We start from the raw sequence: 46,565 nt of genomic DNA on the forward strand, positions 1-46,565 counted from the left end.
AACTAAATATATCTGCTGTTCAGTTTTCAAAGTTCATTTAAAACTTTCATTTTGTTTTTTATTTTCTTGCCCTCTCTCAAGGACAAGTATTATATTATCATCTTTAGCATTTTACGTCAACACTTTTTTTAATTTTTTTCTATTTTTTATTTTAATTTTATAGAATGCTATTCTAAACAACAACTAAACAACATAAAAATGCTAGTATTTTCAACGCTATCAAATAAAAAATATAATTATTATTTTTAAGCACTCATTACTTTAATTTTTTATTTTTCTAGAAAAGTTTCTCATACGCTACTCTTTCTGCTCCATCTTCAAGAAGAATTATCCCACAATACTCAAAGCCATTTTTTTCTAATAATCCTCTCATCACAAAATTCTCCTTATGAGTATCTATTTTTATACTACTATATCCTAATTCTTTACATTTATCCTCAGAAAATTTCATTATTTTATGAGAAAGTCCCTGTCCTTTAAATTCATTGCTAACAGCAACTCTATGTACAACACCATATTTTCTATCGCTTAACCATTCTCCTTCATAAATTTTATCATATGTACTTTCTCCTCTAAAAGAAATTGCTGCTGTACCAACTATCTCAGCATCTATTAGCATAACATAACTCTCATCAGCAGAAATATCTCCTTTTAAATTATCTTCATTAGGATAACCATCCTGCCACTGATCTATACCCTTACTTTTAAAATACTCCTGCGCTTCTTTTATAATTCTCATTATTTCTGGTATATCTTCAACTTTAGATTTTCTAAATTCCATAATCCTCTTTAATCTCCCCTCAAAAAATAACTTTTTTTCTAAATAAATATAAATAAAATTAGCCTTCACTATCCAAAATAATATTAAAATAAATTATATCAAAATTTATCTATAAATTGCATTTAATTTTTCTAAAATAAATAAAAATATTATACAGTAAACTTCTATACTCACCCATAATTATAAATTTATTTTATAATCTAATTTAATGCTTTTATTATTTCATAAATTTTTCTTATCTTATAATCTCAGATACATTGCAATTCCAACAGTATAGATTATACTATACGGGGGTATAGTTATTATCTATAAAATTATTTTATCTACATATGTTAAAATATTTTCGTAATAAAGTGATAGAAAAGGTGAGAACTAATGAAAATAGAAAAATTATATTATTTTGAAAGCGCTGCTAGACAAAAAAGTTTTACAAAAGCTGCAAGTGAATGCCTTGTAGCTCAACCTGCTATAAGTCATAGTATAAAAAGCTTAGAATCCGAACTTGGATTTGACGTATTTGTAAGAGATAAAAAAAACGTCTCTTTAACACCTCAAGGGGAAGTCTTTTACAACGATGTTGTTAAAATACTAGATAAGTACGATAAAGCTGTAGAAAAAGCGAGGGATTTTTCTAACTACATCAACAAAAAAATTATAATTGGTCTATATGGATTTAGTGCGGCAATCCCTATGGTGCCTATACTAAAAGGATTCAAACAAAACTTTCCAGAAATAGAACTAACATTTAAAAGATGTCATAACACTAGTTGTTTTGAATCTATTTATGCTGGAGAGTGCGACCTAATAATATCTTACTGTTGCCCTGACGAATTTGCATATGATGACATATTATTTAAGGCGCTATCAGAAGATAAGCTAGTCTTGGCAGTACCCCCAGAATCAAATTTAGCTGACAAAGAAAGTATATCTGCTAGGGACCTTGCAAATGCGGATAGGAACATACATGTACTAGACACATACGAAAACTATATAAAAAACTTTGTAACTATCCCTTACGAAAAACTAAAAACAGAAACCGACATAGAATTACTTCACTTCTCAGGTTTTCTAAATAGAGATATAATATTTACAACTCAATCAGAAATGGACTTTTTCCACAAATCTGATTATATAATAAAAGAATTTAAAAACATTGATTCAAAAGCAATTCATGGAGTTTTTTATAAGAAAAACAACTTAAACCCATTAGTTCATGAGTTTATAAATCTCTTATAAAAAATATACTTTTACATGCATTCCCATAATCCTATATTTTATAATAAAAATTTTTCATAAAAAAAGCCACGATTAAAAATCGAGGCTTTTTTACTATTTCTAAATACTAAGCGTTTTTACCACAGCATTTTTTGTATTTTTTACCACTTCCACATGGACATGGATCATTTCTTCCAACTTTATGTTCTTTAACTATAGTTTTGCTTTTTTTGTATTTTTTGTGTAATTCTTTTCTTGTTTCAGCAGAAAGTATACCTTCCCATTCAGGTAAAGTGTATAGCCATTCAGCTTCAACAGCACACATATTGTAGAATAATTTTTCCCAGTCTATTTTTATAGATACTTCTCCATCAGCTTCTATAGCATCTAGGTCTAAATCTTCTTTTAAACTTTCGCTTATTCCATCTATGAATCCCATGAAGTATTCTGGAGATGTTTCGTATTTAGCTGCTAAATCAGCAACTTTTCCTTCTACAGTTTCAGTTTTTTCTTCTAATATTTTTCTGTATATGTCTCTCTCAACGTTTAAATAATCTTTCCAGAATTCTATTTCAGCTTCCTGGTTTTCGTGAGTTTCACTAAGGTTTTTCCATGCATCATATAAACTCATTGTAATTTCCTCCTAAAATAATCTCGTCTTATAAAAGACTTTCATTCAAATCTACTATATTATATCATAATTGAACAGTTCTTTTAATACTTTTATAGCTTTATCTTGTTCAATAAAGTACGGACTAGTAGCTATTGTAATTACATTAGCCCCTTTAATAAGCTCCTGTATCCTATCAAACCTATCAGAAAAAGGTATATAATCCATATCCCTTGAGAATATATCTAAATCTATATCTAACACATACTCTCCTCTTACCTCTTCCTTCAAACTATAAGAACTGTCCATTATTATAAGCTCTGAAAAAATTTCATGCTCCATTGCAGGCTTAATAAAGCTTCCCACATTAAGCACTTCATTTGTATATCTAAATACATCGTCTAAATCGTCTACATCTACATCATAATTAGGCGGAACTCTAGTATCCTTGTGCTGATCCACATGTACTAAAGTACACCCTCTATTAAAAATACCTTCTTTAAGGCACTTCATCCAGAAGTAGAACGAATGGTTATGATTATCAAAAATATACACTCTCTTTCCATCTTTAGTGTCCATTCTAACCATATTTTCTATACCATAAGCCTTAAACTCTGTATCCTCATCTATCTCATTAAAAACAATCTCTGCACCTTCCCTTACATCATCCAAATCTCCTTTTATAAGCTTTGGTACAAAAATCTTCTTATTCTCCCTCTCTTCAAAGGAGAATATATTATTTCCAACTGGTTTTTCTATAAAAAATCCATTATATCTTTCCATACTATCCAATCATCCTTTCGAACTACTTATCAAAAACATTCCATGGATATTCTTTTGGTGGCTCACAGACAAACTCCATCTTCTCTTTAGTAACAGGATGAACTATCTCAATCTTATAAGACCAAAGCGCTATCTGCTGACCTACCTTGCTATTTTTACCATATCTCTGATCACCAACAAGAGGATTGTTTCTTGAAGCAAACTGAACTCTAATCTGATGTGGTCTACCAGTCTTTAAATCTATCTGAACTAAACTCATCTTATCCTTAAATGCTAGAGTTTCGTAGCTAAGCTCAGCGTACTTAGAATCCTTATGGCTTTCAGAAACCACACTGACCATATTAGTTTTCTTATTCTTATAAAGATAATCCTTTAAAGTATCACTCTGTTTTCTCATCTTTCCATTTATAACCGCTCTATAAGTCTTTTTAAACGTCTTATTTCTAACCTGCTCAGAAAGTCTAGATGCCGCTTTAGAAGTCTTGGCAAATACCATCGCACCTCCAACAGGTCTATCAAGTCTATGAACTAGCCCTAAATAAACATTTCCCGGCTTATTATACTTCTCTTTAAGATATGCCTTTAATAAATTAACCATATCCTTATCATTTGTATTATCGCCCTGAGAAAGAATATTTACGGGCTTTTCAACTACTAAAAGATGATTATCTTCATAAAGTACATTTATATTTACACTAGACAAAGACTATCTCTCCCATCTACCAAATATACCACAAGGAAGTATTTTACCATCTCTAGATGCTGGTATTCCAACTTCTCCACCGTATATCTGTCCACCTTTTACTTTCTTTCCTATAGTAGTAGAAAGTACGTTTTCAAGTACTATTGGAGAAAATCCTGTCGTATAAGAGTTTATTAAGAAGAATAATGGATCATCAGATAATACACCCATACATAATTCAACGAAATCGTATAACTTATCTTCTATTTTCCATACTTCACCTTTTGGTCCTCTTCCGTATGAAGGTGGGTCCATTATTATAGCATCGTATTTTCTTCCTCTTCTTATTTCTCTTTCAACGAATTTAACAACATCATCTACTATAAATCTTACTGTCTGATTCTGAAGTCCAGATAATGCTATATTATCTTTTGCCCAGTTTACCATACCTTTTGCTGCATCAACGTGGCAAACTTCTGCCCCAGCTGAAGCACAAGCAACAGTTGCTCCACCAGTATATGCAAATAAATTTAAAACCTTTATAGGTCTTTTTGCTTTCTTTATTTTATCTATCATCCAATCCCAGTTTGCTGCCTGTTCTGGGAAAAGACCTGTGTGTTTAAATCCTGTAGGTCTTATATTGAACTTTAAATTCTTGTAGTTTATTGTCCAGCTTTCTGGATATTTTTTCTTCTGCTCCCAAGAACCTCCACCTCTATTACTTCTGTGGTAGTGTCCGTGTGGATTTTTCCATAATGACCATTCTTTTTCCATTGGCCAAACAACCTGTGGGTCTGGTCTTCTAAGGACGATATCTCCCCATCTCTCTAGCTTCTCTCCGTTACCCATGTCTATAAGCTCATAATCTTTCCAACTATCTGCTAAAATTAACATCTTTTCCTCCTTCTCTCTTATCTAATTAAATTTATATTTCTTAAAATATTTTCCATCTCATTTTTTAACCTAATTATTAATTATATCATACACATACAACCATTTGCACTACTTTATCCTACATCATAAATATAAAAATTTATAAAAAAGAGCTAACCAAAATGATTAGCTCTTTTTATCTCAATTATTAAAAATTATATTTCTGATATGTTGTAAACTTTTAGCGTATCTTTATCTATATGCTGTTTCTTAACATCTACCATTGCTTTTAATGTATCAAGAGAAGTCATAACTTCTGTAGAGAATTCTATAGCAGTTCTTCTTATCTTGAATCCATCTCTGTTAGAGTCGTTACCTTTTGTAGGAGTATTTATAACCATATCTACCTGTTTATTTCTTATAGCGTCAAGTATATTTGGTCTAGCTTCTTCTACTCTATTTACAGTTTCAACTTCTATTCCGTTTTCTCTTAATGCTTTAGCTGTTCCTTCTGTAGCCATGAAAGTATATCCAAGTTCTTTCATATCTTTAGCTATTTCTATGAACTCTTCTTTATCGTGGTTGTTTATTGTAGCAAGTACGCAACCTCTTTCATCAGCTATACCTTTACCAGCTGCAAGGAATCCTTTGTATAATGCTTCTTCTAAGTTAGCACCTACTCCAAGAACTTCCCCTGTTGATTTCATTTCAGGCCCTAGTGATACTTCAACCTGAGCAAGTTTTGCCATTGAGAATACTGGTACTTTAACAGATACTATATCTGGAGTTTTGTATACTCCTGTTCCGTATCCAAGGTCTTTTAATTTAGCACCTAACATACATTTAGTTGCAAGGTCTACTATTGGCACACCTGAAACTTTTGATATATATGGTACAGTTCTACTTGCTCTTGGGTTAACTTCTATTATGTATAATTCATTCTGGAATTCTATGAACTGGATGTTAACCATACCTATAACATTTAGGTCTAGAGCTATTTTTTTAGTGTAGTCTAATATTTTTTCTTTTATTTTGTCAGATATATTCTGGCTTGGGTACATTGTTATACTGTCTCCAGAGTGAACCCCTGCTCTTTCAAGGTGTTCCATTATACCAGGTATTAATATATCTTCTTTATCGCATATAGCGTCAACTTCTATTTCTCTACCAGTTAAGTATTTATCTATAAGAACTGGGTTTTTGCTATCTCTTTCGAATGCTGCTTCTAAGTACTGAACTAATCTAGCTTCATCGTAAGTTATTTCCATACCCTGTCCACCAAGTACGTATGATGGTCTAACAAGTACTGGGAATCCTAAGTTGTGAGCAACTTCAAGACCTTCTTCAACAGTCCATACACCTCTACCTTTTGGTCTATTTATGTCTAATCTTTCTAGTAATTCATCGAATTTTTCTCTATCTTCAGCTGCATCTATATCTTCGAAATCAGTACCTAATATTGGTATATTCTTTTCGTGAAGGAATTTAGCTAGTTTTATAGCAGTCTGTCCACCAAACTGAAGTATAACTCCGTCTGGATTTTCTTTTTCTATTATGTTAAGAACTTCTTCTTCTGTTAATGGTTCGAAGTATAATTTATCAGAAGTATCGAAGTCAGTTGATACTGTTTCAGGGTTGTTGTTTATTATTATTGTTTCTATTCCCTGTTTTCTTAATGATTTAACACAGTGAACTGAGCAGTAGTCGAATTCTATACCCTGTCCTATTCTTATTGGACCAGAACCAAGAACTATAACTTTTTTCTTATCGCTTACTGTAGCTTCATCATATTCTTCGTAAGTTGAGTAGTAGTATGGAGATAATGCATCTACTTCACCTGCACATGTATCAACCATTTTGTAAGCTGGTTTTATATTGTAAAGCATTCTTAATTCGTATAACTGTTCTGGGTTTATTTTCATTAAGTCAGATATACCTTTATCAGAGAATCCTTTTTTCTTTAATTCAAGAAGATATTCTTTAGTAAGGTCTTCTATTTTCATACCTTTTAATTTTTCTTCCTGTTCAACTATCCATTTGAATCTATCTAAGAACCATTTATCCATCTTAGTTATCTGTTCTATCATTTCAACTTTGTAGCCTCTTCTTATCATTTCAGCTATGTCGAATAATCTTTCATCATCTGGAACAACTACTCTAGCTTTTAATTCTTCTAGAGATCTCTGTTCTGATGGTGCATGAACTAATGAATATTTTCCTATTTCTAGAGATCTTATACCTTTAAGTATAGCTGCTTCAAAGTTGCTTCCTATACTCATTATTTCTCCAGTAGCCATCATCTTAGTTCCTAATCTCTTATCAGCTTTCTTAAATTTATCGAAAGGCCATTTTGGTATTTTAGCAACTACATAGTCTACACTTGGTTCGAAGCAAGCTTTAGTCTTTTTAGTTACTGCATTTTCTATTTCATCTAATGTATATCCAAGAGCTATCTTAGCAGAAACTTTTGCTATTGGATAACCAGTTGCTTTTGATGCTAGTGCTGATGATCTTGAAACTCTTGGGTTTATTTCTATAACAGCGTATTCGAAGCTATCTGGGTTAAGTGCGAACTGTACGTTACATCCACCCTGAACTTCTACTGCATTTAATATATCAAGAGATGCTTTTTTAAGCATTGCACATTCTTTAGCACTTAATGTCTGAGTTGGAGCAACAACTATACTGTCTCCTGTATGAACACCAACAGGGTCAACATTTTCCATGTTGCATATAACTATGCTGTTTCCTATGCTGTCTCTCATTACTTCGTATTCTATTTCTTTCCAACCTTTTATACTTTTTTCTAAAAGTACCTGACTAACTGGGCTTAGCTGTAAACCGTGAACTAATATTTCTTTTAATTCTTCTTCGTTTTCAGCTATACCACCACCAGTTCCTCCTAGTGTATAAGCTGGTCTAACTACTAATGGGTAACCTATTTTATTTGCATAAGCTAAACCATCTTCAAGAGTAGTTACTATATCACTTTCTATAACTGGCTGATTTATTTCTTTCATTACTTCTCTGAATATATCTCTATCTTCACCTTTTTTGATAGATTCAACAGAAGTACCTATTACTTTAACTCCGTACTTATCAAGTATTCCACTTTCGTATAATTCAACAGCTAAGTTAAGTCCTGTCTGTCCACCCATTCCTGCAAGTAAACTGTCTGGTCTTTCTTTTTCTATTATTTTTTCTATGAATTCTAAAGTAAGCGGTTCTATATATATTTTGTCTGCTATTTCTTTATCTGTCATTATTGTAGCTGGGTTAGAGTTTATTAATACAACTTCTATCCCTTCTTCTTTTAAAGCCTGACAAGCCTGAGTTCCAGAATAGTCGAACTCTGCAGCCTGTCCTATTATTATAGGTCCTGACCCAAGTACTAATGTTTTCTTTATACTGTCTATTTTAGGCATAACATTCTCTCCTTTAATCCGTTTTATTTTTCTTAATCTATATCGTTTCTATTATAATCGTCTATATTATAATGCAAGGAATTTACCGTATACGCATTCTTTGTCGTCTGTTGATGTGAATGCTGGTATAAACTGTACACTCATTATAGGAAGTTCTTTATGTTTTAAACCTTCTATAGATCCATCGTTAAGACTTGTATAAGTTACTTCTGTGTTTTCAGGCATTTCAGCTACATTGAATCCGTGATGCTGAGTAGTTATTAATACTCTACCTGTTTCCATATTTTTAACTGGAACACTTGCTCCTCTGTGTCCAAATGGTAATTTATCTATTTTTCCACCAAGAGCTAAAGCTATAACCTGATGTCCTAGACCTATACCTACAAGTGGTTTAACACCTGCTATTTTTTTAGCTGCTTCAACTGCAAAGTCAGCATCTTCTGGATTTCCAGGTCCATTTGATAATAATACAACGTCTGGATTTACGCTAAGTATTTTTTCAGCTGGAGTAGTAGCTGGGAATATTGTTATATCACATCCGTATGCTTTAAGCGCTTCTATAACACTGTTTTTAACACCTAAATCTAATATAGCTACTCTTCTTCCTGTTCCATCTATTTTTTTAACGTCTTTGCAAGTTACCTCTTTAACTGCATCTTTATTACAGTAAGAAGCGAATTTTTCTTTTAATTCTGTTTCGTCTTTATCTTCGTAAGCTATAACAGCTTTCATTGTTCCGTTAGTTGTTATCATTTTAGTAAGCGCTCTAGTATCTATACCTTCTATACCTACTATTTTATTCTGTTTCATATACATATCTAAGTCCATTTCACATCTGAAGTTGTTAGGACTATCGCATTTATTTCTAACTATAAGTGCTTTTGCATGCACTCCATTAGATTCTACATCCTCTAAGTTTATTCCATAGTTTCCTACTAGTGGATAAGTCATAACTATAAACTGTCCTCTGTATGTTGGGTCAGTAAGAAGTTCTTCATACCCTGCCATTGAAGTATTGAATACTACCTCTCCTACAGTTTCTTTTTCGTATCCAAAAGCCTTTCCTTCAAAACCTGTTCCGTTTTCTAATATTAATTTGCATTTCATATTGGATTTACCCCCTACGCATTTTCTATTTCTCTTACTATACTTTCAGCTGCTTCTTTAGGATTTTCAGCCTGTGTTATAGGTCTACCTACAACTATATATTTAGCTCCTCTTCTTATTGCATCTGAAGGAGTTACTACTCTTTTCTGATCCCCTATTTCTGCTGTTGCAGGTCTTATACCAGGGCAAACTGTGACAAAATCATCTCCACATATTTCAACTATCTTATCTACTTCTCTAGCTGAACAAACAACACCGTCTATTCCAGCCTTCTGAGCTAATTTTGCTCTCTTTATAACTAATTCTTCAGCAGTCATACTGCATCCGATATCCTGAAGGTCTTCGTTGCTTAATGAAGTAAGCACTGTTACACCTACTATTAGAGGTTTTTCTATATTTAATCTTTCAGCTTCTTCTTTAGCTATTTCAGCACACTGTCTCATTCCTTCCATATCAGAAACGTGTATTGTCATTAGCCAAACATTATCTCTAACTGCTGCTTTTACCGCACTTTTCATAGTATTTGGTATATCGTGGAATTTTAAATCTAGGAATACTTTTTTCCCTTTTTCTTTTAAATAATCAAGAGTTTTACCTCTTGTAGCAACGTACTGTTCTAGGCCAACTTTGAATATATCAACGCTATCTTCTAGTTTGTCTATCATTTCTTTTGCTTTTTCGAAATTGTCAGTGTCAATCGCCACTATCAGTTTTTCTTTCCCATTAACCATATCTATTATTCTCCTCTTCATTAGTTTTAACAAAGCCTCGTAATACACAAAAAATCCTTACACCACAAAAAGAGGCATAAGGATTTTATCTTTCCATAACAAAAAAACGCTATGAGATATCTTTCCCAGTCTCTCTGGACTAGCTTAAAAGACTTTATCATAAATATTTTTATTTCTTCTAATTTAATTATTTTAGTATTTATACCATTATAACCATTTAAGAGTTTATATGTCAATAACTTATTAATCCTCTTCTTCAATTAAGGTTTTTATTTTTTATGAAAAGTACATTACTCTTATATTATACATCGTTTTCCAATTAATTTGGATATTATTATGTTATTTATGGTAATTATTCCTATAAAAATTCTAATTTTACTCTTCATCATCTAAGTCATCAGCAACATAGTTTCTTGGTTCAGCTGATATAAAGTACTCTCTTCCACCAATTCTATTTCTTAAATTCATATCCTTGTAGACAACAGTCATCCCTCTTTCTCTACAAGCTAAATCAAAATGCTTTAGAGCAATTCCCATACTTATCTTACTCATATCTCTAAGAACTGCCTTTTTAGGAACTTTTTCAAAGAAATGAATTCCCTTTTTATCTCTTAGTACATACCAAGGCTGTGTATTTTTAACAGATGGTGCACGTCTTACAAGCTCCATAACATCTTCCCATTCGCCTTTCATACCTTTAGATATCTTAGAAATATCTTTTCTATCTGGTATCGCAAATCTTGTTCTAAATAAAGGTTCAGATTTTATAGGCATACCAAATGCAATTATTATACATGGATCTCCTATACTTTCATCTAATTCTGCATTTTTTATCATCTCAGCTACTTCAAAACCTTCATCTCTAACAAAATCTCTCTCGTCTTCTTCTGTCTTTAAGCAGTCTAAAATATCCGCTTTTGTAAGATGAGAATCAATCCAACAAGTAGCTATCCCAAGGCTAGTCATAAATAGTACTACCTCTTCCATAGCGTATCCAACATTCTGAAGATGATCCTTACCTCCATCAGATGTAACAACTATATAATGAGGTGCCTTTATCTTACATTCCTTTCCCATAAGGAAGTGAATAAGATGTCCTTTATCTATAACATGAGCTTGAATATTTAAATCTTCATCTATATATGTTATATTATCGCACGCTCTTTTAACATCTTCTATCAAATGATCTTTGAGTTTCTTATTTGAAAAGAACTCAGTTGTTTTTCTATAATAAATGGCTTCACATAATTCCATATTAAAAATTCCTCCTGAAAAAATCAAAAAAACTAATTATTCTATCATATACATTATAATTATTTTTCGTAATTTTGTATATAGCACAACTGAAGAATAACTCTTTTATATATCGCTTAAATTTTCAAAATGATATAATGAAAATATACAAAAATAAATTTGTTGGAGGTATAGAAAAATGAATTTTGAAAGAAATTTAGACAAATACGCTGAACTATCTATAAAAGTTGGAATGAATGTTCAGCCTGGAGAAACTCTTTTAGTTCGCTCACCTATAGATTGCGCTGATTTTGTAAGAAAAGCTGTCAAATATGCATATGAATGTGGTGCAAAACATGTATATGTAGAATGGAGCGACGACGAATGCTCTAAACTAACATATAATATGGCTCCTGACGAATCATTTAATGAATATCCTCAGTGGCAGGCAGATAAATATACTCAGATAGCAAAAGAAGGTGGCTCTTTCTTAACAGTAGTAGCTCAGGACCCAGACCTTCTTAAAGGGGTTGACCCTCAGAGAATAGCAAACTTCCAGAAAGCTTCTGGAAAAGCTCTTAAAGAATGGAGATCTTATACATTAACAGATAGATGTAAATGGAGTATAGTTGCTTGCCCTTCTGTAAACTGGGCTAAAAAAGTATATCCAAATTGCTCTGAAGAAGAAGCAGTAGAAAAACTATGGGAAGGAATCTTCCAGTGTACTAGAGCAAATTTAGAATTTCCTGTAGATGCTTGGAATGAACATATAGCAAACCTTAAAAAGAGAACTGACTTCTTAAACGAATCAGATTTCAAAACATTAAAATACTCATCAGCTAAAACAAATCTTTCAATAGATTTACCAGAGGGACACATTTGGTTAAGTGGAGATGCAAAAGATCCAAATGGCGTATCTTTCGTACCAAATATACCAACAGAAGAAATATACGGAATGCCTCATAAATTTGGCGTAAATGGTACTGTAGCTAGTACAAAACCATTAGTATTTGGCGGTAATGTAATAGATGATTTCACAATAACATTTGAAAACGGTAAAATAGTAGATTTTACAGCTGAAAAAGGATACGAAACTCTTAAAAACCTTATAGAAACTGATGAAGGTTCTCACTACATAGGTGAAGTCGCATTAGTTCCTTATAATTCACCAATATCAAACACAAATACTGTATTCTATACTACTCTATTTGATGAAAATGCATCTTGTCATTTAGCTATCGGTTCTGCTTACAGAAGCTGCATAGAAAATGGAAATGACTTAAAAGAAGAAGAATTAGATAAATTAGGAGTTAATGATAGTTTAACTCACGTAGATTTCATGGTAGGATCTGCAGACATGGACATAACAGGAATAACTAAAAATGGAGAAGAAGTTGCCATATTCAAAAAAGGAAACTGGGCATTTTAGTTAATCAAGGATTATAGCTTGTAAAATAATAAAGAGATAGGAGTAGTTGTTTCTGCTCCAGGCAATCAAGTTGCATTGTCGCTGGAAACAATCTCCTCCTATCTTTTTTACCAATTTTAAAACTATAACCGTTGATTATTCTAAAATATTTCTATTCTGTGGATATTTATCTATGTTAATTATGTGGATAAGTGGATAACTATCCCTGTAGTGTTTTGCAGTTTATCCACAAATAAGTGGAAGAATGTATTGTTTCCAGTGACAACCTACAGGCGCAATCTTCATTTTAAAATCTTTAGTTAAAAGATTGCGCCAAAGCCTGGAACGGAAACAATATTTCTTTCACTTTTCGAGTATAAGTTGAACGCTATTTAGCAATTTTCTGCTTAAATTAAGAGCATAAATAAAAAACACCGTATGGTTTCGCTAATCCCATACGGTGTTTTTTATTGTTGACGATAGATTGATAAAATATTTCCATCTAAATCACAAATATCCACTCGCTACTTTAGATAATTGAGACTTTTCTCTTGGTTATATTATATACAAAATATACATCTTAGTATACACTAAATCCGAAGATTTTTAAACAGTTTTTTTAATTTTATAATATAATTTTTGCTATTTCGACTGCAGACTTAGCATCTTTTGCATAAAAATCGGCTCCTATTTCAGATGCATAGTCCTCTGTAAGTACTGCACCACCGACAAAAATCTTAACATCAGGCATTTTTTCTTTCAGCGCTTTTATAGTTTCTTCCATACTTTTTACAGTTGTAGTCATAAGTGCACTAAGTCCTACAAGTTTTATATTTTCTTCAACAGCTTTTTCCACAACTTTATCCACAGGAACATCTCTTCCTAAGTCGATAATTTCGTATCCGTAGTTTTCAAGCATTATTTTTACAATATTTTTACCTATATCGTGGATATCCCCTTCAACTGTAGCTAGGATAATCTTTCCTTTTGATACATCTTCTTTTTTATCTCCATTCTTACTGATTAAGTTTTCTTTAATAACAGTAAGCGATGCCTTAACAGCTTCTGCAGATTGAATCATCTGTGGAAGGAATATTTCCCCTTTTTCAAATTTTTTCCCAACAACATCAAGTGCAGGAATTAATATCTCATCTAAAATATAATTCTCATCAGTATCATTTAACATCTCTATTGTTTTACTTTTAGCCTCATCTTTAATTCCTTTTTCAACAAGATCAAATAAAGACATCTCTGAAGAACTAGTAGATGATTTTACATCTTTTTTATTGTCTACATCGCTATATCTTTCAACAAATTTTGTACATCCCTTGTCTATATTTCTAATAACCTTGTATGAAGTTATAGCTTCCATCATTCTTTCATTATTAGGATTTATAATGGCTAAATCAAGACCAGCATCTAAAGCTAAAGTTAAAAATGCAGAGTTTACTGCCTGTCTATTTGGAAGTCCAAAAGAAATATTAGACACCCCAAGAGTTGTATGCACTCCTAGTTTTTTAACTTCTTTCATAGCTTTTAAAGTCTCATACGCTGCTTCTTGCTGAGCTGAAACTGTAAGAGATAGACAATCTATGTAAATATCCTCTCTTCTAATTCCAAATTCTTCAGCCCTTTTTATAATCTTCTTAGCAATCTCCACTCTTTCCTCAGATTTTTCAGGAATTCCTCTCTCATCAAGAGTAAGACCTACAACACAAGCTCCGTATTTTTTAACTAGGGGAAGAATAGTTTCTAATGACTCATCCTTTCCATTTACTGAGTTTACTATTGTTCTACCATTGCAATATCTAAGCCCAGCCTCTAGAGATTCAACAACTGATGAATCTATCTGAACTGGTGTATCTGTAACAGACTGCACCTCTTTTAAAATATCTACCATAGCTTTTCTTTCATCTATTCCAGGAAGTCCAGTATTTATCTCTAAAATATCTGCACCGCCATTTACCTGCTCTATAGCAAGTCTAACTGCATAATCAGTATTTCCTGATTTTAAAGCTTCTTTAAATGCTTTTCTCCCAGTTGGATTTATTCTCTCTCCAACAACTCTAGGCTCATCAATTCTCACAACCTTAGATGGAGAACAAACCGCACTTACATATTCATTGTTTTTATCTCCAATTTCTACATTAGATAGATTATCAGAAATCTTCTTTATATATGAAGGATCTGTACCACAACATCCACCTATTATACTAGCTCCTGCCTCGATAAATTTCTTAACACCTTCCCAATACTCATCAGGACCTATATCATAAGTAGCCTGTCCATCGTGCATTGAAGGAAGTCCAGCATTTGCCTGTACCATAACAGGAATTTGTGCAACACTGCAAATCTTCTCAACTATTGGTAATAGCTGCACAGGACCAAGTGAACAGTTTACACCTATTGCGTCTACTCCAAGTCCACCTATAGTATAGACCATACTTTCTGGAAGACATCCTGTAAAACTTCTTCCATCTTCATCAAATGTCATAGTTGCAAAAACTGGTAAATTAGAATTTTCCTTAGCTGCAAGGACAGCAGCTTTTATCTCAAGTAAATCCATCATAGTTTCAATTACTATAACATCTACTCCAGCTTTTACACCCCGTACAACCTCTCTTTTAAAAATCTCATATGCTCTATCAAAGCTCAAAGTCCCCATTGGCTCAAGCATCTCACCTATTGGACCAATATCTAATGCTACAAATTTTTCCTTAACTGAGCTAGACTCTTCTATTGCCTCTCTTGCTGTTTTAACAGCGTTATCTATTATCATCTCAACAGTATATCCTTCTGGAAGCTTTAACTCATTACATCCAAAAGTACAAGTAAGAACTGTGTTCGTCCCAGCATCTAAATACTGTCTATGTATATCTCTTAAAATATCTGGATTTTTATATGCAAAAATCTCAGGATTTTCTCCCATTTTTAGTCCATTTCTCTGAAGCATAGTTCCCATTGCTCCATCAAACATTAAAACTTTTCCTGTCTTTAAATAATCTCTAATTTCCATAGCAAGCTCCCCCGCTTTCCCTTCTGTATATACAGTTGTTATAGTTTGGGCACTCTAAACAACTTTTTTTACCTTTTTTAACTTTATTGTATTTATCAATATCATCATCTTTACTTGAATCATATATTCCAATAATTGCACTAACTGACTTTCTTGGAATCATAAGTCCGCTACTGCTTGTAGTAAGTCCTATTTTTTTCTGAGACTGCAGAATATTCAGAATTTCCTTTCCACACTCTAGTGGCAAATCTCCATATCCTGGACTATATCTCATAGTTATACATTTTCCATTTTCTTTAACTTCTTTTTCAATTATTTCCTGAACATAATCACAGGTCCGCTCTACAAATGTTGTAGCAGCAGAGTCCATTATTATACTTTTTGCAAGGTTTACATATTCAGCTTTTCTAGTTTCCATTTCTACCTTAGTTCCAATAGTGGCTGCAAAGAGAATACATTCATCGCAACCTCTAAGAAGTTTTGAAATATCTTTACTTTTTAAAACTAAATTTGTTCCCTCTACTTCAATTCTATCTTCAAAAAATTTAAGTGGATATCTTTCGTATACCGCTCTAGGAGTTATTATGGATCTAGTTTGCTCAATTGCTAAATCTATCTTCTCTGAAAAACTACTCTCTATCTCTTGGCCTTTATACCGGAGATACCTAAGAACTTCGGCTTTTTCAATAGGTATCTCCGTATTTTTTAAATTCTTTACAATGCTCAATAGCTTAATCCTATTCTCCGTATATATTTAAAGAGAATCCTTCATCTAAAGCTTTTTTAGCATATTCTTTTGCACCAAATAGAGATAAATCTCTGTAGTTTCCGCATTCTACTGCTGTTGCAGCTGGTATTTCATCTGTAGTTAATACCATTTCAAGAGCTTTTTCTAAACCTTCTTTAACGTATGCAGGTTCAACATCTCCCCACATTATTAGATAATAACCAGTTCTGCATCCCATTGGAGATAAGTCTATTATATCGTCCATAGTTTCTCTTAAATATGTAGCTAAAAGATGTTCTAATCCATGAAGTGCAGCTGTACCAAATGCTTCCACATTAGGCTGTAAAAATCTTAAGTCAAATTTTGTAACTTTGTCTCCGTTTTTACCGTCTAATACGCAACATTTTCTAACATAAGGTGCTTTAACTTTTGTGTGATCTAGTTTGAAGCTTTCTACTTTTTCCATTTCCTAATCCTCCTAAAAAATTTATCTTACAATTAAAAAGCTCTTCTTATCAAATCGACAAGAAGAGCAATCTTTTCATTCTATCTTATCGATGTCAGCAGGACCACCTTTAAATTTAGGTTGGTATCGGGATACGAGCTGACCCTCTGCCCCGATTCTTGATAAGTTTATTAAACTGATTTTTATTATATATTATATCCACTAAAATGTAAAGCAAGTTACATTTCTATTTTATATCTCATTTGTGTTTATCACTTATATTCCAAATTTGAATAAATTATATTTAATTAACTTCGATTCTATGGTATATTTAACTAGCTATATTAAAAAATCGATACGAGGAATGTGATATAAAATGGAAAAAGGAAAATTAGAAAGTTACAATATAGTATTTGCTGGATTTATGGGAGTCGGAAAGACAACTGTATCTTCACATCTTGCAAAATTGTTAAATAGAGAAGTAATTGAAACTGATACATATATAGTAGAAAAAGCTAATATGGATATTCCTTCTATTTTTGATAAATTTGGAGAAAACTACTTCAGAGATTTAGAATCTGAGGCAGTTGCAGAAATTTCTAAAAAACGTGGGGTTATTATATCTTGCGGTGGTGGAGCCGTTATTAGAGAAAAAAATGTTTTAGAATTAAAGGAAAGTGGTATAATAATCAGATTGACGGCTACTCCAAATACAGTACTTGAGAGGGTAAAAAATTCAAAAGAAAGACCTATTCTAAATGGACATATGAACACTGAATTTATCTCAACTTTAATGAAAAAAAGAGACTCTTTCTACTCAAATGCAGCTGATATAACAATATCTACTGACGGAAAAACTGTAGATGAAGTTGCAAAAGAATGTATAGAAAAATCTGTATCATTTATAGAAAGTAAATAATTTTTAGTACAAATCATAAATTAAATTTTAAATAAGAGGACGGTGAAATAATGGCAAAAAATACATTACAAAATCTTTTAAGTAAATCAAGAAAAGCAATTCAGGACTTTAATCTTATACAGGATGGAGATAAGATAGCTATTGGATTATCAGGTGGTAAGGACAGTATGGCACTTCTTCATGTACTTAGTACATATAGAAGATTTTCTCCAGAAAAATTTGAACTAATGGCAATCTGCCTTCAGATGGGTGGCGCTGATAACTCATCACTTCACGAGTTATGTAAGGAATTAGACGTAGAATTCCACGAAATTCCTACAGATATAAAAGAAGTAGTTTTCGATGTTAGACAGGAAAAAAATCCATGCTCTCTTTGTGCAAAGATGAGAAGAGGTGCATTAAATGACTATGCAGTAAAATTTGGCTGCAACAAAGTCGCTCTTGGTCATCATAAAGACGATGCCCTTGAAACATTCCTTATGTCTATGTTCTATGAAGGTAGAGTGAGTACATTCTCTCCAAAATCATACTTAGATAGAACAGGGCTTACAGTTATCAGACCAATGGTATATGTTGAGGAGTATTTAATCAAGAAAACTGCTGAAGAGATGGATTTCAAGATAGTCAAGAATCCTTGCCCAGCAGATGGTAATACTAAAAGACAGTATATAAAAGAGCTTATAGCTAGACTTCAGGATGAAATGCCTGACTTTAAAAAGAATATGTTTATAGCAATGAACAATCCAGAACAGTGTTTCTTATGGGATAAAGAGAAACTAAAAGATGTTCATTTCAGTCGTTAATTATGTAAATATATACAAATAATTAAAAAGGACTTTTTATAATTTCAAGAAGAGAGGCGAAGAAAATACCTTTTACTCCAGGCTTCGACGATTTTTCTATCTAATTCGAACTCCGTTCGAATCTATTGAAAAAATCGTCTGTAGATTGTCGTATCAAGGTATTTTTCTCCGCCTCTTTTTCATTTTTTAATATTGAAAAGTCCTTTTATTAATTATTTGTATATATTTCCGTATATTATCTGACTAAAATACTATTCTATTCTTTCTATAGTAACCCCGCCTTTTTCTTTTGGGTTATTCATTTTTATTAGGTATCTTCCTTCTGCGCCGTTTACTACTTTGTTAGATATTTTTATTTCTTTAGCTTCATCTCTGTTTCCATTTTTGTATACTATTACTTTTGTGTCTTCCCCATTCTTTATTATCATTTCAGCCTGATCATTTTTTTCTAGTTCCATTATTCCCATTGCTTTTTCTACAATTTTTACTGCAGCTTTAGGCATATTTTCTTCACTAAATACAACATAACCATCTGAAACAGTTTCTTCTTCTCGTTTTATTCTTTCTACTGTAACTTCTCCTACAGCTTTTTCTCCTTCTACAGTAACCTCATATATTCCATCTTCCGGTGCTTTAATTTCAAAATATGATGTCCGTAAATTTTCCCCTTCGTATAAAGGTTCTCCATCATCTTTTTTTACTATATCCATATTCAAAGTTCCACCATCATTTACAACATCTACTTCCAAATAATCTCCTTCTTTTAACTTCAAATCCTGAGAGTCAGATCCGTTGAACATTTCATACTCTAAAATAAACTCTGAGTCATTTCCTGTTCTTTCACCATCGAACTTTACATTACTTTTACAAGCTGTAGCTGAAAATGCTGTTGCTATAATTAGTCCTGATATAAGTATTTTTCTCATATTTAAATCCTCCACAAAAGAATAATTTATTATCTTGTAATTTAGTGCTTCTTCTTACTTTATATGATAATGCCTAATATCCTTATTTTCAATTAAGTTAATCTTAACTATCTCTTAATTTTTTCTAAAGTTTTTTATTTTAATAACTAAATTATTAATATAGTTTATATATAAAAAAGCAAGAGCAATAGCCAAATAATAGGTTATTCTCTTGCTTTTATTTTTTATTCAGTTCTCTCAATAGATTCTACAATAGAGATATTTCTCATCTCAACAAAAGGCAGATAAGAAACCAATGCTCCCAATCCAACGTTCATTAAAAATACTCCTGCAAATGTAATTGGATTGACCAAGAATTTTGGCGAAATCAAGAATTCTGCCATAGGACTATATATTCCCCAACATACTATCAGTGCAACAATTACTGAAATCACACCAGAATACAATCCATACATCAATCCTTCAGATAACACAATTTTTCTAAACATCTTATTATCTGCACCAACAGCTCTGATTATTCCAAACTCGGCTCTTCTTGAAACCATGCTATATTTGATATTATTCACTATATTTATAATACTGATTAAGAATAATATCCCTATAATCGCATTAATAAACATTTGCTTATTTTCTTCCATAGCAGCTAGTGTCATTCTTTCCTCAGTTAAATCTGCAAACACATTTCCACTAGTTCTATTCGCTATAGTCAAGATTTGTTTTGCTACCTTTTCTCTATTTGCATTGTCATTCATTTCTATATTTACAATCTGAGCATTTTTATACCCAGAAAATTTTTCAAACTGCTTATTTGATAAAACTAGATTTACAGAACGGTCATCCACATAATAGTCAGAGTAATCCACAAGTTCGTTTACAATACCCACAATTTTAAACTCTTTTGTAATATATTTCCCACCTGTGTCAGTCATTTTTAAATATTCCTCGCTAGAAATACCATCTTCTCTAAAAGTAACCTTCAATTTATCCCCAATATCTACACCTACTGTGTATTTGCCGTTGTTCTTTGGAACCATTGCAATAGCTACTTCTTCATTGTTCATCTCTTTCAAATCTACATTTCCTTTAGCCAAATGTTTATCTAATTTTTTAAGGAGAGTATCATTATATCCATATACTCCAGATTTTAAAATCTTATCCCCATTTCCACAATCTACTAACAATCCACCTAAAACATTTTTAGTATAAGTACCTTCATTTTCCTTTTTAAAATATTCTTTATCTAAAATCTGATTCTCTTTTAAAAACATCCTAGCATACAGACTTCTTATTTCATCTACATTTTCAACACCATTTATACTTCTAATATCCTCTATATCCTTAATCGAATATCCTGCATACATAGGTTTTGTTATAATCATACTTATCTTAAAATCTGTATTCACCCTTGATACCTCTTCTAGCTTCTTCTGCTGATCTTTCATCAAATCTGAGTAGAATGAAGAAGCTAAAAACATCACACTTCCAAGACACATAGAAATCAGCGTAATTGCAAACCCACTCTTGTTTCTAAGTACATTTTTCATAGCCATCTTTATCTCAATTGGGATAATTTTACTATAAGAAAGGCTATTATTTTTTCTTTTTCTAATCATCTTTTGATTTCTTTTCTTATCCACAAAAGTTTTTATATTTCCTCTAATCTCATCAATTGGGGAAATTCTCTTTATTTTCCAAGCCAAAAGAACTACTATAAATACAATTATCAACAGAGATACAACACTTGCAAATCCGATTATTTCAATAGGTACGCTAATTGTCGACAATTCCACAGCCATTTCGGTAAATACATTTCCCGAAACCTTTTTAAGCAATACCGCTACTAAATATCCAACAGCTACACCTATTGGAAGGGAAACTAGCCAAATTAAAAGAAGCTCTGTCAAAAGTAGTTTGACTATATCTGATAATTTTCCACCTATTGCTCTAATCAACCCATACTCAGAAATTCTCTGTATTATAGATATGTTGAATACCCCATAGACAACTATTGCAAGTACAATAGCTGCTGCAATTGCCGAATAGATTAAGTTGTAATCAATTTCTTCAAGCTGACCCATTGCATCTAATAACATCCTATTTACACTAATTCCCTCATCATCAAGACTTAAATCCTCAGAAATTTTATAAATATTTTCTACAATATTTTTATCATCCTTAAATCTCACATAAGCATCTGTTTTTTCATTGCTCTTTTTCAAATCTCGATTTAGAAAAATCTCCATAATACCTGACGACTTAGCACTAACTCTATCACTCAAAATTCCAGATACTACAAAAGTTTCCTTTTTCTTTCTTCCATATAAATCTATTGTTATCTTTTGACCTATTTCAGGCTTTACACCTAAATTATCCAAAACCCACTTCTCGATAACTACTTCATTTGCCTTTTTAGGAAAATTACCTTTTACAAGCTCTGTATTTTGAAGTTCTAACAATTCTCTATTTACGCTTGCAATATTCGTCAAATCATCGCTCTCAGGAGTAGATGAGTCGTAATATGTTATTAGCCCAAGCTTTCCTATATTATCTTTTGGATTATCACCTGTTCCATCATTTTTCATATTTTCAATATCGTCAACTTGATTATCGTTTAAGTCATTATACCTAACAAAATGACTTCCCAGTTCGTATTCAGTCTGTTTGATGTTTTGTTCCTTTGCACTAAACGAAAGAGATCCCACTCCAACAATAAGTGCTATCCCAAGAACAATGCCTATCCCTATAGAAATAGACCTATTTTTATATTTTTTAATATAAGATTTCCCTGCCTTAAAATACCACATAAAAAAACCACCTTTCTTCAGATTATTTATTGTCTTTCAATTTCCTTTACTCAAATAATTTAAAGTCATTTCTTACCCTTAAATTATCATCTAAGAAATTTTTAAACAATATAATCTGTTTGAATGGTGGTTTTTACTGTCTAAACAGCAATCGGTATCATAATTCTTACCTTAAAGCTGCTTTCATCGTAATCTATTTTCATATCTCCGTTGTATTTCTCTACACAACTTCTTACATTGTCTATCCCTATTCCATGAATAGACTTATCTTTTTTACTAGTCAAAATCTTACTTCCGTCTTTTTTAATCTCATTTTCCTTTGAATTTTCTACAATTAAAAGGCTAAAATTATTTACTATACTATTGCTGATTTTTATATATCTATCGCTATGTTCCACGTGTAAACACGCCTCTATTGCATTATCTAAAAGATTTGATAAAATCGTACAAAAATCCGCCATATCTAAAAAATCATACCTAGAAAAATCTACCTTGCACTCAAAGTTTATACCATACTCATCACACATACTCTTTTTATTCTTTAATATTGAATCCGATATTATATGACCTGTATTAAACTCATTTCTTACAGATTCATATTTTTTTAAACTACCCTCTATTTTTTGTATATACTCACCTGCTAGTTCAGAGTTCCCAGATTTATATAGCTCATCTATACAAATTATGTGATTTTTTATATCGTGGTACATTTCCCTAACTTTTTGATTTTCTCTACTCGATGCTATGTAGTTCTTTACTTCTTTATCTACACTTTCTCTAAGTATTTTATTTTCATTTTTTATCTTATAGTCTTTAATAATCCTATTTACTGTTAAAATAATACATATATTAGATAATAGAACTAGAAATGTTGTAATTATACCATATTCAACCGAATTACCTATATCAAGCATAATCATTGAAATCATCTTAAAAATTCCTATTATAACTAAAATATTCAATACAAACATCATAATTATAGATAATCTTATTTTTTCTTTGTTTTTCTTGCTATTTAAAATATACAAGTATATTACTACAAAGAAAATTGTTATTATAACTGAGAGAATCCTTGCTTCAAAATATGGATATATTGCATCATTTCCTATGATAACTATTCCGTTGTGCACCAATTTATTCATATCTTCAACTATAAAATCTATTAAATTTTTTATAATTAATTCTACAATCATAAAATAAGATATTACTTTTGCAGCTATTTTTTCTTTTGAACTAGAATAATTTAAAAAAGCATATATCATATATGTTATTGATTTTAATAAAAATCTATTATCAGCCGTAATCTCCTCATGTAAAATCAGATAAGTAATAAATGTTATCGCAAAAAAACTAACCCAAGAAAAAACTTTCGATTTATTTCTACTTTCACAAAAATCCATTGTAATTTTTAAAATCAAATAGTAAACTATAAAATCAGCAAAATTAAATACTATCCAAAAGATATTTTCTATCATGCTCACCTCCCAAAGAAAACTTTATGTTTTTTATAAATTTATCCTTTTTTATTATTTCATTACTTTTTCTATATAATCCATTACTCTTTCTTTCAACTCTTTTGTCTTATCTCTGCTGATCATTACCTCATTTCCAGCAACTATCGCAGTTTTTCCTTTTATGCTCTCAATCCTAGAAATATTTACAATATATCCTCTATGTACCCTAAAGAACATCTCTCTATCTAGTTTTTCCTCCATACTTCCTATACTTTCATACACTCTGTACACATTTTTTTCTGTATGTACAAGAAGGTTTCTCCCATAAGTTTCTACAAAAAGTATACTCTCTGTAGGAACAACCACTGTCTTAGCAGTATTCAAATCATTTATGATTATGCTGCTTTCTTTATTATCCTCAATTTCCTCCAAGCATTTACAAAAATGTTTACAAAAATCTTCATATCCTATTGGTTTTAGCAAATATCTAAATGCCTTAACCTCGTATCCATCAGCCAAAAAATCGGGAACTGCTGTGATAAATATTATCTGCAACTTTTTGTTCCACTCCCTAATTTTTCTAGCTACATCCATTCCATTCATACCATCCATTTGAATATCTAAAAGAACTATATCCAAATTTTCTCTGTAGCTTTCATCTTTTTCAAATCTCTCTAAAAAACTCTCTCCATTCTCAAATTCTTCTATATTATACTTTTTTTGTTCTAAGAATTTTTCGAGAAACTCCTTTAATTTATCTCTATATATTTTTTCGTCTTCACAAATTGCTATCGAAATCATTTCTATTCCTCAATTCTTCATAGTCTGTTTAATATAATAATATAATAAACAAAACTATCTTGCAAAACATATAAAAATTTAAAGTTAATTTACGCTATAATTTCTTTAAGTAACCTATTATTCAAAATAATAATAAATATGTATACTTAAAAATTATAGAAAAAGTTGCATATTTTTATACTTTTGTTATACTGAATTAAACCAATGGTTTTATATATCTTAGGAAATTTTAATATTCGAGGTGATTATTATGACTAAAGATTCTAAGAATTTCAAATCGTTGTTTTTAAACATTTATGCTGCTATTTTCCCAGTAATTATACTTTTCTTCTCATTCCTTTCTAAGAATGCGTTGGTAAAATATCAGCAAATGGAAGGTAATTCTTATATTTTCGTTGGGTTAGGGTACATGCTTTTCTTAATAGTATTTGTACTAGTTCTAACTACATTTAACAAGGATGTCAGTTTTATATCTGTAATAATAGGCATTCTTTTATCAGTTTTCTTTGCTACACCAAAATTCTTACCTGTGTCTGTTATTAACCTATTTTATTCTAATATTTTCTTAGTGTTTAATAATATGATTGTAGCAATAGGAATGTATATAGCATATTTTGTAAGTAAAAAAAGAAAATCTATATAGTATATTAATAAGATAATTTACATACAAAAGGACTTTCATTTAAACAACTTGTTTATCCGAAAGTCCTTTTACTTTTTATATTTTTACAGAATAAAAATAATCCCATCTTTGTAATTCTATATTTTTTCCTTTAAATCATTATGCCAACTATATTTAATATATCCATCATTCTGCAGTCTTCCAACCACTATTCCACTAGCTATTCCTATTTTATGTGAAAACCCTTCAATTGCATTTTTACTAAAGTTTCCAGATTTTATAAATAAATCGTAATCATCTTTAGGAATCAATATATCTCTTGCAAAGTCATCCGCTTCCTTTTCATCTTCTTCTGTTGTTCCATTAGTATTATTAATGTGACCTTTTATTATATGCCCCAATTCATGAAAAAGGCTGAACCAAAATATATCTGCATCCTTTCCTCTAGCTGTCATACCTATTATTATTTTTCTTTCATCGTAAAAAGTTGCTCCTTGTAAAAACGATCCCATTAAGTTGGGTAGTATAACTAAAGCTATTCCACATTTACTAAGAACATCTGTAAGAATTTCGCTAGCTTCAGTTGTTTTTTTCAATGTCAAATTCCTTATTTCTTCTATGCTATTTTCTAATTGCTTTATATTTATTGCCTCTATACTTCTATCCCTTGCTTTTATTTTTGCCTTTTGTGCCATAGCTAAAAGACAATAGTCACTCTTTTGAGTTATAGCTGTTCTTCTACATGCTATTTTATTTAATTGTGGATTACTTAAAATAGCAAGATTAGCAACTTCAAAATATTTTCTAAGTTCTATCACTTTTTCTGATTTTTCATCAACTTTTTCTATCCATCCATTCTTTACCATCTCATTATATGGAATTTTTTTAAGTATTTCAAAATCATTATCCATTTGATTTTCTTCTTTTATTTTTTCTATATCTTCTCTATATATTGCTTCAAGATTGTTCCAAAATCTAGCTGGGATCCCTAAAACCATTTCCAATCTCATTGCAACTTCTGGTGTTAGCTTAACATTTCCTCGAATTAAATTACTTATATGTTTTTCAGACATTCCCATTCTAGCTGCAAATTCCTTTTGACTAAGCTCTCTATCTTCTAGCTGTTCTTTAATTGTTGCACCTGGTGGTATAGCTATTGTAGTTTTACTCTTTATTAACATCAAAATTACCTCCCCCATAACAAAATTTAATGATAATCTACTATCTCTTTTATACTTGCTATTTGAATTTCCTCGCCATTCTTCTCAAAAATAAGCCTATATGGATGAACTAAATCAAGCGCATATTCATTCTTTCTATTTCCTTTTAATTTATGACATCTTCCTATTCTATACATAATCATCATTTCAACTGTATCAATTGATTTTAATTCTTTTATTCTTTGGTGTATTGTGATTGCCATTTTATTTCCATGCTTTTTTATCGCATAATCAAAATTTGTACAAATTTTCTCTATCCCTTTATTCTTATATTCTACTTTCAATACATCACCTCATTTTGACTTTATTGATGTATTTTATATAGTTATTTTCAAGTCAATAATAACATAGTTATAATTAACCTACAAGGTTAATTTTGTAATATTTAACAACTATAAATTACATCTTCAATAATATTATTTCTAAATATCTCTAGCATTATTCAAAATAATATCATTAAAGAATTTTTCATTATCCATGTTTTTCCATAAAAAAAGAGGTACCTCATAGTTTGAGATACCTAATTATTATTTATTTAATTATCTAGTAGCAAATTTTTCAGCTATTTTAACAACTAACTGAGAAGCTTTTACCATTGAGCTAACTACTAATAATTCGTTTTTACTGTGGAAGTTTAATCCACCACCGAATAAGTTAGGGCATGGTAATCCCATTTTAGATAATTTAGATCCATCAGTACCACCTCTTATAGGTATAACTACTGGTTCTACATCTAATTCTTTCATAGCTTCTGTAGCTATGTCAACTATATGCATAACTGGTTCTATTTCATCTCTCATGTTGTAGTACTGGTCATGTATTTCTACTGATACTCTACCATCGTATTTTTCAGTTATTTCAGCTATCTGTTTAGCGAAGAATTCTTTTCTTGCTTCGAATTTAGCTTTGTCATGGTCTCTTATTAAGTATATCATTTTAGCTCCATCAACATTTCCGCTTAATTCATTTAAGTGATAGAATCCTTCATATCCTTCAGTAGTTTCTGGTCTCTCATCTTCTGGGAATAATTCCATAACTTTTCCTGCTATGTATAAAGCATTAACCATTTTGTTTTTAGCTGATCCTGGATGAACGTTTTTACCTTTTATAGATACAGTTGCTAAAGCTGCACTGAATGTTTCGAAGTTTAATTCACCTTCTGCTCCACCATCTAATGTATAAGCGTATTTAGCACCGAATTTTTCAACGTCGAATTTATCTGCACCAGTTCCTATTTCTTCGTCTGGAGTGAATCCAACTTTTATTTCACCGTGTTTTATTTCTGGATGGTTTACTAAGTATTCCATAGCTGTCATTATTGCTGCTATACCAGCTTTGTCATCCCCACCTAGTAATGTAGTACCATCAGTAACTATTATTTCTTCTCCTACAAATCTTTTTAATTCTGGAGTGTCTTCTACAGTAGTAACTACTCCTAGTTCTTCATTTAAAACTATATCATTTCCATCGTAGTTTTCTATTATTCTAGGGTTTACGTTTGTTCCTGAAACGTCTTCATTAGTATCCATGTGAGCTATGAATCCTATTGTGTCAACACCTTCAGTATTTGCTGGTAATGTAGCCATTAGGTAGCAATGTTCGTCTAAAGAAACATCCTGTAATCCTATTTCTTTTAATTCTGCTTCTAATACTCTAGCTAAATCGAACTGTTTTTCAGTTGATGGACAAGTAGTACTTGATGAATCTGAAGTAGTATCGATTTTAACGTATCTTAATAATCTTTCTAAAACTTTTTCTTTCATAATTTTACACCTTCCGTTAAAAAAATATAAATTTAAGGTTCGCAGATTATCTGTAGAAAACCTTTCTCCTTTAGTATAACAATAAATTCTTAGAAACTCAAACAAAAAAGCTGTTTTTTCCGAAAATTTTTATTATTTTTTTAAGTTTATCATTTCGATTTACTTTTTATTTTTGAAATAATATACATAATTATTAATGATATTAAAAAGAATATTGTATTCATAGTAGATGTAGCAGTCGTCATACTCAAATTATAGTTCTTAAATAAACTCACTAGTGGAGATAACATGAATGTTAAAAAATCCCATAATATATGCACTATTAAAGGAAATATAAAATTTTTTGTCTTTATATAAATAAGACAATACGATATTGATAATATAAATACAGATACCATTCTTGCTATAGAATATCCATGATATAACATAAATAGAATAGAGGATCCAAATATAAATAAATATATATCTTTTTTATTGGATTCATCCTTAACAATATATTTAAAAGTCAAAAATCTGAAAAAAAGTTCTTCTATAAAAATAACAAGAACTACTGAAAATATATACAATAATCCCATATTATCAGTACTAACTTGTGTACTACTTGATAATATATCATTTATAGTGATTGCTTTATCTTTTGCTATAATAAATTCTGCTTGATAAACAATAGTAGATAGTGCAGCTGATAAAAATGATATTATTAAAGCAAAATATATGTTATCAAAAATATTATATTTTATTGTTTTTAAATCAATTTTAATTTCATTATAATCTACTTTCAATATAAACTTACCAGACAATATAATTAATAAACTAAAAATAATACTTCTAATAAATATATTTTGATGCCTATTTAAAATATAAAAAGTTGATAACGATGATATCATAACAGAAGATATCAAAATTAAACCAAGTACTAAAATTTCTTTTATCTTATAAAAATATTTAGTATTCATAATTACCCCCCTATAATACCTCTTTTAAAAAATAGATATACTTATTCATCAAAATCTTTGAAAAATATTATAAACAACGCCCAAATGAATAGTATTAACAACATACTTATCGCACTAAAAATTAATCCCATTTGTTCTGGATTTAAAAATATACCGTTCTTTACTATACTCTGTGGGATAAAATAAATTAACCCAGAAATAACTACTAAAACAACTACCTTAAACTGATTGATTTTGCCCATATAAATCTCTCCTTTTGAATAATATTCACTATTATTTACATACTATTCTAAACAAAAAAAAATAAATTTCAATATATTTTAAATATTTGTAATTGTTCTGTAATCGTTTCTATATAATTTACAATATCATTACAATCCCTCTAAAATACTTACATTAAAACAAAAAAAATATATAATATAGAAAACAATATTTATACTCTAAAAGGAGTGATTATTATGAAAAAATTTCTATCAATCTTACTAATAATCCTACTTATATTTTCATTAGTTGCATGCTCAAAACAAAACGAAGAACTATCAAAATGGGATTGCTCAGTAGCATGTGCAGAGGAATCCACTGAAAACAACTATGTAGTTACATACAGCGACGAAAAAATTGTATCAAAAACAGGATTATTAACTATCCAAAACAGAAACGACTTTGACATAGCGGTTTCACTACATCAAACTTCTGGTGAAGAAGAAGAAAAAACTGTAGAAATAAAAGCTAACGGAGTAACAATATTACACAACATAGAAATAAACAAAGAATACACACTTGGCTGCCACGCTGACGTAAAAGAGAACACAGAAATAAAAATAATGGTATACGACGGAGAAAAGTCCGAGCCATATAAATAGTAATCATACAGGAGATGTCTAATGTTTATGACATCTCCTTTTTTAATTTGTTGGTATAATTATTATTTCGGTAAAAAGCAAAAGATATAACTACTATTCTAGCGACACTTGGAGACGCATACCTTCGGTGTTTTTAGACATGCGTCGGAACCGTGGAGCAGATAGTAGTTATACTTTTGCTTTTGCTAAATACTAACTATATCAACATTAAAAAAGGATGCCATAAAAATCTGACATCCCTAAATATTATTCTTCAATTTATTTTAAGAAACAATTTAATATCTGCTGTTCTGCTTCCTCTTCAGTTAGACCTAGAGTCATTAATTTTAATATCTGATCTCCAGCTATTTTACCTATTGCAGCTTCGTGAACTAACATAGCATCTGGATGCTCTGCAGATATCTCTGGTATTGAACTTATCTTAGCATTTCCCATAAGTATTGAGTCACACTGAACATGTGCTGAACACTGGTTTTCACCTATTACTCTTGGGTTAAATACCTGAACAGAATTATCCTGACCAACAGTACGAGATATAACCTGAGCTGAAGAATCTTCTCCCTGAAGAACAACTTCCATATTAGATTCTGCAAACTGGTCGTCATGAGTTAACAATCTTTCAAGAACAACTATTTTTGCATTTTTACCTAAAGTTGCTTCAAGGTCTCTCTTAGTAGAGTCAACTCCTCTTATCTGAACTGTTTCCATTTCGCAGTATGAATCTTCTTCCATTTCAACTATTGTTACAGGATTTAATATTCTCTTTCCTCCGCCTTCAGTTCCTTCTCCATAGTGTTTTTCAGTGTATTTTAATTTTGCTCCTTTTTTAAGAACAAATCTATGTATACCATCATGCTGACTATCATCACAACCACAGTTGTGTATACCACAACCAGCTATTATAGTAACTTCTGCATTTTCGCCTATTATAAAGTCGTTGTATACTTTATCGCTAAATCCAGACTGAGTAACTATTACTGGTATATGAACATCCTCTGGTTTAGAATTTGGTTTTACTATTATATCTATACCTGGTTTATCTGTTTTAGGTATTATATCTACGTCTTTAGTAGATCTTCTTTCTATACCTTCTCCATTTTTTCTTATATTAAATGCCCCAAGAATTGGATTACCCATTCTCATATCGGCAACTTCTTTTAATAAGTCTAAATCCACTCTATCCATTGTAAACCGCCTTTCCCTGTATTTCACATACAGTTCCATTTACCTGGTTTAATATTTCAGGTAATATCTCATCTTTACTTCCACTAGTTTTTATTTTTCCATCTTCTAATACTATTATCTGGTCAGCAAGTTCTAGTATTCTTTCCTGATGAGATATTATTATTATAGTCTGGTCTTTTTCTTCATGCATTTTCTGGAAGCTTTCATTTAATTTACCAAAGCTCCATAAATCTATCCCAGCTTCTGGCTCGTCAAATATAGATACTTTTAAATCTCTTGCAAATAAAGTAGCTATTTCTATTCTCTTCATTTCCCCACCAGATAAAGAGTTATCAACTTCTCTAGTTAGGTATTCTTTTGAACATAGACCAACTGCTGCTAAGTACTGGCAACAATCTTCTTTTGGAAGATCTCCACCATGAGCTAATTTTAATAAATCTTCTACAGTCATACCCTTTATTCTAGGTGGCTGCTGGAATGCATATCCTATTCCCATTTTTGCTCTTTCTGTTATAGATTTTTCTGTTATATCTTCTCCATCTAAAAGTATCTGTCCTTTTGATGCTCCTGATATACCCATTATAACTTTGGCAAGACTTGACTTACCTCCACCATTTGGACCAGTTATAACATACAGTTTTCCTTTTTCAAAATTAATGCTTAAATCATCTATTATATTGCGTTCTTCATCATTTTCATCTACAACATTAAAGAACACATTCTTTAACTCTAGCATTCTCGTTCCTCCATTCATAAAATAAACCATCTATTTGGATAAGTTTTTAGTCTTTTTTTAAAAATAATTCTACATTATATATGTTATCAATATTATCTATTTTTATCAACAAAATAGAGTTCAAATAATCAAATTTTTCTTACTAAACATACTTTTTTCCTATATACGAAAAAACGGCTATCAATCAAATCTATAATTCGATAGATAACCGTATAATTTCTTTATTTTTTCTTCTTTTTTTTCTTACTCTTTTCTTGTTCTCTAATTCTTATAGCTTCTTTATCAGTTTTTGGAGCTCTTGCGGCTTCCTCTTTTTCTCTTTTCTTAACCTTATAATAGAAGTACCCTAAATCTCCCATAATAAGAGCTAAGTATACACACGTAAATATTATAGAGTTTTTATTTAATTCAAAATTATAGCTTTTGTAGAATATAAGAACATACACTGGTAGCGAGAATAAAATTCTCATTGCTGGATTCTCTCTCAAAATTTTTACCCCCTTAAAATCCTCTGAATATTTAAACTCTCCACTACATAGTATATAGCTTTTTTAACATAATATATAGTCCCTTTTTTCTTTATTATTTAATTCCAATTATTTTACTAATTTATTTAAATAAATTTCTAAGCTGTGAAGTTACTGTTGTATTAGAGCCTCCACCGACCTGTGAAATTTTTTCTACACTTTTCCCTAATAATGCTGATTTCTGTCCAGTAGATAGATTTTTTCCGGCTAATACTATTGGAGAGTTTTTCTTAGCAGCGAATGCACCTACTGATAATCCATCTATTAATTTATCCTGTCCTTCTGAACCATCTTTAACAACGAAAACATATTCAAAACTAGACTGATTGTAGAATTTATTAATTATTTCAGCGTTTGTTTCACTTCTATTTGCACCACTAACTCTTTCTGGGTTTTTTAGAGAAACTTCTACACCCTCTGGAACAGCTGCCTTCCCACCTATTATATAAGTTTTTTCTATTGCTGAGTCAGAAAGAATTTTTTCAGCACCTGGAGTTTCTCCTTTTTTATTAGATAGTATTATTGGTATATTTTTCTGTCCTGCTGCTGCACCAAAACTTATTGCGTCTGCAAGTCCACTTACACCATTTACAACAGCTACCTGGTCTATATCTGCTCCTTCTGATTTCATCTCATTTGCTATAGCTACACCAGTTGCATATCTATCGCTTCCTGATATTCTCTCAACAGAAATTCCCATACTTTCTATCTGTGACTGAACATTTTTAGATATTACAAATTCTCCACCGATTATATATACTTTTCCTACACCAAGTCTTTTTAATTCTTCCTTAGTAACATCTTTTAGACTATTTTTTTCTGTTAATAATACTGGTGCATCTTTGTATGCTGCGAGTGGTGTTGCAGCAAGTGCATCTACTATCGCACCACCATTAGAAATTATTGCAGTATTTGCACTGCTCCAACCTCTTTGACTTGTCTTAACTGCTGTTTCATATCTATTAGATCCTATTATATCATTTGGATTTAGATTTTCTTTTGTAACTGCTTTTATAGCAAAATTCATCTTACTACTATTTCCAGAGTTAATATCTACAAACTTGCCATCTACTAGCTTAAAGCTCTCTCCCTTATTAGCATTAGCTTTAAACCAACTTACATTTCCTGTATTTCCATCTGTAAGTATAGTCGCCATCTTATCATTTTGCATTTTTAATACTATTGCACCTTTTCCCGCTGGAACCTGTACAGAGTCTACAGGAACAGTAACATATCCTGTTTCATTTAATGTTCCAGATGCAAGTAATTTTAAGTTGCTATTCTGAGGAACTCCATTTTTAACTTGAGCATAGTATATTTCGTATTTACTTCCTAAAGTTGTATTTCCTATTGTTATACCTTCAATAGTTTCATTATTTCCGTTGAAGTTAAATACGTTTGCTATAACTATGTTTTTTCCTCCCATTTCAACATATCCACCTTTTTCAAGCTGGTATACTTTATTTCCTTTTTTAGCTACATTTTTTATTGAGTAATTATCACCTGCATGAAGAAGTGTTTTATCTTCATAAGATACCCAGAAATATCCTCCCTCTGAGTTATAATTTCCCCAGCTATTTTTAACTAGCCAAGCTCCATCGTGTTCAGGTTTAACTTTTCCTGTGAAATTATCTCTACTATAGCTATCATCCCAACCAACTACAGTAACAGCGTGGTTCTGACCTATATTGTAATCTACATAGTAGGCATTTTCATCCTTGCTTGTGTATTCAGAAAAGTTTCCATACCCAGATACTACGCCGCCGTATTTTGATATAGCATTTTTTATATCTGACTGATTATTTTTTATAAATATAGCGTCAGTTACATCGTAATCTATACCTTTTGCAGTATTCATATTTGAAGGTTTTGTGTCATGAGTATTATACTTTAATTCTGATTCAAGCTTTGGTCCGTCACCAGATGTAAAATATCCCATAGATAGAAGATTTGAAGTACCTTCCTGATCTCCAACATTCCATCCATTTGTTCCGCCTTTTGCCCACCATCTCATATGTTCTTCTGATAAATCAGTTTGTCCATATCCGTTTGTGGCAAGATAAGACTCCATCCCTGCAATTCCTGCAAATGCCCAGCAAACCCCTAGATTTTCTTGGTCTTTAACTGCAGTATCTTTTCCTAATTGTCTAGGATCGTAACCTTTTGGAAGATATCTACTTTTTCTAGCTGCATTCCCAGAAACACGAGTTCCATCTACATCAAACGGCATCGGAACTCGCTCTGTATTATCTACTGTCCCATTCTCTGCATCTTCAATATATTCTTTAAACTCTTCGTTTGGCTCTATTTGATTTATAGAAGTGTCTTTGTCATTTATCTTCAATCCAGCATCAGCAAATGCCATCGGAGTAGCACTTATTGCTATTGCAGTTGCTGTAATTACTGACATGGCTTTTTTATTCATAATATCCATCTCCTCCCATATATCTTAAATGTTTATCTTACCAATAATTGTTGTAAATTTAATTAAACAATAATTTATCTTATTTTTCATTATACATTATTTCACAAATCTGTTGGATAACTTTTTTATATATTAACAAAATAGGCATTACTTAAACTTAAATATTTCATAAGTGTAATACTTGAATTAACCATAATTCCTTGACTTTTATCAACTTTTAAAGTATTATTTGTGAGTATCTGTCTTTTAAAGACTATTAATTAAAACACTTTTTAAGAAAAATAATTTTTTCTTTAGACTTTTTTTCGATTTATGCAATGATTTTTTTTAGATTTGAAAATCATAATATAATTATAGAAAGTAATTACTTGATAGATATAATAATGAATTTATAATGGAGGTGATCGTTATGAAAAAAATATATATAGTTTCTACATATACAGGAACAGTGCTTGCCCATTTAATAAGGACGATCACTAGAAAACCATATTCACATATTTCTATTTCTCTTGATGATAGTTTGGAAACAATGTACGCTTTTGGAAGAATTAATCCTAAAAATCCCCTAGTAGCTGGATTTGTTGAAGAGGGAATAGATAAAGGTCTTTATGAAATAAAGAAAAACACTATATGTAGAGTGTATTCTTTGGAAATAGACGATGATAAATACGAAAAACTTAAAGCTAATATAAATAAAATTAAATCTGTTAAATCTCTTTATAGCTATGATTTAATCTCTTTAATAGCTATACCACTTGGTTTTGGTAGAAATCCTGAGTTTGGATATGTCTGCTCTACATTTGCAGCAGATATGCTTAGTAAAAGTGGAATTAAATTATTAAACAAACCATTTTACACTGTTCAGCCAAATGATTTCTACAATCTTAAAGGGTTGACACTTGAGTATGAAGGTTTACTTAGAGATTATAATAAATTTAGAGCTACATATAGCATTGATACAATTTAATTTAAATATAAGATGGTGCTGCTACAAAACATTATTTCTTTTGTGGCAGCACTTTTTTACTAATGACAATTCTTTACAAGTTTTGATAAAACGTATCTTTTCAAATAATTTGTGCTATATTAAAATAAAAAGGTAATTTTTATCAGAGTTAATAAAAGCTAACTTATACTTTGGTAATTATGTTCAGAAGTATATAATCTTTTTATTAGGAGGTTTTTAATGTATAAAAAAATAAATATTATTTTTAAAAATATATATACTGCTTTATTCCCTATTGTAATTTTAGTATTTTCATATATGTACAGAATTGCTCTGGATGCATTTCAAAATATGGAAAGCAACTTCCATATTTTTATAGGAATTGCTTATGCACTTTGTTTCCTATTATTTATATCAATCGTTGTTTTGAGCAATAAATCAATACATATTGTATCAGTTATTATAGGGATATTGTTGGCAATTATTTTATTAATACCATATATTATGCCGTTCTCTATTATAAATAGCTCTTATACAACTCCACTATTGATCTTCAATATGTTGTTTGTATGCCTTGCTATTTATGTATTTTTCTTTATGATTAGAAAATCTAACTGAGATTTCTAATAGATTATTTTGAGGAGATGCATTAGCTGCAACACCACTTGCAGAAGAATTAAATGCACCAATTCTACTTACTGGTAAAAATAAGCTAAACAGTACTACAAAATCAGAAATAGAAAGACTGGGGGCTCAGAATATCTACCTTATAGGTGGTGAATCTGTATTATCAGATAATTTATCTGCTGAGATTTCTGGAAGAACTTATAGGATTTCAGGTAGTAGTAGAGAAAAAACTGCACTAGCTATAGCAAAAAAGATAAATGAGTTAAACCCTGTAAAGACAATTGCTGTTGTAAATGGAACTACTGGTCTTGCAGATGCTGTTAGTATAGCATCAGTTGCAGCCGAAAAAGATATGGCTATAATCCTTTCAAATCCAAAATCTGGTATTAGTGCATCTAAGGATTTTATAAACTCTACAGGTATTGAAAAGTCATATGTTATCGGTGGAGATAAGGCTGTTTCTGATTATGTGATGTCTTCACTTCCTGGAGCAGAAAGAGTAAGTGGCTCAAATAGAAATGATACAAATGCTAAGGTAATAGAAAAATTCTATCCTAGCAATAGTTTGAACAATATATACGTAGCAAAAAATGGATCAGGAAATACTGGACAACTAATTGATGCCCTTGCAGTAGGTGTACTTGCTGCTAAAAACAGCTCTCCAGTTCTTATAGTTTCTAACAGTTTAAGCTCTAGTCAGAGAAAGGTTGTTGGAAGCAAAGAAATAGGTATAGTTACTAGAGTTGGTGGAAACGGAAATGAAAGTGCTTTTGAAGAAGTAAAAGAGCTTCAGGGAATAAAACCTGCCGACTTAAAGCTACCTGGTGAAATGTTATGCTCTTGGTACTTTAAGTATAAACAATATGATCCAGATACAGGACTTACAAATCCTTTTTACACTTACAACGAAAGTTTTAAATTTACAGAAGACTATTATTATATTTCTGGCTATAAATTAAAATACAAAGTTACAAAGATAGATGGAAATCAATTCTATGTAAATATATATAACCCCGAAGAATGGGGCGGTGGTATTGCTAAGGAAAAATATATATTAGATGGAAATAATTTACAATACTATTACTATGATGATTATCATGGTTCTTATCATCAAGATGCTACACATTGTAAAGGTATAACACTTCCTAATTATCTCTATAAAGAATTTTATAGAGATGATAATCCTTGTATGTATATAGACGGAAGTGATATTACAATATTTGGTAAATCTTATAAATACGAAACTATAGTTCTACACAATAGTGTTTATAATGAACATATAATTAGAGCTGTTGATAATGGAAAAGTTATTTATTTTGATATAGGACAATGGGGAAATAAAGTTGCTATATCATATGCATATGAAAATAAATATAATCATTTATTCCCATTTAAAACAAATTGGAAATCTATAGCAACTTTTAGTTCTATGCCTTTTTCTAGTGAAATCCTAGGAGATATAGAAAATCTTCTTCCTGGAATGGAAGTGTAGAAAATTTGTATAATTTTTAAAATAAGATAATAAAAAGACTCTTATCTAAGCTACTTGCTTTTATAAGAGTCTTTTTTTCTAAATCTTATTAGTATTTTTATTACAGAATTTATTAATTGCTACAAAGCAAACTAACATTAAAAACATTATAATTGTAAACCTTACAAGCGAATATATTTTTAAAACTTCCTCTGTAGATATTATTGCTAGTTTGTTATATATATTTAACTCAAATTTTGTTATATCAAATATAACTGTAAAATTATATATAAAGTGCATTAACCAAGTATACACAAAATTTTTTGTGTATAAATAAATAACAGATAAACCTAATCCTATAGGTATAACAAAAATTATTTTGTGCATTGGTGGGTGCAAACTTGCAAATGTAAGAGTAGAAAATATTAAAAATATATACTTATTAAACCTATCATCCTTCATATTATCCATAATATAAATATATATTGATCTTCTAAAAAACAATTCTTCAATAAAAGGTGCAAATATTATTGTCCCTATCAAAAGATCAATTGTTGGCTCTATTGAAAATATTTCATCTATAGTTTTTTTCCCAATTAAAAAAGTTATTTCTTCAATACTTGTCAAAGCTATTCCTACTATAAACATCACAAATAAAGAATATGTAAAATTTCTTATAAAATTAATCTTTGATTTTTTTATATCCTCTTTAAATTTTTCAAAACTATAGCCAACTTGCAATATATATTTCGATACAAATACTAATGCTATTACTGTCACTAATGTTATTATATAATCAGAAGTTATTCCATCTTTATCATGGAAAATTGATGATGCTATAGATATTAAGAAAAATGTTATAAACACCAATATCATATTTATTACCAATAATCTCAATATAAAATATATATTTTTCTTATTAAAGAATTCTTTCATATTCTGCTCACCCCTTATCACTCACTATTTTCTTAATTTTCTGGATATTTATGCTATAATTAATTTATAGTAAATAGTTAACTTCATTATAACATTTTTATTATTTTTTTCAATAATTTATATAACACATATATATAAACTATTTATCAAAAAATATTCGTTTAATATTTACTATATATACATAGAATAATCTTATAAAATTTCGCTATTTTAAAATTATTTTATATGATATTATTTATGTAATAATTTTTTTATTTGGAGGTATACTTATGAAAAATGATTATCCAAATCGAATTTTTAGAGTAGTATTTTTATTTGTTTCTATAGTATTATTTATTTTTCCTTTTACTGAAATAGCTTTACAACAAATACAAAAATCTATTACTCCAAATATTTTATTTTTAAGACCATTACTTTATATGCTAGAAACTATTATAATAGTTAATTTTATTCTTAGGTTGAAATATAATTTTTTTGAAATAATAAAAAATATGGTTTCTGATTTTAAATCAGATTTCTTGAAAAGAATTTTATTTTGCTCTTTCATCTATACTTTAGTAGGTATTTCAATTTCTATAATTTGGTATACTGATTTTAAATTTAATACAGATTGGGTCAATGTATATAGTTCATATAAAATTTATTCTGATTATAATATCATGGAATATCTTGATTTAATTTTAGGGATTTTCATATTAGGTCCTTTTATTGAAGAAGTTGTTTTTAGATATTTATGTTACAATATGATAGTTGATAAAGATAGTAAAAACAAAATAAAAAAAAATATATATATTATAGCTTCAGCTATTTCTTTTGGATTATTACACTTTGGCTCTGTTCAGAGAATTTTATCTGCAATGTGTCATGGAATTGGTCTTGCAATTATATATCTATATACTAAAAACTTTCTTTATACTTTTTTAATGCACTATACATACAACTTTATAGCGACAACTTTTAAGTACGATTTATTTTTATGTAAACATCTATTCGGAACTACAAATATATCTTTTCCTTTCTACTTAGTTGTTAAATACACTATAGTTATATTTATAGTTTTTATGATACTACTTATAATATATAAATTTAAAAATAGAAATCAAAAATCTAGATTTTAATAAAACTTTTATTAAAAAGTGGCTATTGCAAAATAATTGTAATAGCCACTTTTCCGTATCTAAATTTCTATCTCTATAGTATTTTTTCTAGGTAAGTAGCAATCCCATCATCTGCTATAGCATCAGTAAACTCATTTGCTACCTCTTTAAGCTCTGGTACTGCATTTCCCATAGCTATACCATGAGCTGCAGTCTGTATCATTTCTATATCATTTCTTCCATCACCAAAAGCATATGAATCTTTTAATTCTACACCTTCAAGTTCTATAGTCTTTAAAAGACCTTCACCTTTAGAATTTTTCACTGGATACATTTCATATACTTCACCTGGGTAGTTTTTAAAACAATTAAACTCTCCCTGATCTAATGACTCACAGTATTTGCATCCTTCTTCATCTGCTGGAAGCATCTCTATCTTAAATACATCTACATCATCTATATCAAAATTGTATTCTAAGAAATCATCTGTTATCCCATATTCTCTGTAGTATGATACTAATCTAGTGAACTCTTTTTTTAGGTAACTGTATTTTGGTCCCTGTAGACAATAGTCTATATTTAATCTCTCACAGTTTGAAACTACTTCCTTAACAAGTTCTTTATCTATTCCACTAAAGAATTTTGTTTCGTCGTTTATTAAAACCTGAGCTCCATTTCCTAATACAAATCCATCAAATCCAAATTCTAATAGCTCTTTATTTAGGAACGCATATGGTCTACCACTAGATACAAATGCTACATTTCCAGCTTTCTGAAAATCTTTTATAGCTTTTTTTACTCTATCACTTATATCCATAATTCCTATTGTACAATCTATTAACGTACCATCGACGTCAAAAAATGCCGCTTTTTTCATATAACTTCTCCCCTCTTAAAAGTATTTAATCCCTAGCTTATTTCTACCTATGTAAAATACATAAGTCAAACCTTTTCCTGTTTTGTATAAACTAAAAGCAGCCTGTGAAATACAGACTGCTTTTTATATTAATCAATCATTATCAATCAATTATTATTTGTTTGATTCTTCAACAGCAACTGCTACTGCAACTGTTGCACCAACCATTGGGTTGTTACCCATTCCTATAAGACCCATCATTTCAACGTGAGCTGGAACTGATGAAGATCCTGCGAACTGAGCATCAGAATGCATTCTTCCCATAGTATCTGTCATACCGTAAGAAGCTGGTCCTGCTCCCATGTTGTCTGGGTGAAGAGTTCTACCTGTTCCACCACCTGAAGCAACTGAGAAGTATTTTTTACCCTGTTCTATACATTCTTTTTTGTATGTTCCTGCAACTGGATGCTGGAATCTTGTTGGGTTAGTTGAGTTACCTGTTATAGATACGTCAACACCTTCATGATGCATTATAGCAACACCTTCTCTAACGTCATCTGAACCGTAGCATTTAACTTTAGCTCTATCTCCGTTTGAGAATGGAGTTTCTTTTACTATTGTTAATTCACTTGTGTAGTAGTCAAACTGAGTCTGAACATAAGTAAATCCGTTTATTCTAGATATTATGTAAGCAGCGTCTTTTCCAAGACCGTTTAATATAACTCTTAGAGGTTTTTTTCTAACTTTGTTAGCTTTTTCAGCTATTTTTATAGCACCTTCTGCTGCTGCGAAACTTTCGTGTCCAGCTAGGAATGCAAAACATTCAGTTTCTTCTCTTAATAACATTCCACCTAAGTTACCATGTCCTAAACCAACTTTTCTGTTGTCAGCAACAGAACCTGGTATACAGAATGCCTGAAGTCCTTCACCTATAGCTTCAGCTGCATCTGCTGCTTTTGTGCATCCTTTTTTAAGAGCTATTGCAGCACCTAAAGTGTATGCCCAACCTGCATTTTCGAATGCTATAGCCTGAGTTTCTTTTACTATTTCATATGGATCAAATCCTTTGCTTTTGCAAAGTTCTCTACAATCTTCTAAAGTTCCTAATTCGTATTTTTCTAGAACTGGAGTTATCTGGTTTATTCTTCTTTCATAACTTTCAAATAATGCCATTATTTTCACCTTCCTTATAGATATTATTCGTGTCTTGGGTCTACGTATTTAACAGCGTCGTTAAATCTTCCGTAAGTAGCTTTTGCAGCTTCCATAGCTTCGTTAGCGTCTTTTCCGCCTTTTATCATTTCCATCATTCTTCCTAGGTTAACGAATTCGTATCCTATTATTTCGTCGTTTTCGTCAAGACCTACTCTTGTTACATAACCTTCAGCCATTTCAAGGTATCTTGGTCCTTTAGCTAATGTTCCGTACATAGTACCAACCTGGCTTCTTAGACCTTTTCCTAAATCCTCAAGACCTGCACCTACTGGAAGTCCACCTTCAGAGAAAGCAGTCTGGCTTCTTCCGTATACTATCTGTAAGAATATTTCTCTCATTGCAGTGTTTATAGCATCACATACAAGGTCAGTATTTAATGCTTCTAATATAGTTTTTCCTGGTAATATTTCAGATGCCATAGCTGCTGAATGAGTCATTCCTGAACATCCTATTGTTTCAACTAATGCTTCTTCTATTATACCGTCTTTAACATTTAAAGTTAATTTACAAGCACCCTGCTGTGGAGCACACCAACCTATACCGTGAGTTAATCCACTTATATCAGTTACTTCTTTAACTTTTACCCATTTTCCTTCTTCTGGAATTGGAGCTGGACCGTGGTTTGGTCCTTTTTTTATTGTACACATATTGTTTACTTCTGCTGAATAAATCATAAGACTTCCTCCTTATTTTTAAATTTTTTTATTCAGATAATTATATATTATTTTAACCTATATCATATTTGTTTAAAAAATATCAATGGCTACACTAAAAATTTTTTTGTTTCTTTTTTATCCCCGGCTATGTCTAGTTTTTTAAACGTCTTTCATGATTAATATTATCACAAAATACAGCTTTTAAAAAGCATAATTTTTAACAGAATATTAAAATTTAGCCACTTTTTCGCTTTATTTTTTAGATTTTACCCTCATTATTGAAATCAAAAAACACTCAAAAAGACATCTAAGCTTTGAAAATAAAGTTTTCCTATAGCGCTATATTTTTTATATCTATATACTTTTTTACAATAACTCTATTCAAAAATTTTTTTATATTTTTGTAAAAAAAAGATAGCTCCAATTTGGAACTACCTTCTTTTATGTTAGGGTTTATATGAAAAGCAGCATCTATCTTCTACATTTATAATCGATATTTATTTTGATTAGTCTTCATCGCAATCGTCGAAGTCATCTTGGTCGTCGTGATCATGTCTATCATCGTCATATTTATCATCATGGTCATCGTCGTATCTATCATCGTAATCATCACAATCATCTTTATCGTCATATCTATCGTCATCGTACTTGTCATCATAATCGTCTTTATCATCGTATCTATCGTCATCATATTTATCATCATCGTATATTACGTCATTATTTGGTTTGTTTTGGCTATTATTCTGATTACTGTTCTGATTGTTGTTTTGATTACCCTGATTGCTAGAATTGTTATTATTCTGATTTTCCACGTATTCTTTGTCAAAATCAGTTATATTTCCATTTGATGAATCTACTTCTATTTCATATACTTCATTTCCCTTTTTAACTATAGCTTTATACTCTCTATCTCTTTCATCTAAGTATATTTTTTCTATTTTTCCATTAGGTATTTTATTAAGCATTATTTTTTCAGCATCTGCCTGAGATATTGTTTTTCCACCTTCTTGAGTTGCTGCAAATGATAGTCCACTTATTAATAAAACTCCTGCTAATCCTAATACTAAACTTCTCTTTGTCATTTTCTTTTCCTCCCTTTGCATTTATAGAATATTCTATGTAAGTTTGCTTTCTTTTTTCTTTTCACTATACAATACAGAGGGAGGTTTTATTTTGGGGAAGTTTTTGAGATATTTTTTAAAATTTTTATTTTATTTTTTTATTTTGAAGTTCATACCACCTATTTGGATTATATTTTTCCCATTTAATATACTATTATCCGTGTTTTCAGATACAAGTACTATTCCATCTTCTTTTGCTAAATTTGAACTAGTAAGTGCATCTACAAGAGTTCTTCCATTTGCTATATAAAGTTTACTTTTATTTTTATAAAATCTAGCTATAACTTTTCTATTTGTTTCATATCTATCTTTTCCAGATATTCTTGTTGCTGATAATTCTTTTACTATACTATTATCTACAACAGCTTCTCCACCTATTACATAATACTCTACATCTTTTTTATCTACTTCAATATTTTTCCCATTTGTCAAAATTATTGGTGCTTTATATTTTGCAGCTAGAGGTGATGCTGACATAGCATCTGCCTCACCTTTATATCCATTTACAACAAATACTTTTGAGTACTCTTTTATCTCTCTTGCTACTGCTTTAGATGTTTCTACTCTATCTTTTCCTGCTAATCTTTCAATAGATTTTATATTTTTTATGTTTTTTAGTTCAGCTTCAACATTTTCGCTTATAGCATTATTTCCACCTATTATATATACTTTATCTACGTTTTTTAATTTTTCTAAAGTACTCTGAGGAATACTATCTTTTTTAACTAGAAGTATTGGAGCTTTTTCTTTTCCAGATAAACCTGCTGCTGATAGTCCGTCTGACATACTATTTTCTGCATTTACTAATATCGCTTTATTGTATTTTCCAATATTAGTAGCTACCTTAGCTGCAGTATCGTATCTATCTTTTCCAACTATCTTTTGACTTTCTGAATTTATCTTCTCATCTTTTACTTCTTTATCTTTATCAATCTTATTTTCTTCTTTAGTTACTTCTTCAAACTTATCCTCATCTATTTCCATATCGTTTGATTTTTTATCTTGATCCTCGTTCTGTACTAATTTTATTTCATTTGAATTATTTTCAGAGATAAAATGTCTTTCTATATTTTCTCCATTAGCATATAGATTTATACGATTTTTATTTCCAATTAAATTTGAAATCTCTGTAGTACTTATATTTTCGTAAACATATATATTCAATTCATCATCATTTGAGAATAAGTAGTTATCGCCAAATATCATATTTCCAACTATTCCAGCTGAATACCCTTTTTCACCACCACTTATTTTACTCGCTGTGTTGGTATTGGCAGAAACATCAGCAGTATTGTAGATTTGACCAACTATCCCACCTACTACTCCTCTATTATGGTTAGATATTACATCCGCACTATTTTTATTCTCTTTTACTGATATCTTACCTATTTTCCGTTCATCGCCATGGTTGTTGTAGCTTATCAATCCAATTATTCCACCTGCAAATCTATCTGCTGTTACAGTAGTACTATTTTTATTCAAAAATACATCTCCGTATGTTGTCTGTATTCCTACTATTCCACCAGATATAACTGAGTTTGACTCTTTTACATTTTCTGGAGATACATTTTCATTTTCAAAAACATTGGCTGATGAAAATCCTACTATCCCACCTGTTACACTTGCTTTTTCATTTTCTTTAATAGCCCCATAAGAGCCAATATTTGCATTGTTTATATTATTATTTATATCTATATTAGAATCTATATAGTATGCTTTTCCAACTATTCCACCTAATATCGCTTCATTTTGATTTGTATTGACATCTACTTCATTTATGTTGTTGTAAATATTTCCTGAATTAACCGCCATACCTACAATTGCTGCTCCACTTCCAATTGAAATATTTCCACTTTTTACAGTTACATCATGTACATCACTTTCTCCAAGTGATACACCTACTGCTGTTCCTGTACTAGTCTGTAAATTTTGATCACTCTGAGCTAAATCTTTTATATCTATATTTACATCTGTGAATACTAAATTTCCAACTTTAGCATTTCTTATCGCTCCAAATAAGCCTAAAGTATTTGAATCAGCATATATATTTTTTAGTCTTAATCCAGAGATTTCGCATCCATTTCCGTCAAATTCCCCTTTAAAACTTCTTTCGCTTTCAGAGTAATTTTTACCATTGTGTATATCTATTCTAGCCTTTCCTATTGGAGTCCACTCGCCAGAAAGTTCTATTTTTCCTATTTCTTTAGGTATAACTACTTTTTTGCCAGCAAAATCTTTTCCAGAATTTACCATCTCAGCAAATTTTCTAAGATCTAATTCATTCCTTATTTCAAATGATGAGCTTTCCTCGTAATCATCACCAAAATCTGAAGTATCCGTTTTGCTTTCTACTATTTCATCTATATTGCCTATTTCCATTGCATTTACTTGAGTTATAGGCACAATAGTCATTCCAAATGCCATAATAACTGCCACTAATTTATTTTTATTTTTTCTCATATCTCTACCACCTCATCGAATAGTTTTAAATCGTTCTAACTTTTAAAGCTATTAAATTTTCTACTCCCGGGATTTCCTTTTTATTTAGGGCGAATTGTCAAGCTAAGTGCAACAGTTTATCATAAAATATCTCGAAGGGT

Annotated in this window: 40 protein-coding genes and 1 pseudogene; 10 read left to right on the plus strand and 31 right to left on the minus strand. The window is 30.5% G+C overall.

Annotated features, from left to right (window positions below; genetic code table 11):
- Positions 1-277 precede the first annotated feature (277 nt).
- Positions 278-781: a GNAT family N-acetyltransferase gene (locus DWX74_RS07490; RefSeq protein ID WP_118549423.1), complete on the minus strand. Its 504-nt coding sequence runs from the start codon at positions 779-781 to the stop codon at positions 278-280.
- 375 nt (positions 782-1,156) lie between these two features.
- Here DWX74_RS07490 and DWX74_RS07495 point away from each other — a divergent pair, with 375 nt between their 5' ends.
- Entirely contained in the window at positions 1,157-2,017 is an 861-nt protein-coding gene (locus DWX74_RS07495; protein ID WP_118549424.1) for a LysR family transcriptional regulator, read from the plus strand.
- A gap of 106 nt (positions 2,018-2,123) precedes the next feature.
- Here the strand turns inward: DWX74_RS07495 and DWX74_RS07500 are convergent, their stop codons facing one another.
- The 8 genes from DWX74_RS07500 to DWX74_RS07535 all read right to left on the minus strand — a co-directional run bounded on the left by DWX74_RS07500 (position 2,124) and on the right by DWX74_RS07535 (position 11,461).
- Positions 2,124-2,627: an SEC-C metal-binding domain-containing protein gene (locus DWX74_RS07500; RefSeq protein WP_118549425.1), complete on the minus strand. Its 504-nt coding sequence runs from the start codon at positions 2,625-2,627 to the stop codon at positions 2,124-2,126.
- Between the two features lie 54 nt (positions 2,628-2,681).
- Positions 2,682-3,389: a UPF0489 family protein gene (locus tag DWX74_RS07505; RefSeq protein WP_118549426.1), complete on the minus strand. Its 708-nt coding sequence runs from the start codon at positions 3,387-3,389 to the stop codon at positions 2,682-2,684.
- Positions 3,390-3,411: 22 nt separating this feature from the next.
- Positions 3,412-4,092 carry an RluA family pseudouridine synthase gene (locus DWX74_RS07510; protein ID WP_199647614.1) on the minus strand — a complete coding sequence of 227 codons (681 nt, stop codon included), beginning with the start codon at positions 4,090-4,092 and terminating at the stop codon, positions 3,412-3,414.
- A 3-nt stretch (positions 4,093-4,095) separates the two neighbouring features.
- Entirely contained in the window at positions 4,096-4,965 is an 870-nt protein-coding gene (locus tag DWX74_RS07515) for a class I SAM-dependent methyltransferase (protein ID WP_006441051.1), read from the minus strand.
- 194 nt (positions 4,966-5,159) lie between these two features.
- Positions 5,160-8,369 carry a carbamoyl-phosphate synthase large subunit gene (gene carB, locus DWX74_RS07520; protein ID WP_118549427.1) on the minus strand — a complete coding sequence of 1,070 codons (3,210 nt, stop codon included), beginning with the start codon at positions 8,367-8,369 and terminating at the stop codon, positions 5,160-5,162.
- Positions 8,370-8,435: 66 nt separating this feature from the next.
- Positions 8,436-9,476, minus strand: a complete 1,041-nt coding sequence (carA, locus tag DWX74_RS07525) for a glutamine-hydrolyzing carbamoyl-phosphate synthase small subunit (RefSeq protein WP_118549428.1) — start codon at positions 9,474-9,476, stop codon at positions 8,436-8,438.
- A gap of 14 nt (positions 9,477-9,490) precedes the next feature.
- Positions 9,491-10,207, minus strand: a complete 717-nt coding sequence (pyrF, locus tag DWX74_RS07530) for an orotidine-5'-phosphate decarboxylase (protein ID WP_040410715.1) — start codon at positions 10,205-10,207, stop codon at positions 9,491-9,493.
- Between the two features lie 375 nt (positions 10,208-10,582).
- Positions 10,583-11,461 carry a nitroreductase family protein gene (locus DWX74_RS07535; RefSeq protein WP_118549429.1) on the minus strand — a complete coding sequence of 293 codons (879 nt, stop codon included), beginning with the start codon at positions 11,459-11,461 and terminating at the stop codon, positions 10,583-10,585.
- A 178-nt stretch (positions 11,462-11,639) separates the two neighbouring features.
- Here DWX74_RS07535 and DWX74_RS07540 point away from each other — a divergent pair, with 178 nt between their 5' ends.
- The gene (locus DWX74_RS07540; protein ID WP_118549430.1) at positions 11,640-12,869 is read left to right on the plus strand and encodes an aminopeptidase; all 1,230 of its coding nucleotides are present in this window, start codon (positions 11,640-11,642) and stop codon (positions 12,867-12,869) included.
- 604 nt (positions 12,870-13,473) lie between these two features.
- Here the strand turns inward: DWX74_RS07540 and DWX74_RS07545 are convergent.
- The 3 genes from DWX74_RS07545 to DWX74_RS07555 are packed head-to-tail and all read right to left on the minus strand — an operon-like array spanning position 13,474 to position 17,057.
- Positions 13,474-15,864, minus strand: a complete 2,391-nt coding sequence (locus DWX74_RS07545) for a homocysteine S-methyltransferase family protein (RefSeq protein WP_118549431.1) — start codon at positions 15,862-15,864, stop codon at positions 13,474-13,476.
- Positions 15,854-16,591, minus strand: a complete 738-nt coding sequence (locus DWX74_RS07550; RefSeq protein ID WP_118549432.1) for a vitamin B12 dependent-methionine synthase activation domain-containing protein — start codon at positions 16,589-16,591, stop codon at positions 15,854-15,856. The genes DWX74_RS07545 and DWX74_RS07550 overlap by 11 nt, the downstream gene beginning before the upstream one ends.
- 10 nt (positions 16,592-16,601) lie before the next feature.
- Complete coding sequence (locus DWX74_RS07555; RefSeq protein ID WP_006441043.1) at positions 16,602-17,057, minus strand: S-ribosylhomocysteine lyase; 456 nt, start codon at positions 17,055-17,057, stop codon at positions 16,602-16,604.
- A gap of 355 nt (positions 17,058-17,412) precedes the next feature.
- Here DWX74_RS07555 and DWX74_RS07560 point away from each other — a divergent pair, with 355 nt between their 5' ends.
- Positions 17,413-17,955, plus strand: coding sequence for a shikimate kinase (locus DWX74_RS07560; RefSeq protein ID WP_118549433.1), 543 nt, complete (start codon positions 17,413-17,415; stop codon positions 17,953-17,955).
- Between the two features lie 50 nt (positions 17,956-18,005).
- Positions 18,006-18,758, plus strand: a complete 753-nt coding sequence (locus DWX74_RS07565; RefSeq protein WP_006441041.1) for a tRNA 2-thiocytidine(32) synthetase TtcA — start codon at positions 18,006-18,008, stop codon at positions 18,756-18,758.
- Positions 18,759-19,009: 251 nt separating this feature from the next.
- Here DWX74_RS07565 and DWX74_RS07570 read toward each other — a convergent pair whose 3' ends face one another.
- From DWX74_RS07570 to DWX74_RS07585, 4 genes are all read right to left on the minus strand, one after another.
- The gene (locus tag DWX74_RS07570) at positions 19,010-19,684 is read right to left on the minus strand and encodes a PPC domain-containing protein (RefSeq protein WP_118549434.1); all 675 of its coding nucleotides are present in this window, start codon (positions 19,682-19,684) and stop codon (positions 19,010-19,012) included.
- A gap of 224 nt (positions 19,685-19,908) precedes the next feature.
- Complete coding sequence (locus DWX74_RS07575) at positions 19,909-22,488, minus strand: ABC transporter permease (RefSeq protein ID WP_118549435.1); 2,580 nt, start codon at positions 22,486-22,488, stop codon at positions 19,909-19,911.
- A 140-nt stretch (positions 22,489-22,628) separates the two neighbouring features.
- Entirely contained in the window at positions 22,629-23,963 is a 1,335-nt protein-coding gene (locus DWX74_RS07580) for a sensor histidine kinase (protein WP_118549436.1), read from the minus strand.
- A 51-nt stretch (positions 23,964-24,014) separates the two neighbouring features.
- Positions 24,015-24,743 (minus strand): LytR/AlgR family response regulator transcription factor, encoded by a 729-nt coding sequence (locus DWX74_RS07585; RefSeq protein ID WP_118549437.1) that lies wholly within the window; start codon positions 24,741-24,743, stop codon positions 24,015-24,017.
- A 250-nt stretch (positions 24,744-24,993) separates the two neighbouring features.
- On the opposite strand from DWX74_RS07585, the gene DWX74_RS07590 reads away from it, so the two are divergent.
- Positions 24,994-25,386, plus strand: coding sequence for a hypothetical protein (locus DWX74_RS07590; protein WP_118549438.1), 393 nt, complete (start codon positions 24,994-24,996; stop codon positions 25,384-25,386).
- 116 nt (positions 25,387-25,502) lie between these two features.
- Here the strand turns inward: DWX74_RS07590 and DWX74_RS07595 are convergent, their stop codons facing one another.
- From DWX74_RS07595 to DWX74_RS07615, 5 genes are all read right to left on the minus strand, one after another.
- Positions 25,503-26,546, minus strand: a complete 1,044-nt coding sequence (locus DWX74_RS07595; RefSeq protein WP_118549439.1) for a helix-turn-helix domain-containing protein — start codon at positions 26,544-26,546, stop codon at positions 25,503-25,505.
- A 26-nt stretch (positions 26,547-26,572) separates the two neighbouring features.
- Entirely contained in the window at positions 26,573-26,869 is a 297-nt protein-coding gene (locus DWX74_RS07600; RefSeq protein ID WP_118549440.1) for a type II toxin-antitoxin system RelE/ParE family toxin, read from the minus strand.
- Positions 26,870-27,124: 255 nt separating this feature from the next.
- Complete coding sequence (gene pepT, locus DWX74_RS07605; protein ID WP_118549441.1) at positions 27,125-28,348, minus strand: peptidase T; 1,224 nt, start codon at positions 28,346-28,348, stop codon at positions 27,125-27,127.
- A 149-nt stretch (positions 28,349-28,497) separates the two neighbouring features.
- On the minus strand, positions 28,498-29,304 hold the full coding sequence (locus DWX74_RS07610; RefSeq protein ID WP_118549442.1) for a CPBP family intramembrane glutamic endopeptidase: 807 nt from the start codon (positions 29,302-29,304) through the stop codon (positions 28,498-28,500).
- A 41-nt stretch (positions 29,305-29,345) separates the two neighbouring features.
- Positions 29,346-29,546: a hypothetical protein gene (locus DWX74_RS07615; protein ID WP_118549443.1), complete on the minus strand. Its 201-nt coding sequence runs from the start codon at positions 29,544-29,546 to the stop codon at positions 29,346-29,348.
- Between the two features lie 216 nt (positions 29,547-29,762).
- On the opposite strand from DWX74_RS07615, the gene DWX74_RS07620 reads away from it, so the two are divergent.
- Positions 29,763-30,167: a hypothetical protein gene (locus DWX74_RS07620; RefSeq protein WP_118549444.1), complete on the plus strand. Its 405-nt coding sequence runs from the start codon at positions 29,763-29,765 to the stop codon at positions 30,165-30,167.
- A 258-nt stretch (positions 30,168-30,425) separates the two neighbouring features.
- Here DWX74_RS07620 and DWX74_RS07625 read toward each other — a convergent pair whose 3' ends face one another.
- The 4 genes from DWX74_RS07625 to DWX74_RS07640 all read right to left on the minus strand — a co-directional run bounded on the left by DWX74_RS07625 (position 30,426) and on the right by DWX74_RS07640 (position 35,040).
- Complete coding sequence (locus DWX74_RS07625; RefSeq protein ID WP_118549445.1) at positions 30,426-31,352, minus strand: SufB/SufD family protein; 927 nt, start codon at positions 31,350-31,352, stop codon at positions 30,426-30,428.
- Positions 31,345-32,088, minus strand: coding sequence for an ABC transporter ATP-binding protein (locus DWX74_RS07630; protein WP_118549446.1), 744 nt, complete (start codon positions 32,086-32,088; stop codon positions 31,345-31,347). The genes DWX74_RS07625 and DWX74_RS07630 overlap by 8 nt, the downstream gene beginning before the upstream one ends.
- Positions 32,089-32,309: 221 nt before the next feature.
- Entirely contained in the window at positions 32,310-32,576 is a 267-nt protein-coding gene (locus tag DWX74_RS07635; protein ID WP_118549447.1) for a hypothetical protein, read from the minus strand.
- Between the two features lie 121 nt (positions 32,577-32,697).
- Entirely contained in the window at positions 32,698-35,040 is a 2,343-nt protein-coding gene (locus tag DWX74_RS07640) for a cell wall-binding repeat-containing protein (protein ID WP_158573248.1), read from the minus strand.
- 409 nt (positions 35,041-35,449) lie between these two features.
- On the opposite strand from DWX74_RS07640, the gene DWX74_RS07645 reads away from it, so the two are divergent.
- From DWX74_RS07645 to DWX74_RS07660, 3 genes and pseudogenes are all read left to right on the plus strand, one after another.
- Positions 35,450-36,007, plus strand: coding sequence for a hypothetical protein (locus DWX74_RS07645; RefSeq protein ID WP_199647616.1), 558 nt, complete (start codon positions 35,450-35,452; stop codon positions 36,005-36,007).
- A gap of 634 nt (positions 36,008-36,641) precedes the next feature.
- A pseudogene (locus tag DWX74_RS11435) lies at positions 36,642-36,776 on the plus strand (cell wall-binding repeat-containing protein); the annotation flags it as partial.
- Complete coding sequence (locus DWX74_RS07660) at positions 36,756-38,105, plus strand: cell wall-binding repeat-containing protein (protein WP_442952066.1); 1,350 nt, start codon at positions 36,756-36,758, stop codon at positions 38,103-38,105. The pseudogene DWX74_RS11435 and the gene DWX74_RS07660, both read left to right, overlap by 21 nt.
- Positions 38,106-38,183: 78 nt before the next feature.
- Here DWX74_RS07660 and DWX74_RS07665 read toward each other — a convergent pair whose 3' ends face one another.
- Positions 38,184-39,020: a CPBP family intramembrane glutamic endopeptidase gene (locus DWX74_RS07665; RefSeq protein WP_118549452.1), complete on the minus strand. Its 837-nt coding sequence runs from the start codon at positions 39,018-39,020 to the stop codon at positions 38,184-38,186.
- 269 nt (positions 39,021-39,289) lie between these two features.
- Here DWX74_RS07665 and DWX74_RS07670 point away from each other — a divergent pair, with 269 nt between their 5' ends.
- Positions 39,290-40,138, plus strand: coding sequence for a CPBP family intramembrane glutamic endopeptidase (locus tag DWX74_RS07670; protein ID WP_118549453.1), 849 nt, complete (start codon positions 39,290-39,292; stop codon positions 40,136-40,138).
- Positions 40,139-40,211: 73 nt separating this feature from the next.
- Here DWX74_RS07670 and DWX74_RS07675 read toward each other — a convergent pair whose 3' ends face one another.
- The 5 genes from DWX74_RS07675 to DWX74_RS07695 all read right to left on the minus strand — a co-directional run bounded on the left by DWX74_RS07675 (position 40,212) and on the right by DWX74_RS07695 (position 46,425).
- Positions 40,212-40,994, minus strand: coding sequence for a Cof-type HAD-IIB family hydrolase (locus DWX74_RS07675; protein ID WP_118549454.1), 783 nt, complete (start codon positions 40,992-40,994; stop codon positions 40,212-40,214).
- A 153-nt stretch (positions 40,995-41,147) separates the two neighbouring features.
- Positions 41,148-42,146 carry a GGGtGRT protein gene (locus DWX74_RS07680; RefSeq protein ID WP_118549455.1) on the minus strand — a complete coding sequence of 333 codons (999 nt, stop codon included), beginning with the start codon at positions 42,144-42,146 and terminating at the stop codon, positions 41,148-41,150.
- A 23-nt stretch (positions 42,147-42,169) separates the two neighbouring features.
- The gene (locus DWX74_RS07685) at positions 42,170-42,862 is read right to left on the minus strand and encodes an iron-sulfur cluster assembly scaffold protein (RefSeq protein ID WP_118549456.1); all 693 of its coding nucleotides are present in this window, start codon (positions 42,860-42,862) and stop codon (positions 42,170-42,172) included.
- A 488-nt stretch (positions 42,863-43,350) separates the two neighbouring features.
- A complete protein-coding gene (locus DWX74_RS11200) occupies positions 43,351-43,926 on the minus strand; it encodes a PepSY domain-containing protein (protein ID WP_199647618.1) in 576 nt (191 codons plus the stop codon).
- 129 nt (positions 43,927-44,055) lie between these two features.
- Entirely contained in the window at positions 44,056-46,425 is a 2,370-nt protein-coding gene (locus tag DWX74_RS07695) for a cell wall-binding repeat-containing protein (protein ID WP_118549457.1), read from the minus strand.
- Positions 46,426-46,565 lie beyond the last annotated feature (140 nt).

The sequence above is a fragment of the Peptoclostridium sp. AF21-18 genome (genome assembly GCF_003478825.1).
Lineage (GTDB): Bacteria > Bacillota > Clostridia > Peptostreptococcales > Peptostreptococcaceae > Peptacetobacter.

Excerpts from the sequence above, each read along its gene's own strand:
- DWX74_RS07565 (WP_006441041.1), top strand. The coding sequence starts at position 18,006 with ATGGCAAAAAATACATTACAAAATCTTTTAAGTAAATCAAGAAAAGCA.
- DWX74_RS07535 (WP_118549429.1), bottom strand. The coding sequence starts at position 11,461 with ATGGAATTATGTGAAGCCATTTATTATAGAAAAACAACTGAGTTCTTT.
- DWX74_RS07500 (WP_118549425.1), bottom strand. The coding sequence starts at position 2,627 with ATGAGTTTATATGATGCATGGAAAAACCTTAGTGAAACTCACGAAAAC.
- carB (WP_118549427.1), bottom strand. The coding sequence starts at position 8,369 with ATGCCTAAAATAGACAGTATAAAGAAAACATTAGTACTTGGGTCAGGA.
- DWX74_RS07580 (WP_118549436.1), bottom strand. The coding sequence starts at position 23,963 with ATGATAGAAAATATCTTTTGGATAGTATTTAATTTTGCTGATTTTATA.
- DWX74_RS07670 (WP_118549453.1), top strand. The coding sequence starts at position 39,290 with ATGAAAAATGATTATCCAAATCGAATTTTTAGAGTAGTATTTTTATTT.
- pyrF (WP_040410715.1), bottom strand. The coding sequence starts at position 10,207 with ATGGTTAATGGGAAAGAAAAACTGATAGTGGCGATTGACACTGACAAT.
- DWX74_RS07490 (WP_118549423.1), bottom strand. The coding sequence starts at position 781 with ATGGAATTTAGAAAATCTAAAGTTGAAGATATACCAGAAATAATGAGA.
- pepT (WP_118549441.1), bottom strand. The coding sequence starts at position 28,348 with ATGAAAGAAAAAGTTTTAGAAAGATTATTAAGATACGTTAAAATCGAT.
- DWX74_RS07560 (WP_118549433.1), top strand. The coding sequence starts at position 17,413 with ATGGAAAAAGGAAAATTAGAAAGTTACAATATAGTATTTGCTGGATTT.
- DWX74_RS07595 (WP_118549439.1), bottom strand. The coding sequence starts at position 26,546 with ATGTTAATAAAGAGTAAAACTACAATAGCTATACCACCAGGTGCAACA.
- DWX74_RS07575 (WP_118549435.1), bottom strand. The coding sequence starts at position 22,488 with ATGTGGTATTTTAAGGCAGGGAAATCTTATATTAAAAAATATAAAAAT.
- DWX74_RS07540 (WP_118549430.1), top strand. The coding sequence starts at position 11,640 with ATGAATTTTGAAAGAAATTTAGACAAATACGCTGAACTATCTATAAAA.
- DWX74_RS11200 (WP_199647618.1), bottom strand. The coding sequence starts at position 43,926 with ATGACAAAGAGAAGTTTAGTATTAGGATTAGCAGGAGTTTTATTAATA.
- DWX74_RS07615 (WP_118549443.1), bottom strand. The coding sequence starts at position 29,546 with ATGGGCAAAATCAATCAGTTTAAGGTAGTTGTTTTAGTAGTTATTTCT.
- DWX74_RS07680 (WP_118549455.1), bottom strand. The coding sequence starts at position 42,146 with ATGGCATTATTTGAAAGTTATGAAAGAAGAATAAACCAGATAACTCCA.
- DWX74_RS07675 (WP_118549454.1), bottom strand. The coding sequence starts at position 40,994 with ATGAAAAAAGCGGCATTTTTTGACGTCGATGGTACGTTAATAGATTGT.
- carA (WP_118549428.1), bottom strand. The coding sequence starts at position 9,476 with ATGAAATGCAAATTAATATTAGAAAACGGAACAGGTTTTGAAGGAAAG.
- DWX74_RS07625 (WP_118549445.1), bottom strand. The coding sequence starts at position 31,352 with ATGGATAGAGTGGATTTAGACTTATTAAAAGAAGTTGCCGATATGAGA.
- DWX74_RS07695 (WP_118549457.1), bottom strand. The coding sequence starts at position 46,425 with ATGAGAAAAAATAAAAATAAATTAGTGGCAGTTATTATGGCATTTGGA.
- DWX74_RS07685 (WP_118549456.1), bottom strand. The coding sequence starts at position 42,862 with ATGATTTATTCAGCAGAAGTAAACAATATGTGTACAATAAAAAAAGGA.
- DWX74_RS07665 (WP_118549452.1), bottom strand. The coding sequence starts at position 39,020 with ATGAAAGAATTCTTTAATAAGAAAAATATATATTTTATATTGAGATTA.
- DWX74_RS07570 (WP_118549434.1), bottom strand. The coding sequence starts at position 19,684 with ATGAGAAAAATACTTATATCAGGACTAATTATAGCAACAGCATTTTCA.
- DWX74_RS07545 (WP_118549431.1), bottom strand. The coding sequence starts at position 15,864 with ATGGAAATTAGAGATTATTTAAAGACAGGAAAAGTTTTAATGTTTGAT.
- DWX74_RS07585 (WP_118549437.1), bottom strand. The coding sequence starts at position 24,743 with ATGATTTCGATAGCAATTTGTGAAGACGAAAAAATATATAGAGATAAA.
- DWX74_RS07590 (WP_118549438.1), top strand. The coding sequence starts at position 24,994 with ATGACTAAAGATTCTAAGAATTTCAAATCGTTGTTTTTAAACATTTAT.
- DWX74_RS07610 (WP_118549442.1), bottom strand. The coding sequence starts at position 29,304 with ATGAATACTAAATATTTTTATAAGATAAAAGAAATTTTAGTACTTGGT.
- DWX74_RS07630 (WP_118549446.1), bottom strand. The coding sequence starts at position 32,088 with ATGCTAGAGTTAAAGAATGTGTTCTTTAATGTTGTAGATGAAAATGAT.
- DWX74_RS07640 (WP_158573248.1), bottom strand. The coding sequence starts at position 35,040 with ATGAATAAAAAAGCCATGTCAGTAATTACAGCAACTGCAATAGCAATA.
- DWX74_RS07645 (WP_199647616.1), top strand. The coding sequence starts at position 35,450 with ATGAAAAAAATATATATAGTTTCTACATATACAGGAACAGTGCTTGCC.
- DWX74_RS07505 (WP_118549426.1), bottom strand. The coding sequence starts at position 3,389 with ATGGAAAGATATAATGGATTTTTTATAGAAAAACCAGTTGGAAATAAT.
- DWX74_RS07555 (WP_006441043.1), bottom strand. The coding sequence starts at position 17,057 with ATGGAAAAAGTAGAAAGCTTCAAACTAGATCACACAAAAGTTAAAGCA.
- DWX74_RS07620 (WP_118549444.1), top strand. The coding sequence starts at position 29,763 with ATGAAAAAATTTCTATCAATCTTACTAATAATCCTACTTATATTTTCA.
- DWX74_RS07495 (WP_118549424.1), top strand. The coding sequence starts at position 1,157 with ATGAAAATAGAAAAATTATATTATTTTGAAAGCGCTGCTAGACAAAAA.
- DWX74_RS07515 (WP_006441051.1), bottom strand. The coding sequence starts at position 4,965 with ATGTTAATTTTAGCAGATAGTTGGAAAGATTATGAGCTTATAGACATG.